Below are 54,902 nucleotides of genomic sequence, written 5' to 3'. Positions count from 1 at the left end.
CGACGGTGCGGTAGCGCACCCGCCGCTTCTCGACGCTCTCGCCGTCCTTCGGGCCGCCCCACTCGCCGGCGGTCAGCCACATGCCGGAGCGGGCGAAGACCTCGCGCTCGTGGGCGTAGTAGATGGCCGGCAGTTCGATCCCCTCGCGGGCGATGTACTGCCACACGTCCAGCTCGGTCCAGTTGGACAGCGGGAAGACCCGGACGTGCTCGCCGGGGGCGTGCCGGCCGTTGTACAGGTTCCACAGCTCGGGGCGCTGGCGGCGCGGGTCCCACTGGGAGAACTCGTCGCGCAGCGAGAACACCCGCTCCTTGGCGCGGGCCTTCTCCTCGTCCCGGCGCCCGCCGCCGAAGACGGCGTCGAACTTCTCCGCCTGGATCTTCTCCGTCAGCGGCAGCGTCTGGAGCGGGTTGCGGGTGCCGTCCGGGCGCTCCTTGAGCACCCCGCGGTCGATGTAGTCCTGCACGGAGGCGACGTGCAGCCGCAGCCCGTGCTTCTCGACCGTGCGGTCACGGTAGTCCAGGACCTCGGGGAAGTTGTGCCCGGTGTCCACGTGCAGCAGGGAGAACGGCACCGCCGCCGGGGCGAACGCCTTCAGCGCCAGGTGCAGCATCAGGATCGAGTCCTTGCCGCCGGAGAAGAGGATCACCGGCCGCTCGAACTCACCCGCCACCTCGCGGAAGATGTGCACCGCCTCGGACTCGAGCGCGTCCAGGTGGGAGAGGGCGTACGGGCTGCCCGTGCCCCCCTCCACCGCGGCCGCGGACGTCACGGACGTCGTCATGCCAGTCCCCTTTCGGTGAGCAGGGCGTGGACCGCCGCGGCGGACTCGTGGACGGTCTGGTCCTGCGACTCGATGCGCAGGTCGGGCTTGACGGGCTCCTCGTAGGGGTCGTCCACCCCGGTGAGCCCCGTCAGTTCACCCGCGGCCTGCTTGGCGTACAGGCCCTTCACGTCGCGCACCGAGCACACCTCGACGGGCGTGGCCACGTGCACCTCGACGTACGCCGTGCCGTTCGCCTCGTGGCGCTCGCGCACCGCGTCGCGGCTGTCGGCGTACGGCGCGATGACCGGGACCAGCGCCGTGACGCCGTTGCGGGCGAGCAGTTCGGCGACGAAGCCGATGCGCTGCACGTTGGTGTGCCGGTCCGCGCGGTCGAAGCCGAGGCCCGCGGAGAGGAACTCGCGGATCTCGTCGCCGTCGAGCAGCTCGACGCGCCGGCCCTCCTCACGCAGGCGCTCGGCCAGCGTGCGGGCGATGGTGGTCTTGCCGGCGCTGGGCAGCCCCGTGAGCCAGACGGTGGCTCCGGTCGTCACGTGGTTCTCCCTGGAGGTCGATGGTCCCGACGTCGTCGGTCCGGTGGTGGTCGTCATGTCAGCCGTGCAGTCCGCACTCGGTCTTGGAGCGGCCCGCCCAGCGTCCGGCCCGGGCGTCCTCGCCCTCCAGCACACGGCGGGTGCAGGGCGCGCAGCCCACGGAGGCATAGCCGTCCGTCAGCAGCGGATTGGTGAGGACGCCGTGCTCGGTGACGTACGCTTGCACATCTTCCTGTGACCACTTCGCGATGGGCGAGATCTTCACCTTGCCCCGCTTCTCGTCCCAGCCGACGACCGGCGTGTTCGCCCGAGTCTCCGACTCGTCGCGGCGCAGCCCGGTCGCCCACGCCCGGTAGCCCGCGAGGCCCTCCTCCAGCGGCTTCACCTTGCGCAGCGCGCAGCACAGGTCCGGGTCGCGGTCGTGCAGCTTCGGGCCGTACTCGGCGTCCTGCTCGGCGACCGTCTGCCGGGGTGTGAGCGTGATGACGTTGACGTCCATCACGGCCTCGACCGCGTCGCGGGTGCCGATGGTCTCCGGGAAGTGGTAGCCGGTGTCGAGGAACACCACGTCCACGCCGGGCAGGGCGCGCGAGGCGAGGTGGGCCACGACCGCGTCCTCCATGGAGGAGGTCACGCAGAAGCGCTTGCCGAACGTCCCGGCCGCCCACCGGAGGATCTCCAGCGCGGTGGCGTCCTCCAGCTCACGGCCCGCCCGCTCGGCGAGTGCCTTGAGCTCCTCGGTCGTACGGTCTTCCTGAACCGCCGTCATATCGGTTCCCCTCCCGTGGAGTCGGGCTGAAGTCCCCGGGTCAGCAGCCCGAGGAACTTCAACTGGAAGGCGCGGTTGCATGCCCCGCATTCCCAGGCTCCGTGGCCCTGCTCGCCCGGACGCAGGTCCTCGTCGCCGCAGTAGGGGCAGTAGAAGGGCGCGGCGCGCTCGGTCACGACAGGGCCTCCTCGGAGGCCCGGGCCGCCCAGGCGGCGAAGCGCTCGCCGTCCTCGCGCTCGGCCTGGAAACGCTTCAGCACGCGCTCCACGTAGTCCGGCAGCTCCCGGGCGGTGACCTTGAGGCCGCGCACCTTGCGGCCGAAGCCGGCCTCCAGACCGAGGGCGCCGCCCAGGTGCACCTGGTAGCCCTCGACCTGCTCGCCCCGCTCGTCGAGCATGAGCTGGCCCTTGAGGCCGATGTCCGCGGTCTGGATGCGGGCGCAGGCGTTCGGGCAGCCGTTGAGGTTGATGGTGAGGGGCTCGTCGAAGTCCGGGAGGCGGCGCTCCAGTTCGTCGATCAGCGAGGCGCCGCGCGCCTTGGTCTCGACGATGGCGAGCTTGCAGAACTCGATGCCGGTGCAGGCCATGGTGCCGCGCCGGAAGGTGGAGGGGCGGGCGGTGAGGTCGAGCGCCTCCAGGGACTCCACCAGGGAGTCGACCTGTCCCTCCTCGACGTCGAGGACGATCATCTTCTGCTCGACCGTGGTGCGCACCCGGCCCGAGCCGTGCGCCTCGGCCAGGTCGGCGACCTTGGTGAGGATCGTGCCGTCGACGCGGCCGACGCGCGGGGCGAAGCCGACGTAGTAGCGGCCGTCCTTCTGCCGGTGCACGCCGATGTGGTCGCGCCAGCGGCTGGTGGGCTCGGCGGGCGCCGGGCCGTCGGTCAGCTTCCGCTTCAGGTACTCGTCCTCCAGCACCTGGCGGAACTTCTCCGGGCCCCAGTCGGCGACCAGGAACTTCAGCCGGGCGCGGTTGCGCAGCCGCCGGTAGCCGTAGTCGCGGAAGATGGAGATGACGCCCTCGTAGACGTCGGGCACGTCCTCGATCGGCACCCAGGCGTTCAGCCGCACGCCCAGCTTGGGGTTGGTGGACAGACCGCCGCCGACCCAGAGGTCGAAACCGGGCCCGTGCTCGGGGTGTTCGACGCCGACGAACGCCACGTCGTTGATCTCGTGCACGACGTCCTGCACCGGCGACCCGGAGATCGCGGTCTTGAACTTGCGGGGGAGGTTCGAGTACGCCGGGTTGTTCAGGACCCGGCGCTTCATCTCCTCCAGCGCCGGCGTGCCGTCGATGATCTCGTCCTCGGCGATGCCCGCCACGGGGGAGCCGATCATCACGCGGGGCGTGTCGCCGCAGGCGGTCACCGTGGAGAGGCCGACGCCCTCCAGGCGGTTCCAGATCTCCGGCACGTCCTCGATCCGGATCCAGTGGTACTGGACGTTCTGCCGGTCGGTGATGTCGGCCGTGCCGCGCGCGAACTCCTGCGAGATCTCACCGACGACGCGCAGCTGGGCCGTGGTCAGGGCGCCGCCGTCGATGCGGACACGGAGCATGAAGTAGCTGTCGTCCAGCTCCTCCGGCTCCAGGATGGCCGTCTTGCCGCCGTCGATGCCCTGCCGGCGCTGGGTGTACAGGCCCCACCAGCGCATCCGGCCGCGCAGGTCGCCGGGGTCGATCGAGTCGAAACCGCGCTTGGAGTAGATCGTCTCAATGCGTGTCCGCACATTGAGACCGTCGTCGTCCTTCTTGGTCTGCTCGTTGGCGTTGAGCGGGGTGAAGTGCCCGGCCGCCCACTGGCCCTCACCGCGGTGACGGCTCACCTTGCGGCGGGGGCTCGCGGCAGCAGGCTTCGGCGGAGTGGCGGCCATGGTGTGACACGTCCTTTGGAAACGGGCGGAAAGCGGCTCTGACCTGCGCGCATGGCGCATGGCACTACGTGGGCGTACAGGAGGCACGCGTGCGCGTCATTGCGCGGGAGCAAGGAGAATGCGAGGAATCCGGAGGTGCTGGAGGTAGCTCTCAGCGGCCCGGACAGATGGCGCTGGACATGCGGCCGAGGTCGACGTGCCGCCGACTCACCAAGGCAATTCCAGTTCCAGACATGACGGAAGCGTGGCACGGCGATCTGTGACTGGTCCAGCTTAATCCAAAATGTGGACACCCTTGTCTCATGGAGCGAGACAAGGGTGTCCTTGGTCACACGCGCGGCGGCGCGGCCGGTGACACGGCCGAAAACCGATGTGTCGGCGCAGGTCAGGCAGGGAAAGCCCCGGGCCAGGGCCCTGGGGTGGCCACGTCCGCCTCCTCCTCCACCTTGGTGTCGAACAGGCGGAAGCCGCGCCGCTGGTAGTTGGCCATGGCGTGCGCGCCGTCCTTGCTGCAGGTGTGCAGCCACACCCGCTTGGTGGTGGCCAGCCCCGGCCAGCGCTCCGCCAGGTCCCAGGCGCGGGCGGTGCCGCAGGAGAGGAGGTGACCGCCGATGCCCCGGCCGCGGAAGGCCTCGATCAGGCCGAAGTACTCGATCTCCACGACCCCGTCGTCCCCGGGCGTCAGCTCCACGTATCCGGCGGGCGTGCCCCGGTCGTGGGCGACCCAGGTCTCCACGCCCGGCCGCTCCAGGTGCTCCCGCCACCGCGCGTAGCTCCAGCCGAGCCGGTCCGTCCACCGGATGTCGCCGCCGACCGAGGCGTACAGGAAGCGGCTGAACTCGGGGGAGGGCACTTCGGCGCGGACGATCCGGACGTCCCCCTCCGGTGCGGCGGCCGGCAGCAGATCGGTGGGCGCCGTCTGCTCCAGGGACCACGTGGTCACGGCGATGTTGGTCATGCCGGTCAGGGAATCATCCGCCTCGCGGATCTGTCGATTCCCGCCCCGCGCGGCCCGGGGCGCCCGTCAGCCGATCGCGTCCACGACCGCCGACAGCGGCAGCGCGAAGAGCACACGGCCGGACTGGGACCAGACCTCGCCGGTCGGCGCCGCGTACGACAACGAGCCCGCCCGGCCGCTCCAGCACCGCTGCGACCGGTCCGCCCCGCACTCCGAGGCCCGGGCGCCCTCCGTGTCCTGGCGCCACAGGGTCCCGCGCCCTTCGTGTCCGCCGGCCGTGCGCCCCAGGTACCACTCGGTCCGTGCCGTGCCCGGCGGACGGTACGACAGCACGCCGCCGACCTCGGCCGCCCCGGTCTCGTACGCCTCCACCGCGTTCACGTGCCCGGCGGAGTCGGTGGCGGGCAGTCCGGTGCGCGCCGGGTCGGTGGTGGTGCGCAGCGCGTAGCGCCACAGCCGGGTGGGCCGGCCGTCGTCCGCGTCCACGCGCTCGCTCGCCACCAGGCTGGCCGGGGCCGTGCCGCGGTCCAGGGAGATCGCGCCGGGCCGGGCCGCGCCGTCGGTGTCGGGAAGCCGGTAGGAGGCGACGGCGGGCAGCACGTACCGGTGACCGCCCGCCGCCCAGCCGCCGGGCACCCGCCCGACGGCGTCCGCCGCGGTGGTGGCGCGCTGGACCCGGTCCACGTCGTACACGTACAGCGCCTCGCGGTCCCCGGTGGCGGCGGTGACCAGCAGCTTGTCCTGGTACCAGACCATGCCGGTGACGGGGGAGGCGAGCCCCCGGTAGTCGTGGCCGCCGTCGACCGGCACGGCGAGGAGCGCCGAGGTGTAGCCGAGCCGGCCGGGGCCGTCGGCCTCGACGAAGGAGACCCGGGCGAGGCCGCCCTGGGGAGTGCCGTCGTCGCGGGACCAGGCGGAGAGGACGACGCGGTGGGTGCCCCAGCGGCCGTCCTCGTCGGCGTCCGCCGAGGTGGTGACCGCGCCGGGGCGCCAGCCGTCGGTGTCCGCCTCGTCCCAGCAGTAGGCGTGGGTGGCGGCGGGGGAGACCGGCAGTTCCTCGCGCTCCCCGGCCGTGCAGTCGGCGCCCTCGCGCAGCCTGCGGTCGGCGGAGCCGAGGACCGTGTCGACGCCCACCGGGTCGCCCATCGTGGCGGAGAGCCGGTCGAGCCAGGCCGTCGGCACCCGGTGCTCGGTCAGCCGCAGTGCGTCGGTGTCGGCGGCGGAGGTGAGGGGTCTCAGGGTGCCGGGATCGTCGGCGACCGTGGCCTGCGAGGCGCTGATCAGCGTGGCGGCACCGGTCAACGCGAGTGCCGCGCCGGTCAGGGCCGCGCGCAGCGCCCTGCCCCGTCTGCGCCGGCGGTGTCTGCCGCGCTGCTTCATACAACCTCCACGGACACCGGACCAACTGCGCTCGACGGTGGTCGCGTTGACCGAGGAGCGGATGGGGCGGTCCGTAGAGGATGCTACGACAGACCGGCGGTCCGGCGGACGCGGACGGGGCAAGTATGCGCAATCGTGCCGTCCTCGCGGCCGCCCCGGGTGCGCTCCCCCCCTCGCCCCGCTCCCGTGTCCGTGCCCGTCCCTGTCCCCGGCGGGAATCCCACCCGGACCGGGCCGTCACCGTCTCCGTCCCCGGCGGAAATCCCACCCGGACCGGGCCGTCTCCCCGTCACGGCACCCTCGTCGTCGCCACCGTCACGGCGCGCCCCGCGACGCCCGTCCCTCCACCACCGCGGGAGCCGAGGAGTGGGGGAGCAGATCGCGGGGGTCGGGCGGCAGGAGGAGTTCGATCTCCGCGTCCTCGCAGAAACGATACGGCCGGTGTTCCAGGTAGGCCCCGAGGTATCGCCGCACCCGTGACATCTCGGCCCTTACCGTCACCGTGCGGGCCGGGTCGCCGAACATGTCCTCCGCCAGCCCCGCGGCGCTGCGGCCGCCCCGGTGCACCGCCAGCAGGTAGAGCAACTCCGCGTGCCGCGGACTCAGTTCCCGCGCCCAGTCCTCCGCGCCGCCCAGCACCCGCACCGACCAGCGGCGCGGCTGACCGAGGTCCAGCACGATCCGGGTGGCGCCCTGCGGCACCGGCCCCGCCACGGCCCGCACCAGCCAGCCCTCCGCCAGCGGCTCCACCGTGCACGCCCCCAACGCCGGCAGCCACCGCACCCCCGCCTCCGGCGACTTGGGCAGCACCACCCGCTCCAGGTACGGCATTCCCGTCACCGCCGCCGTCCAGCCGTCCCGGTCCGTCACCAGCGCCCGCCCCTCCAGCCGGGCCAGCACCGGCGCCGCCACCGTCCGCAACCGCTCCAGCGACTGCGTGTGCAGCTCCCGCAGCCGGGCCTCGGCCAGCTTGGCCACCGAGTCCACCCAGGCCAGCGTCGCCGGGTGCATCGTCTCCAGCGGCCCGCTCACGTCGACCACGCCGAGGAGCCGGCCGCTGCGCGGGTCGGTGATCGGCGCCCCGGCGCAGGTCCAGGTGGCCTGGGACCGCACGAAGTGCTCGGAGGCGAAGACCTGTACGGGCCGCCGGGTGACCGCCGGTGTCCCCACGCCGTTGGTGCCGACCACCTCCTCCCGCCAGTCCGCCCCGAGTTCGAACCCGAGCCCGTCGGCCCGGCGCAGCACCCGGGCGCTGCCCTCCCGCCACAGCAGCCGGCCGTCCCCGTCGGCGACCACCATGATGTGGTGGGCCACGTCCGCGACCGGCAGCAGCGCCTCCCGCAGCACCGGCAGCACGTGCCGCAGCGGTGAGGCCGCGCGCCGCCGCCGTATCTCCTCCGGCGCCAGCAGCCCGGAACGGACGTCGTGCTCCGGATCGACGCCACTGCGCAGCATCCGGTCCCACGACTGCTCGATCACCGGCCGCGGCGCCATCGGAGCCCGTCCGCCGGAGAGTCTCGCGGAGCGGACCTCGCTGAGCATCCGAGCCGCACGCGCCGTGTCGACGGCGGCGAACTGCGTCACGTCCATGGGCGAGAGCGCCACGGGACCTCGTCCTTCCGGAAGCCGAATGTTCGTCTCATGGTGACCGGTTGCCCCTGCCCCGCGGGCACGGTCCGCACACAGCCGACCGCAAGTTGCAACCCCCTGCAACCCTGGTGGACGACTTCGTCGGTGGCCAGACTTGAACCACGCCGTCCCGAGCGGCGTACGCGGCCTGAACGGGCCCGTGTGGCGGGGGTGGTGCCGTGTCGGCGCAGCACCACCCCCGCGCCGCGCGGCCGGAATCAGACCTCCGGCCGGGCCCGCCGCACCACCGACGCCAGGTCGAGCGAGGGCGGCAGCGTGCCGAACGCCGTCCCCCCGTCACCGCCGAGGCGCGAGGCGCAGAACGCGTCGGCCACCTCGGGCGGCGCGTACCGCACCAGCAGGGCACCCTGAAGCACCAGGGCCAGCCGCTCCGCCAGCAGCCGCGCCCGGCCCTCGGCGGCCGCGAGGTCGGCCAGCTCGGTCAGCAGCTCCCGGATCGCCGCGTCCAGCCGGTGATCGGCCCCGCGCGCCAGGCCCACCTCCGTCAGGTACGCGTCCAGCACCGCGGGTTCCCGGCCCAGCGTCCGCAGCACGTCCAGCGCCTGCACGTTGGCGGCGCCCTCCCCGAACGAGGGCAGCGGCGACTCGCGCACCAGCCGGGGCATCCCGGACTCCTCGACGTACCCGTCACCGCCCAGGCACTCGGCCGCCTCCAGCGCCACCGGCGCGCACCGCTTCGTCACCCAGTACTTGGCCGCCGGCACCGCCAGGCGCAGCAGCGCCGCCTCGCGCTCGTCGCCGCCCTCGGCGGCGTCGTGGGCCGCCGCCAGCCGCAGTCCCAGCGTCGTGGCCGCCTCCGACTCGACGGCGAGGTCCGCGAGGACGTTGCGCATCAGCGGCCGGTCGACGAGCATCCCGCCGGACACCTCGCGGTACGCGCAGTGGTGCACCGCCCGCGCCACCGCCTGCCGCATCAGACCCGCCGACCCCAGCACGCGGTCGAACCGGGCCGCCGCCACCGTGCCGGTGAGCACGGCCGGCCCGCGCCCCTCCTCACCGACCCGGCGCGCCCACGTCCCGGCGAACTCCACCTCGGCACAGGCGTTGGACCGGTCGCCCAGCGTGTCCTTGAGCCGCTGGATCAGGAACACGTTGCGGGTCCCGTCCGCCAGCACGCGCGGCACCAGGAAGCAGGTCAGCCCGCCGGGTGCCCGCGCCAGGACCAGGAAGCCGTCCGACATCGGCGCCGAGCAGAACCACTTGTGCCCGGTCAGCTCGTACGTGCCGTCCTCGGCCAGCGCCCGCGCCACCGTGGTGGTCGCCCGTACGTCGCTGCCGCCCTGCTTCTCCGTCAGGCCCGTCCCGAACAGCACCCCGGCCTTCAGGCGGGCCGGCCGCAGCTCCCGGTCGTAGACCCGCGAGGTCAGCCGCGGCACCCACTCGGCGGCCAGCCCGGGATCGGCGTGCAGGGCGGGCACCGCCGCGTGGGTCGTCGACAGCGGACCGCAGGTGCCCGCCTCCACCTGCGTCCACACCACGAACCCGGCCGCGCGCCGCACGTGCCCGCCCGGCCGGGACCAGGCGTCGGTCAGCCCCGCCGAGACGCCCTTGCCCAGCAGCCGGTGCCAGGCAGGGTGGAAGTCGACCTCGTCGACGCGGTGGCCGAAACGGTCGTGGGTGCGCAGGACCGGAGGGTTCCCGTCGGCCTGTCCGCTCCACTCCTGGGTCTGGAGCGCCCCGCCGGCGCGGCCCGTCCCCGACAGCTCGGCCAGCGCCTCCTCGCGCAGGTCCGCCGGCAGGTGCCGCCGGACCGCCTCCGTCAGGGCCCGGTCGGAGGTGAAGACGTCGTAGCCGGTCAGCGGCGGTGCCTGGTTCGTCACGGTGTGGGTACGGCCTGCCATGGACGTGAACCTACCGCGCCGTGGGGCCGCCGCGAGCCCGGTACGGGATCACCGGGGCTCCGCGGATGAGTGCCGCCCCCCACGCCGGATACCTTTAGGGCGTGCAGCCAGCAAGTGACTCCCCCGAACGGCCCTCGGGCCGGCTTCACCGTGCCCGGGTTCTGTACCGGAACGTCTCCAAACGCAGGACCGCCTGGCTGTTGCTCAAGGACACGGTCAACTCGTGCATGGAGTACCGCATCCTCGGCCTCGCCGCCGAGGCCGCGTTCTTCACCCTGCTCTCGGTGCCGCCCCTGCTGCTGAGCGTCCTCGGACTGCTCGGCTACGTCGACTCCTGGATCGGCGCGGACACCACCGAGAGCCTGCGCAGCAACATCCTGGACGCCTCCCGCGCGGTGCTCTCCGAGCGGGGCGTCAAGCAGATCACCGAGCCGATCCTGGACGACGTGACCAAGGGCGGCCGGCCCGACGTCATCTCCATCGGATTCCTGTTCGCCCTCTGGTCGGGCTCCCGCGCGGTGAACGTCTTCATCGACACCATCACCGTGATGTACGGCCTCGACGGCGTCCGCGGCATCGTCAGGACCCGTCTGATGGCCTTCCTCCTCTTCATCGTGGCGCTGCTGATCGGTTCGATCGCGCTGCCGCTGATGGTGGCGGGACCGGACGCCGTGGTGCGGGTCGTGCCCTGGTCGACGACGGTCGTCCAGGTCCTGTACTGGCCGGTCGTGATCATCCTGTCGGTGGCCTTCCTGACCACGCTGTACCACGTGTCCGTACCGGTGCGCTCCCCGTGGATCGAGGACGTCCCCGGCGCGCTGGTCGCCCTCGCCATGTGGGTGCTGGGCAGCTTCCTGCTGCGCATCTACCTGACCAGCACCGTCGAGGGCCCCACCATCTACGGCTCCCTCGCCGCGCCCGTCGCCGTGCTGCTGTGGATCGGCGTGTCCGCGTTCGCGGTGCTCGTCGGCGCCGCGGTCAACGCGGCCATCGACCGGGTGTGGCCGGCCGCCGCGACCGCCGCCGCCCGCGAGGCCAACGAGCGGCTGCGCCAGGCCCAGGTCGCCGAGTACGTGGCCCGCACCTCCGCGAGCGGCGAGAGCGACCCCGACATGCCCTCCGAGTTCCCGGAGCGCTGGTCGCGCTTCCTGCCCCCCGAGGACGTCACCGCCCGCCTGCGCACCGCGAAGAACGCGCAGCCCGGCCAGAGCCACGCCCACGACCACGAGCGCGGACACGACAAGCCCGAGGCCTCGTAGGGGGCGTCGCCACGGCGGGGGACCCGCACCGGAGGAGGCCGGAAGCCGGGAGGTGGCCGATCTCGCCGGTGTCATCACCACCCGGGCGAAGCGGGAGGACGGCGTCAGCACGCGGGAGGGGCGGGAGAGCCGTCCCGGCGTAACCTGGCACGCGTGTACGCGGAGCGGGGGGCCCGGCTGGCCGGCGCGGTGGTGTGGACCAGCACACCGACGGGGTCCGGACCCGGGCGGGTGCTGCCCGACGGCTGCATGGACCTGCTCTGGTACGACGGCCGGCTGCTGGTCGCGGGCCCCGACACCCGTGCCCACGTCACCGAGGGCGCCCCGGGCAGCTGGGCCGGCGTCCGCTTCCACCCCGGCACCGCGCCCACTCTGCTCGGCGTTCCCGCCGTCGCGCTGCGCGACCGGCGCGTCGACCTGACCGACCTCTGGCCGGCCGGCCGCGCACGGCGCCTGACCGCTCTGGTGAACGCGGCCCCCGACCCGGCGACCGGCCTTGAGGAGGCCGCGCTGTCGCGCGCCGCCGAGACCGGGCCGCCCGACCCGCTGCCGGCCCGGATCGTCGCCGCCCTCGACGCGGGCCGCACGGTCGCCGCCACCGCCGACGCCCTCGGCATCGGAGCCCGCGCGCTGCACCGCCGCTCCCTGGCCGCCTTCGGCTACGGCCCCAAGACGCTGGCCCGCGTACGGCGACTGCAACGGGCCCTGGCCCTGGCCAGGAACGGCACGCCGCTCGCCGAGACGGCCGCCCTGACCGGGTTCGCGGACCAGGCGCACCTGGCGCGCGACGTACGCGACCTGACGGGCCTGCCCTGCGGCGAGCTGCTGCGCGGCTAGGGGGTGTTCTGTGCCGCGCCCTGCGGCGAGCTGCTGCGCGGCTAGGGGGCGGACCGAGCCGCCCCGCCGTCCATCAGCAGCAGGGACTTGCCCACGACCGTGCGCGCGGCCAGGGCACGGTGGGCTTCGGCGGCCCGCTCCAGCGGGTAGGTGGCGCCGATCGCGGGGCGCAAACGTCCTGTGGCGGCGCGTTCCAGCGCCAGCGCCAGCAGTTCCCGGACCGTCTCCCTGTCCGGTGGGCCGTCCATGAGCGGCATGATCAGCCGCAGACCCCGGCGCGCGGCCGTCTCGCGGTCGGGCGCGGCGAAGCCGTCGGCGGTGCCGTAGGTGACGAACCGTCCGCCGTCGGCGAGCGCGTCGACGGTGGCCGAACCGAGCGCCCCGCCCGCGCCGTCGTAGCCGAGTGCGGCACCGCCGCCCGTCACCTCCCGCACCCGCTCGACCCAGCCCGCCCGGGTGTAGTCGACGACCGCCTCGGCACCCAGCTGGCGGGCCAGGGCACGTTTGGCGTCGCTGGACGCGGCGGCCACCACACGGGCTCCGGCGTCGACGGCCGACTGCACCAACAGCGTTCCCGCCCCGCCCGCCGCCGCCGAGACCAGCACCCACTCCCCGGCGCGCGGCGCTCCCCGCCGGTGCAGGGCGAGGGCGGTCACGCCGTCGTGCACCAGTGCGGCCGCCGTCTCGACGGCCAGCCCGTCCGGAACCGGCATGATCTCGCCCTCGTCGGCGACGACCCGCTCCGCGTAGCCGGTGCCGGTCCGCACGGCCACCCGGCGGCCGACCCAGGCCGGGGCCACGCCCGCACCGACCGCCAGCACCGCGCCCGCCCCACCGCCACCGGGTACGTACGGCAGCGTCCGCGGGAAGAGGTCCCGACCCCAGCCGCCGCGCAGCAGCGTGTCGAGGAAGATGACGTCGGCCGCGGCCATGCCGACGACGACCTGGCCGGGTCCGGGCACCGGATCCGGCAGCTCCACCGGGGTCAGCACCTCCGGATCGCCGTACGAGGCCACGTGGATCGCATGCATGAGCCCAACCCCTCACCGGAGACGACGTCCCGCTCAGCCTGCGACCTCGAGTCCGGTCGAGGTCAAGCCGACGCTGCGAAGAGGTCGACGCCGTGGCCGTCGGGGTCGGCGACGACGGCGTACCGCTGTCCCCAGGGCGCGTCCCAGGGATCCCGCTCGCCGCGGCAGCCCGCGCCGGTCAGCTCCGCGTAGAGGGCGTCCACCTCCGCGGGGCTGTCGCACAGCAGGGCGAGCGAGTGCCGGCCGCCACCTGCGGGGGGCTGCCAGCCGGGGGTGAAGGAACGGACGGACTCCTCGGTGTCCAGGAGCAGCCGGATGCCGCCGGGGAGCCCGGCCTCGGCGTGCGGCTGCCCCTCGCTTCCCTCGGGGAAGGCGAAGCCGAGCCGGCGGTAGAAGGTCACGGAGGCGGCCATGTCGGAGACGATGAGGCCGATGGCGTCGAATCGTGCGGTCATGACGCCACCGTAGGCAGGGTGCGCGGTCCCGGTCTTGAAGAAAACGGACACCCGGCTGCCGCCTGCCTCAGAACCCGCTCAAGTCCGTTGAGGAACACGGGTGTCCAGCCGATCATGGCCGTATGTTCGGACGACTCGCCCCACCGGAACTCAACGTCCTCGTCCTGCGCGACACGGACGTAGTCGCCCACGGCATCCGTCAGGCGCTCGCCGAGGCGACGCCCGAGGAACGGCCCGGACTCGAGCGGGCCGCCGCCCTGGTCGAGCGGGCCGCCGCGGAGCCCGACGGCGCGCTGCTCGCCCGCTGGGTGCACGAACGCCTCGCCGCGGCCGGCCACGAGGGCCCCGTCGACTCCGTCCGGGCGGTGAAGACCCTGCGCGAGGCGGCCCCGGGCATCAGTCTGCGCCAGGCCGTCAGACTGACGAAGGACGCCGCCGCCCACCACCCCTGAACTCCCGTCGGGACCACGCCCGTGCGACACCGGTACGGCAGGATGAGCGCATGATCCGTCACGCGCGCGTCCTGCCGGTGCTGCTGCTGGCCCCGCTGCTGCTCACCGCCTGCGGCTCCGAGAAGGCGGGCGACCCGAACCCGTCAGGCCCCGCCTCGGCCGCCGCCCCGGCCGCGGCCCCCGACACCGCCGAACTCGTCTCCCGCGCCGCCGCGACGGGCGTGGCACCCGAACTGGTCTACGTCACCGAGGCACCCGGGTTCACCCTGGCCCAGCAGTCCGTCGGTGTCCTCGGCGACGACGGCTTCTCCGCCACCTGGGTCTCCGCGGGCACCGGCGCGCAGCTGCGCCTCGCCGTCGACCGGGGCACGATCACGGCCGGCACCTGCCCCGAGCAGCCCGTCGGCGACATGCCCGGCGAGCACACCACCTGCGAACGCGACGGCGACGCCTGGTACCGCACCGGTGCCGGACGCCACGAGTACGCACTCCCCGAAGAGGGCCACGTGGTCCGCGTGTCGGCGGAGACGGACGCGGTGTCCCGCGAGGTCCTGCACGCGGCCGCCCTCGCCGCCCACCGCCCCGACACGGCGGAGGCGGAAGGTCTCCTGCCGTCCGCCGATCCCGCGCCTCCCACACCGGTCGAGCGCGGCGACCTGCCGCCGTTCGGGGACGGGGCGCCCGACAACCACGTGGGCGTCGGCGGCTGACCGGGCTACGCCGTGAAGGCGGCCACCGTGTCCAGTCCCGCCTGCCGCAGCGTCCGGTGGACGGCCGGGCGGGCGCCCCGGACGGTGAGGGCGACCGGCTCCGGTGCGCGGGTCACCGTCCGCAGCAGCGCGTACGCGCAGGCCAGGTCGATGTGGTCCAGGCCGCTCATGTCCAGGGTCCAGGTGCCCGGCTCCCGCAGTCGCGGGTCGAGGAGCAGCTCCTCCAGCACACGCAGCGCGGCGGCGTCCAGGTCTCCGGAGAAGGCCAGTACGGCACGGTGCCCGTCGGCCTCGGCGATCCTCACGGGTGCGTCCGTCACGACGGCCTCCTCAATCGCGCAGTGCGTGCGTGGCGTGCGTGGTGTCCATTGTCCCTCCGCCGGACCGCAGGGGGTGCCCCGGAATAGAAAAGACCGGTGCGGCGCTGTGCGATGAGCGGTACGGAAGTGCGGCGAAGGGCTGGTGGGCACATGCGGTCGGGCCGGACGGACCCCGTCGTCAGGACGGTGCACGGGGCGGTGCGCGGCAGGTACGAGCACGGGACCGCGGTGTTCCGGGGCATCCCCTACGCGGCGCCCCCCTTCGGACCGGGCCGGTTCCGCCCGCCCCTGCCGCCCGAGCCATGGGACGGCGTCCGCGACGCGGGCTCCTTCGGCCCCACGGCGCCGAAACCCCCGTACTCCGAGGCCTTCGCCCGGTACCTCTCCGATCCGGCGGTCCCCGGCGACGACTGCCTCAACCTCAACGTCTGGACCCCCGAGCCGGGCCCCGGCGCGCGTCTGCCGGTGCTGGTCTGGCTGCACGGCGGCGCCCTGACCAGGGGCTCCTCCGCCGTACCGGTCTACGACGGCCGCACCTTCGCCCGGGACGGCGTGGTGTGCGTGTCGGTCAACTACCGACTGGGTGTGGAGGGCTACGGCCTGTTCCCGGACGCTCCCGCCAACGCCGGACTGCGCGATCAGATCGCCGCCCTCCAGTGGGTGCGGGACTCCATCGCCGCCTTCGGCGGGGACCCCGACCGCGTCACCGTCGCCGGCCAGTCCGCGGGCGCCATCAGCACCGGCGCGCTGCTTGCCGCACCGCGGGCCCGGGGCCTGTTCCGGCGAGCCGTGCTGCAGAGCGGCGCCCCGGAGGCCTCCGACCGCGACAAGGTGCGGCGCATGGTCCGCCGGATGGCCTCCCGGTTGAAGATCCCCGCCACCGCCGAGGCATTCGCCGCCGCCGACCGCGACCAGCTGCTGCGGGCCCAGGCCGAGGTGGGGCGCTTCAGCAGCCCCGTGCTCGGCGGTCCCGGCTTCGGCCTCGTCGTCGACGGCGACGTGCTGCCGCGTGATCCGCTGGAGGCGCTCGTCGCGGGCGACGCGGCACCGGGCGTCGACCTCATGATGGGCTGGACCCGCGACGAGTACCGGCTCTGGCTCGTCCCCGGCGGCCTGCTCGAACGCGTCGACCGGCTCGGCGCGGTGGCCCTCGCGGGTGCCCGCGCCCGCTGCCACTGCGGCAACGAGGTGGTGCGCGGCTACCGCGCGCTGCGTCCCGGCGCGGGCGCCGCGGAGACCGTGGGCCAGCTGGTCACCGACCACCTGCTCCGCATCCCGATGCACCGCCTGGCCGACGCGCGGACCGGTTCGTCGTACGTGTACGAGTTCGCCTGGCCGTCCCGCCTGCCCGGCCTCGGTGCCTGCCACGCCCTGGAGCTGGGCTTCGTCTTCGACTCCGGCGACCGTCCCGACGCGCGCAGGCTCGCGGGCGAGGGGGCCCCGCAGGAGCTGGCCGACGCGATGCACGGGGCGTGGGTGCGCTTCGTGGAGTCCGGGGACCCCGGCTGGGCGCCCTGGGACGCCACGCATCCCGTGCGGGTCTTCGGCGACGGCGCCCCCCGCACGGCCCACGGCCCGCTCGACGCCGAGTACGACCTGTGGAAGGCCGACGTCGTCGCGCGGGAAACGCCCCGGGGAACGCGGTCCAGGCGGCTGGTGCGACGGTGACGTGTGCCTGCGGGGCCGCGGACGGCGGTTCGGTGCGGAGGCGCCCCGTACGCAGCAGTCGGCATCCGGCCGCGGAACACCGCCCAGGAGTGCGCCTCCGTCTGACACAGGCCCGGCAGCACGTGCTTCCCGTGTGACGAGCTGACGAGTGGACGAGTGATTCCGTCGTCTTCAGTCCCCCGGGACACCGGTCTCCGGGCCATCGCCCCGCCACCGGGCGCGCAGCACCGCGGCGCCGGCCACCGCCAGCCCCACCACCGTCCCGGCGGCGATCACCCGGCCCAGGCCCGAGCCGGTTCCGGTCACCGGTACCGCCGCCGCGGCCGCCACCACACCCGCACCCGCGCAGGCCGCTACCGCCTCGCCCCACACCCGGGCGGGCCCGCGTCCCCACCGCCAGGGCCACGTCTCACTGGCCACCAGGTAGGCGACCAGCAGCCCGACCGTACAGGCGCCCTCCCACCGGGCCGGCTCCCCGAACGCGGCGATCACCACGACGCCCGACGCCAGCAGCGTCGTCCGGTGGCGCAGCAACCGGTCGGACCAGAAGGCCCCCACCGACGGCCGCCGGTCCAGTGCGGGCGCCGCCCACACCGCGAAGGCGAGCGCGCAGACGAAGGGCACCGCCCGCCCGGCGGTGTCCACCGTCGCCCACGGCCGCCACGCCACGACGACGGCCGCCACCCCCAGCACCCGCACCGGCACGGTGCCGATCCAGTAACCGAGGTACTCCCGCAGACCGCCCCGCGTGACCGGCGCCGTCACCCCGCCCGCCCCCGTCCGCCGACCCGCCCCGCCGCCAGCGGCGCCAGCGCCGGATCCAGTGACGCGCCCCCGGTGTGCCGCAGGACCGGCACCCCGCTGTCCCGCAGGGCGAACCGCATCGCGTCGCGCTCCGCGTGCCACAGCCGCAGCCCCAGCTCACCCGCGTCGTCGCCGTCCTCCACCACCGGGTCCCCGCTCGGTATCTCCACGACGACCGGGCGGCGCCCCCGTGCCTGGAGGTCCCGCAGCACCGCCAGGATCCGTGCGTCGCTGAGCGGGGTGAACACGTACACCAGGGCGCCCTCCGGGAGCGCGGGCGGCGGGACCCGCTCCAGCCCGTCCCGGCCGAAGGCGCGGTCCTTGCGGACGTCGAGGACGCTCTCGACGATGCGGTAGAACGCCGCGTCCCCGGTGCCCGGCGCCAGCCAGCGGGTGGTGCCGCCGGTCGAGACGACCCCCACCCGGTCGTGGGTACGCAGGTAGGCACGGGCGAGCCCGGTGGCCGCGCGCACCGTCACGTCCAGGGAGGACGCCCCGGTCACCGGATCGGCCACGTCCCCGAACGCGTCGAGCAGCATCACCGTGTCGGCCGCGCGCTCGGCGGCGAACCGGTGCAGCTGCACGGACCCGCGCCGGGTCGTCGACGGCCAGTGGATGCGCCGCTGCCGCTCACCGGGGACCCACGGCCCCACCCCGATCACCTCGACGCCCTCCCCGGACTGCGCCGCGGCGTGCTCGCCGAGCCGCTGCGGCAGCCGTACCGGGACGGGCGTGAACCGGGCCTGCGCCGCGCGCGGGAACACGGACACCTCCGCCGCCTCGACGCGCACGGTGCGGCGGACGGTGCCGCCGGCGTCGTAGACGTCGAGGTCCACCGGGCCGAGCGACCAGCGGCCCCAGCGCAGCGCCGTGTGGTGCAGCGTCACCGTGGACCGGCCGACGACGACCTCGTCCAGGCGCAGCCCCGGGCCGAGCGTGACCCCGGGGTCCAGGCGCACCGCGTCGCCGTCGTGGGCCACCTCGACGCGGACGGTGACCGTGTCGCCCTCGAAGCAGCGCCTCGGCTCGACCGTCGTGGAGGTCTCGACGCGGCGCGCGTGGGCGCGGGGCAGCGCCAGCGCGAGCAGTACCAGCGGCGCGGCGGCGAGGGCCAGCAGCCACGCCCGGCCGGTGAGCAGGGCTGCGGCCAGCGCGACGACGGCGACGGTCAGCAGGCGCAGCGTGCGCTCGCCCGGACGCGGGCCGCCGGGCGGCGGGTGCGGTGGCTGCGCCGGGGAGGTGCGCCCCTCCAGGGCGCGGACCACCGCCGCGCTCGGCACGGGCCCGGGCGCCGGGCCCGTCGCCGGTGCGGGCGGGGTCACGACGGCACCGCGGCCGTACGCCGCGTGGTGGGCGTGCCGACGCTGCCGACGATCTCGCGCAGCACGTCGTCGGTGGACATCTCGCGCACCCACAACTCCGGCCGCAGCGAGACCCGGTGGGCCAGCGCGGGCACCGCAAGGCCCTTGACGTCCTCCGGGACGACGTAGTCGCGGCCGTCCAGCACGGCACGGGCGCGGGCCAGCTGAACCAGGGCGAGTCCGCCGCGCGGTGACGCGCCGATGCTGATCTGGGGGTGCTCGCGGGTCGCGCCGACGAGTGCGACGGCGTACTCCAGCAGGTCGTCGTCGATCTCCACCCGCTCCACGACGGCCCGCCACGCCACGACGTCCTCCGGGACGGCGAGCCGTTCGAGCACCGCCTCGGGTGCGGCCCGGTCGATGCGGGCCCGCAGCATCGCCCGCTCCTGCGCCGCGGTCAGGTACCCCATCCGCACCCGCAGCTGGAACCGGTCGAGCTGGGCCTCGGGCAGCGAGTACGTACCCTCGTACTCCACCGGTTTGGCCGTCGCGATCACCAGGAACGGATCGGCCAGCGGCCGCGTCTCGCCGTCCACGGTCACCTGCGACTCGGCCATCGCCTCCAGCAGCGCGGCCTGGGTCTTGGGCGGCGTCCGGTTGATCTCGTCGGCGAGCAGCAGGTGCGTGAAGACCGGGCCGGGGTGGAACACCATCTCGCCGGTGCGCCGGTCGTACAGGGGCGTGCCGGTGACGTCGGAGGGCAGCAGGTCGGGTGTGAACTGGATGCGGCGGAAGTCCAGACCGAGGGTGGTGGCGAACGACCGTGCCAGGAGCGTCTTGCCGAGTCCGGGCAGGTCCTCGACGAGGACGTGGCCGCCGGCCAGCACGCCCAGCATCACGAGTTCGAGGGCGTCCGGCTTGCCGACGACGGCACGGCCGATCTCGCGCAGTACGGCACCGGCCTGCGCGCCGACCTGCTCGGCGGTGCGGGGCGTTGAGGTGGGTGTCACGTCGCTCGGTCCTTACCGGTACGGGGGCTGGGGGCGCGGGGCGCGTAGAGTGCTTCGAGCCGGTCGACGAGGCGGCGCAGTACGTCGACGGGTATCCCGCCGTCGGGTCCGGCGCCCGGTGGCACGGGCCCGAGCCACGGCCACAGCTGGGGACCGATCAACTCTGCGGCCCGTTCCGGCTGGCGCTCCAGGGAGACGTGGTGGTGCTCGGCGAGCGCCGCGGCGTACAGGTGGCGCAGCTCCGTCCGGAGCACCGCACGGTAGTGGAGGGCGCCGTCGGGTCCGGTGGAGGCGGCCACGTTCCGTCGCCACTCGCCCATGCCCGGCGACCGGGCCCGCAGCAGCCGCACCTCGTCCCGGTACGCGGGGTCCAGGGCGCCCGCCCCGGCGACGTACCGGGCGGCGAACAGGGCCACGGCGGCGAGCACGGCCACGACGGCACCGGCCGCCTCGGCACCGTCGAGCAGCAGGACGAGCAGGGTGCCCGAGCCGGCGACCGCACCGCCGAGCAGTCCGAGCCGGCCCAGCGTGAACACGTTCTCTCGCGAAGTCCTCGTCGTGGAACGGTTCATCGCCCGGCCTCCCGATCCGCACGCGCGGCCCTTTCCCCGTTGACGGCGGGCTCCCCGAGGAGGGACGCGAGCGCCTCCAGGGCGGCGGCCGCGGCCGCCCGGTGCGAGGCGTCCATCGGGTGCGAGGAGTAACGGGCCTCGCGGAAGAGCGCGGTGAGCCGCGGTGCGGCCGGTCCCGGCGCGAATCCCGCGCCGACGGCCCGTGAGAGCAGGTCGGCGGGACTGTCGGAGGCGCGCCGCGGTACCCCGGACGCGGCGAGGGCGTCCTCCATCGCGGCGTAACAGGCGATGACGGCCTCCCGGGCGTCCTCACCGCTGTCCGCCAGGGCGCGGCGGCCCGAGTCCACGGCGGACAGGAGCAGCCGCGCGTCCTCGTCCGGCGGTGCGGCGCCCGCGGGGCCGGGCCGCTGCGGCACCCTCAGCCCGAACCGTCGCAGCCGCCGCACGAGGACCACCGTCACCAGCACGACGGCGACCGCGGCCGCCAGCGCGAGGACGAGGTGGAGCGGCAGGGAGGAAGGCTCCGGCGAACCGTGCCGCAGCCGGGGCGGAGGAGTGCCGGAGGTCGGCGTCGGCATCGGGTCCGTCACGCCCGGCGGGGGAGGCTGCCCCGATGTGTCGTCGCCGGTGGAGAACCGGTGCAGCACCAGGGCCAGGACGCCGACGACGCCCACCGCGGCGAGCAGCAGGGGCCCGGCGGCCTCCCGCAGCCGCTCCTCAGCCGGTGACGACGGCGTGCGGTCCGCGCCGAAACGGTGGCGCACGTTCCCTACGGCCGTCCAGACGCCGAACGTCCAGGCGAGGGACAACCCGATCGCCAGGAAGCCCGAGTGGCCGAGCGGACCCCTGCCGGAGTGCAGCAGCCCCTCGGCGGGCCGCAGCGCGAGCGCGCCGAGGGCCAGGGCCCCGACCACCGCGACGGCGATCACCGCCCCGGGCGCCGCCCGGCGTCCCGTCCGCTCCCCGTGTGCCATGCCACCCCCGCCGAACCCGCCACCCCCGAACGCCTGTTCAGCACCATCCTGGCACACGGCGCACCGCCCGCCCCGGGCCGAACGCCTCCCCGGCCGACGGGGAGGGGCAGGCGGTCCCCGCCCCGCCGGCGGGCAGTCCTCACCCCGGCAGGGGCAGCCCTAACCCCGGTAGCGGGCGCGTCCCGCGGCGGCGGCCACCGTCAGCGGGACGGTGAGGACCGCGGCGGTGAGGAACAGGCCGTGGTAGGCGTGCCGTTCGGCGGGGCCGGCGGCGACGGCGCTGGCGACGGCACTGCCGACGTAGAGGGCCACCCCGAACATCGCGACCCCGGTCGCACGGGCCGTCGGGGACAAGACGGTGGCCCAGGACTGGATCGTGGAGTGCATGAACGACCAGCCGCCGCCGAGCAGCAGGGCGCACGCCACCAGCGCGGGCACCGACCGGTCGGCCGCGGCACAGCCGAAGGCCACCGTGATCTGGACCCCGCCGGCCACGATCAGCCGGACCGGCGTCCACCGCCCGACCAGCCGCTTGACCAGCTGTGCCGCGCCCATCGAACCCACGCCGTACAACGCGGTCACCGCGCCGGCCAGGGCGGCCGAGGCACCCTGGGCCTCCAGCGCCGGCGCGAGGTAGGTGAGGAAGCCCAGCAGCACGGCGCCCTCGAACGCGGCGACGGCCATGACGTACCACTGCCAGCGCGACCGCAGGACGATGCCGAAGGGCGCGAACAGCGCGCCGGGCGCCGCGCGCGGCGGCTCCGGCAGCCGGCGCAGGGCGACGACCAGGTAGGCGGCGATCAGGCCCGGCAGGGCGAAGACCACGCGCCAGCTCGCGTAGTGCGCCAGTACCCCGGCGACGACGGTGGCGACGGCGGTGCCCAGGGCGAAGGCGGTCATCAGCTCGCTGAGCGGACGCTGACGGACCGCGGCGGGCACCGTGTCGCCGACATAGGTGATGGACGCGGCGATGGACGCGGCGAAGCACGCGCCGGCCACGACGCGCGCCACGATCAGCACCGTCGCGCCGGGCGCGAGCACCGAGGCGAGCGCGGCGACGGCCGCACCGGCCAGGGAGATCCGCATGACCCGCACCCGGCCCAGCCGGTCGCTCGCCAGACCCCAGACCGGCTGCATCAGGCCGTAGGCGAGGAAGTAGCCGCTGGCGGCGAGCATGACCGTGGTCAGCGGGACACCGAGCGCGCCGCCGATGACCAGCAGCATCGGAGTGATGCAGAACCGGTCGAAGTTGCTGACGAACCCCGCCGTGCGCAGCAGCCGCAACGCCGCCGGGGGCAGGGGCTCGAAGGCCGGGTCGGCCGGGCCGGGGCGGTCGGCCGCCGGAGGCGGTGCGGAGGTGGTGGGGGACGGGTCGGCCGGGTCCATGGAGTGCTCCTCGAACGGTGGTCACCGGCCTGTCCGACCGGCGTGACCAGCTCATCACCGCGGCCGGCCGCCCCGGACCCGCAGCCGATTACCCTTGCTCACAGCCTGCGGTGCGGTGCGTCGTGCCGGCGCGGGCCGGTGGCGCGAGAGGAGCGAGGACGTGGACGGCGGGGGGGCCAGCGACCCGCGGCGCGAGCTGGGAGCGTTCCTGCGCTCCCGCCGGGAGCGGCTCGGGCCGGCCGAGGTGGGACTGCCCGGCTCACCGCGGCGGCGCACACCGGGGCTGCGACGCGAGGAGGTCGCCGGGCTGGCCGGGGTCAGCGCGTCCTGGTACGCCTGGCTGGAGCAGGGCCGGGTCCGCACCTCGGAACAGGTGCTGCGTTCGTTGGCGCGGGCCCTGCGGCTCACCGCGGACGAAACCGCGCACGTGCTGTCCTTCGTCGAGCCGGCCGCGCCGACCGGGAGGCCGCCGGGCTGGGTGTCGCGGAACCTGCTGTCGCTGGTGGAATCGCTGGCACCGAACCCGGCCGCGGTGCTCGACCCGCACTGGGACCTGCTCGCCTGGAACGCGGGTTACTCGGGGCTGCTGACCGACCTGGCGCGGCTGGCGCCCAAGCAGCGCAACCTGCTGTGGCTGGTGTTCCGCTGGCCGCCCTCCCGCACCCTGCTGGCCAGCTGGGAGTCCGAGGCGCGCAGTCTGCTCGGGCAGTTCCGGGCGAAGGCGGCTCGGCATCCCGAGGACGGCCGGTACGCCGAGATCACCGAGGAACTGCTGCACGACCCGGACGCCGCGCGCTGGTACGGCCGCCGGGAGACGGCGGCGTTCCACCCCGCCGTCCGCCATTTCCGGCACCCCGAGGCCGGTGACCTCCGCCTGCGGTACGTCAAACTCGCCGCCGTGGACGAGCCCGGCCACCACCTGCTCGCCTATCTGCCCGACGACCGGGCGGCGGCCGAGGGACTGGGACTGCTCGCCGGTCAGCGGTGACGGCCCGGGCCGCGCGGAGGCGGTCGCCGGGCCGTCGGGTTCACCGGGCCGTCGGGTTCATCGGGTGCGGCGGCGTCAGGAGGTGAGCACGGCCTTGATCACCGATCCGTCGGCGACCGCGTCCAGCGCGTCGGCGTGCCGCTCCAGTGGGAACGGCGTCACCAGACCCGCCAGGCCGAACCGCTCGGTGAGAGCGGGCAGCAGACGTACGTACTCGACGAGATGGGCACCGGTGAAGGCCCAGGAACCGACGACGTCGAGTTGCCGGTGGACGATCTGGTGCGGGTTGACCGCGGTGTCCCCGGCGTCGGTGTACTGGCCGATGACGAGGTAGCTGCCGCCCCGCCGGGCCAGGGACAGGCCCTGACCGACGGCGGCCGGGACTCCCGCGCACTCGATCACGAGGTCGGCGCCGTCCCCGCCGACCGCGGCCCGCGCCTCCCGCAGGACCGCCGCGGGGTCGGCGGCGCCGGCGATGTCCAGGTGGACGTCACCGATGCCCGCCGCGGCGGCCCGCTCCAGCCGGCCCGCCGGACCGCCGACGATCACCACCTTCGCGGCCCCGGCCAGGTGCGCGAACGCGGCAGCCGCCAGCCCGACCGGACCGCTGCCCTGCACCACGACCGTCTCGCCGAGCCGCACCGGCCGCCGCTCGTACAGCGCGTGCGCCACGGTGGGCCCGGCGCAGGCCAGGGACATAGCGGCGAGCGGGTCGGTGCGCTCGGGGACCTTGATCACGGTGGTGCCGGGCTGGAGCACGATGTGGTCGGCCCAGGCCCCGGACAGTTCGGGACCGTCGGTGAGGGCGCGGTTGACGCCGTAGGTGCGGCGCCGCTCGCACAGGGTCGGTTCACGGTGCAGCCGGCAGGGCGGGCAGACGCCGCAGGAGATGGAGGAGGCCCACATCACCGTGTCACCGGCCGCCAGCGGCGCCCCGGCGGCGTCCCGGTGGGTGCCGGCGCCCAACTCCCGTACGACGCCCAGCCCCTCGTGGCCCAGTACGAGGGGCACCGGGATGTCCAGGTGGCCCTGGCACAGGTGCAGGTCGGTCCCGCAGACACCGCCGTAGCCGCATGCCACGACCATGCCGCCGGCCGGCGGTGCGGGCAGCGGCAACCTGCGCAGCGACAGCGGCTTGCCGAACTCCTCCAGGACGACGGCGCGTCCGGTGGGGGTGCCGGTCGCGGTGCGGCCGGTCACGAGGCCACCGCGACCGGCGCCTGGGAGAACGGCTGGGCCAGCGGGCGCAGCGGTGCCGTGTCGCGGCACACCACGTAGTCCGGGCGGGGCTCGCCCGCGGGCCGCGGAAGGTTCTCGGTGTCGTTGTAGGTGGCGATCAGCAGCCGGCGGGCGAACGGCGACATGTTGGGGGACGAGCCGTGCACGATCTCCGGGGAGAACAGCACGACGGAACCGGCCGGGCCCTTGGGGCTGGTCATGCCGTGGCGGTCGACGTGCTCCGCGAGCTGCGCCGGCGACAGCGAGATGTCGTCCGGGTCGAGGTGCTGCTCGGAGCGGGCGGAGTCCGACCGGCCCCGGTGGACGAGCCCGCGCCGGTGCGAGCCGGGCAGGAAGATGACCGGGCCGTTGAACTCGGTGACGTCGTCCAGGAAGACGCCGATGTTGACCTGGCGCGGGGCCGGCAGGCCGTCGGCGATGCGCCAGGCGAGGAAGTCCTGGTGCCAGGCCCACTTGTCGCCGCCGAAGGCCGGCTTGGCGTTGATCTTGAACTGGTAGACGTAGACGTCGTCGCAGAGCAGTTGCCGCACCGGTGCCAGGATGCGCGCATCGCGGACCAGCCCGGCGTACTCCGGCTGCCGTTGGTGCGAGGAGTAGACCGCGCGGACCTCCGTGCCGCCGTCCTCGGTCACCACCTGCGGCCCGGGGACCTTCGCGTCGCGTTCGAAGGCGGCGCGCAGGGACTCCACCTCCTGGGCGTCGAGGAGGGATTCGAGCATGAGGAAGCCGCGCTCGTGGTACTCGGCGGCCTGTTGCTGGGTCAGTCGCATGCGCTTCTTCTCCTGATGGGTCGGTGGGGGCGAAGAATGTGGGGAAGACGAGGGACGGTCATCCCATGAAGTGACCGCCGTCGACGACGAGTTGCTGACCGGTGACGTAGCCGCTGCGCGCGCTCACCAGGAACTCCAGGGCGTCGGCCATGTCCTCGGCCGTGCCGAGCCGGCCGCGCGGGACGCTGTCCAGGACGGCGCCGAGCCGCGCCGGGTCGTCCAGGCGGTAGCGCTCGGTCACCTCCTCGGTGTCGGTGAACCCGGGCAGCAGGGCGTTGACCCGGACGTGCGGGGCGAGTTCGAGGGCCAGGCACTTGGTGAGCTGGAGCAGGCCCGCCTTGCTCGCGCAGTAGTTGGCGCCGTCGATGCGGGGTCTGATCGCCGTGGTGGAGGCGACGTTGACGACGCTGCCCCCGCCGGCCTCCACCATCGCGGGGGCCAGCGCGCGGGTCAGGTGGAAGGGGCCGGAGAGGTTGGTGGCCAGGACCGTGTCCCAGTCCCGCGCCGTCATCGACAGGAACGGCCGGTCGCGGTTGACGCCGGCGTTGTTGACGAGCACGGAGGGCGCCCCGAGGCGTTCGGTGAGCGACGCGCAGACCGTCCGGATCTCCTCCGGGCGGGCGAGGTCGCAGCGCAGCGTCTCGACCCGGCCGTCACCGGCCTTCTCGGTCTGCCGCGCGGCGGCCCCGTCACTGCGGTAGAGGGCGACCACCCGGTGGCCGAGGGCGGCGAGCCGGAGACTCAGCGCCCGCCCGATGCCGCGGGTGCCGCCGCTGACCACGGCGACCGTCATGACACCTCGGCGACCAGGTCGCCGCGCTTGAGGTCCGATCCCGCGGGCACCTCGGCCGGGTCCGAGCTCACGGCGGCGATGGCGTTGTGCTCGTCGACGAACACGACGTCGGGAACGAAGGAGGCGGCCTCTTCGTCCGTCATGGCGGCGTAGGCGATGAGGATGACGAGGTCACCGGGGCTGATCAGCCGGGCCGCGGCTCCGTTGATACCGAGGACGCCGGAGCCGGCCGGGCCCTCGATGACGTACGTGGACAGCCGGGCGCCGTTGTCGATGTCGACGATGTCGACCTTCTCGCCGGGGAGCAGGCCGGCGGCGTGCATGAGGTCGGAGTCGACGGTGACCGAGCCGACGTAGTGCAGGTCGGCCTGGGTGACGGTGGCGCGGTGGATCTTCGACTTCATCAGGGTGCGGAACATGCTGGCTCCTTCACGTGGGGGGGTGGACGGGGCGGTGGCGGCCGGGCGGCGGTGCCGGGTCACACCGGCCAGGTCGCGTAGCGGCGCATGCCGTACAGCAGGGGTGCCGCCTCGGCGGCGGGGACGTGCGTCTCGGTGTGCAGGACCTCGCCGATCACGACGGTGTGGTCACCGGCCGGGACCATCCGGGTGACGCGGCACTCGGCGGTGGCGTGGGCGTCCTGCGGCAGGACCGGCAGTCCGGTGTGGTGCCCGGCCCGCCAGGGGACGGCGGTGAACCGCTCGGCGGCCGGACCCGCGAACGCCTGGGCGGCGCGCCGCCCGCCGCCGTGCAGCAGGTTGACGGTGAAGGCCCCGCGGGCCGCGAGCACCGGCAGGGTGTTCCCGCCCGCCGACGCGCACACCAGCAGCTGCGGCGGATCGAGGGAGACCGAGCACAGTGCGGTGCAGGTGAAACCGTACGGCGTGCCCCGCGCGTCGGCGGTGGTGACGACGGCGACACCGCCGGGGTGCGAGCCCATCAGGGCCCGGAAGGCGTCGTGCGGTACCGCGTGTCCGTCCTCGGCGAGCGGGACGGAGGACGCCGGGGCCGTGGCGCTCGCGGGGGTCACCACGAGAAGGCCCGGGCGTCGTAGAGGTTGACCCCGGTCGCGGCCTTGCCCAGGTACTCCAGGCACTCGTGCGGCTTGGCCGGCATCACGTGGGAGAACTGGACCTCGCGGATCAGCCGTTCCAGCGTGTGGCCGCGGCTGACGGCGGCCGAGCCGCACAGCCGCAAGGTGTCCTGGGCCAGGCTCGGTCCGGTCTCGCCCACGACGTACTTCGCGGCGTGCACCATGGCGTTGGCCTCCAGGCTGCCGCGTTCCGCGGTGACCAGGTCGCCGGCCTCGTGGACCAGGGCCCGGGCAGCCCGCAGGCGGGCGGACATCCGCCCCAGCTCCTGCTGCACGACGGGCGAGTCGGCGCGGCCGGGCACGGCGGTGACGTGGTCGACCGTGTGCCGGAAGAGGGCCTCCACCATGCCCAGGTAGGCGCCGGTGTAGCCGGCGAACATCCAGTGGGGTTCGCGCACCACCTTGAACAGGGACATGCCCTCGACGCCGAGGTAGAGACGGGAGCGGGGCACCACGACCTCGTCCAGCGTCATCGGGGCGGTGCTGGTGCCGTACATCGCCGACAGGTGCCGCACGGAGCCGAAGCCGACGCCCGGGTCGTCGGCGGCGACGACGAAGTGCGAGACCTCGCCGCTCTCCTCGGCGTCGCCGTCGGCGGCGGCCACCACGTAGTAGTCGGCGGCGCCGGCCAGGGACACGAAGTCCTTCCTGCCGTTCAGGACGTAGTGCGTGCCGTCGTCGGAGCGGCGGTAGCGGGTGCGCATGCCGCGGAGCTTCGCGCCGCGGCCGGCCTCGGAGGTGGCGGAGGCGAACATCTTGCGCCCGTCCACCACCTCGCCCAGCATCCCGGTGCGGAAGGCGTCGGCGGCCGGGGACAGCCGGGTTCCGGCTGCTTCGGCGAGTGCGCCGACGACGACGTGGTGCATGTTGAAGCCGAGGGCCGCGGCGCCGTGGTGCGCGCCCAGTTCGGCCAGCACCCGCCAGTAGTCGCCGAAGCCGAGTCCGGCGCCGCCGGCTTCCCGGGGGACGAGCAGGGCGAGCAGTCCCGACTCGCGCAGGACGCGGTAGGCCTCGTGGCCGTCGTCGTCCGCGGCGTCGGTGCCGGCGGCGAGCGGGGCGATCGCGGAGCCGGTGTCCGCGGCGAGTTTGAGGAGGTCGTCGAAGTGGGTCGGCAGCGTCATCGATGTCCTTGGGGTCGGTTCTCGGCCGGTGGGTTGTCGGCCGGTGGGTTGTCGGCCGTGGGGCGTCGGCCGGCCGGTTCTCGGCCGGTCGGGTCCGGACCGGTCGGTCCTCGGTCGGGTCTCGGCCGGTCGGGTATGACCCGCCGTCTGCCCGGGCCGGTCGGGTGACCGGTCGATGCGCGACCGGTGGTGAGGTGATCGGTCGGTTCTCGGCCGGGCGGCTCGCGACCGGTCTGAGGCGGCCGGTCAGTTCTCGACGGGCAGGCCGAGCTGACGGGCCACGGCGACCCGCAACAGGTCGTTCGGGCCGGCGTAGGTCAGGGCCGCCATGGGACTCGCCAGGTCCGCCGCGAGGTCGAAGCCGGGCAGGAAGGCGCGCACGCCGGACAGCGCGGTGGCGTGCTCGGTCATCCGCACGTAGTCCTCGGAGACGGAGATCTTGGTGAGGGCGGCCTCGGCGGCCAACTGGCGGGCAGGCGTCCCGGCGTCGAGCCGGGCGGCCGTCGCGTACAGCTGGACGCGCGAGCGGTGCAGGGCCAGCGCCATGTCGCTGACGCGCGCGGCGACCTGGTGACTCGCGCCCATGCGCCGGCCGAAGTGCTCGCGTCCGGCGGCCCACTCCACGGTGCGCGTCAGCAGACGGTGCATCGGGCCGAGGGCGTAGCCGAGGATGACGGACCGCTCCCAGGCGGTGGTCGACGCCATCACCGCGAGCCCGGAGCCCTCCTCGCCGAGCAGCGCGTCCGCGGGGAGCCGGGCACCCTCGAAGATCAGCTCCCCCATCGGCACGGTGGGCAGCGCCGTCTTGGCGAAGCTCTCGCCGCGCCGGACGCCCGGGAGGTCGAGGGGGAGGAGGAACGCCGACAGGGCGAACGGTGAGCGCCCCGGCGCGGTCCGGGCGAAGACGATCGCCCGGTCGGCCACGGGAGCCGCGGTGACGAACGTCTTCGCACCGTCGAGCACGAACCCGTCGCCGTCGCGCACGGCACGGGTCTCCATGGAGAACGGGTCGCTGCCGCCGCCGCGTTCGGTCAGCGCGTGGCAGAGCAGGGTCCGGCCGTCCTGGACGCCGGCGACCGCGTCCCAGGCATCGGCCGATAGCGTGGCCCGCAGAGGGAACTGCATCCCGAAGACCTGGGAGGCCAGCGCGTAGCACAGACCCGGGTCGACGCCCGCCAGTCCGATGCCCTCGATCATGGCGAGGGCACGGGTGACGGGTCCGGGCGCCGTGGCGTCGGGCGGGGCGAGACGGAGCACCCCGAGGTCGGCCATGGCCCGCCAGCCGGCGGTGAAGTCCAGGTCCCCGGTCCGCTCCGCCAGCGGCGCGGCCAGGTCCCGGTAGGCGTCGACGACGTCCTCGGTCTCCGGTGCGCAGCCGCGCAGCGCCGCGGTGGTCGTCGCGCTCATGTGCGGCCCTCAACGGCGAGGTTGCCGAGCGCGGCCCACAGCGCCCTGGGGCTGCGGAAGTTGGCGGCGACGATCTCGGTGTCGGGCAGGGTGACGCCGGCCTCCTTGTCGAGCGCCGCGACGATCTCCATGATCGCCAGCGAGTCGACCAGGCCCATCTCGAGGAGCGGGGTGTCGGCGGTCAGGGAACCGGCGTCCTCGCCGGGTCCCCAGGTGATGCGGCTGCCGATCAGGTCGCAGAGTTCTTCGACGCTGTTCATACGGTGACGTCCTCCGGGTGCGCGGGGCCGGCCGTGCCGCTCAGGGCGCGGCGGTCGACCTTCCCGCTGGTGGTGGTGGGCAGGGTGGTGAGCGCAACGACGCGGTCGGGCAGCATCCGCTTGGGCAGTACGCCGCGCAGTGCGGCCAGGACCTCGTGCTCGGCGGCGTCGGTCTGCGCGTAGGCCCAGATCTGGCCGCTGTGAGAGCCGTCCGCGGCGTCCTTGGCGACGACGGCGGCGGTGACCACCTGCGGGAGCTCCAGGACGGCGTGCTCCACGTCCATCAGGTCGATGCGGTGGCCGCGCCGCTTGACCTGGTGGTCGCGCCGCCCGCGCAGCAGCACCCGTCCGTCGGGACGGATCCGGCCGAGGTCACCGGTGGGGTAGGCGCGGCGGGCGACGCCGTCGCGGAAGACGGCGGTGACGGTGGGATCCTCGGGCGCCCCGCCGCGCAGGTAGCCCTGGAAGACGACGGGTCCGGCGACGTGGATCTCGCCCTCGCCGTCGGTGGGCCGGCCGTCCGCGTCGAGCACGTCGACGTGGACGCCGCCGATGCCCCGGCCGATGGGCAGCTCCCGGTCGGCCGTCCAGTCGGCCGGCACCCGGTGGTAGGTGCAGGCGTTGGTCTCGGTGGGCCCGTACAGGTTGTAGAACGGCACCCCGTCGAGCAACCGCAGGTACCGCTCCAGCAGTTCGGGGGCGAACGCCTCCCCGCCGAAGGCGGCGATCCGCAGGGTGGCCGGCGGAGCGTCCGCGAGACCGCCCTGCTGGAGCATCGCGTGGTACAGGGAAGGTACGGCCATGAAGGCGGTGACACGCTGGTCGGTCAGCCACGCGACGACATCGCGCGGGAAGACCCGCAGGGCGTCCGGCATCAGGACCGTACAGGCTCCCGCGGCGGCGGCGCTGAACAGGTCGAAGGTGGTCAGGTCGAAGGTGAGGGCGGCCTGGGAGCCGATCCGGTCGTCCGGGGTGAGGCCGAACTCCCGCGCGGCCCACAGCGCGTAGTGCGCGACGTTCTCGTGCGAGAGCAGGACGCCCTTGGGCCAGCCGGTGCTGCCGGAGGTGAACAGGATGTAGCCGCCCTCGTCGGCCGGTGCGGGCAGGGGCGCGGGCCGCGCGCCGGGGGCGAGGGAGCGCAGCAGGCGCAGGCCGTGGTCGAGGGTCTCCTCGGTGGCCGGCCCGCCGTCGAGGGTGCGGGTGACGGCCCGGCGGGCCCCGGTCAGGGCGCGGTCGACCGTGAGGAGCGCCGACAGACCCGCGTTGCGGATCATCCGCGCGGTGCGCTCCGGCGGGTCCGCGGTGTCGAGCGGTGCGGCCACCGCGCCGGCCCGCAGCACCGCGTACAGGGCGACGACGGTGGCGGGGGACTTGGGGGCGTACACGCCGATCCGGTCGCCCGGGGCGACGCCCTCGGCCGACAGCCGGGCGGCCAGCGCGTCGACGGCCCCCTCCAGCCGGGCGTACGTCCAGCTCTCGCCGGCTCCCTCCAGGGCGGTGCGCCCGGGGTGGGTCCGCGCGGAACGGGCCAGCAGGGCGTCGAGGCGGGGGACGGCGGTCACCGGCCGGCTCCCGCGGTCCGCGTCCCGGCCGTGCGGGGATCGGCGAGGAATCCGCGGACGGCGTCGACGACGAGGTCGGGCCGCACCAGATGCGGGTAGTGGTCGCAGCCCTCGGGGACCAGCCGCCGGAACGGGCCGTCCACCGCACGTTCGGCCGCGTCGACCTGGGCCATCGTGCCGTACTCGTCCTCGTCGCCCTGGATCGCCAGCACCGGTGCGGTGACGCGCAGTTCCTCCTCGATGGACCAGTCACGGAAGGCGGGCGAGAGCCAGACACCGCTCCAGCGGTCGAACACCCCTCGGGGGTCGTCGTGCACCATGGCCAGCTTGCGGGCGAGCGGACCCGCCTCGTAGGAAGCGCGGGCGCGCTCGATGCCCCGGCGGTTCTCCTCCTCGAAGCACAGGTGCGGGCCCATCGCGACCACCGCCTCGACCGGGCGCGCCGACGCGTGCAGCAACGCCATGGAGGCGCCGTCGCTGTGGCCGACCAGGACGGGGCGGCGCATGTCCAGCGCGTCGAGCAGGTCCGGCAGCACCCCGTGGGCGTGCTCCTGCATGTAGCGGACGGTGCGGGGGAGCGGGTCGGGACCGCTGCCGCCGTGGCCGTGGCGGGAGTAGACCAGGGCGCGGCGCCCGGTGGCGGCGGCGAGCCGGGCGGGAAAGCGTCCCCAGGCGGCGAGACAGCCGAGTCCGCCGTGCAGGAAGACCAGGGGAGAGAGGTCGGGATCGCCGTCGATGACGACGTGTTCCAAGGGACCGTTGCGCATGGTGATGACCGGCACAGCACAATCCTTCTGAGTGTTAGCGGTGGCGGAGCGGGCATTCCGGCAGGGCGGGCGGACATCGCGCCGTTGTGGTGACGGACGACGCGGTCCGGTGCCCGGCAATGCGCCGGCAGGGCGTCAGGAAAAGACGCGGGAATAACAATCGCGGGGGCGGTGGGTGTCGCGTCCACCGAACGGTCCGGACGGGGCGTCTTTGCGCGCCCTTTGGCCGATCTTTGCGCCACGCCGATTGACGGTGCGCGTCAATATCCCGGCACAGTAACCCCGTTGCCGTCGAACGCACGGTCCGCCCGGCGGCACCACGAAGACTAGGCGCCGCGCAAGGTGAGGGAGAAATGACGTTACCGAACCACCTATACGCTCAGCGAATGAATGTCGAACTGCGCCACCTCCGCTGCTTCCTGGCCGTCGCCGAGGAAGGCGGTTTCACGGCGGCCGCGCACCGGTTGCACCTCGCCCAGCCGACCCTGACGCGCAATATCAGGGCACTTGAGGAGTCTTTGGGCGTGCGGCTGTTCGAGCGCACCACGCGCAGAACGGAACTGACCGGCAAAGGAGAGGCCCTGCGTGACGCGGTCGTCCCGCTCCTGCGGCAACTGGATTCCGCGCTGACGGACCTGCGCAACGGGGACACCCTGCGCGTCGGCTTCAGCTGGGGACTGCCCGAGGGACTGTCCCGGCTCGCCGCCCGGTTCACGGAGGCGACCGGCACCGGGGTCGAGTTCATCCGCTGCGACACCCCCCGGGCCGGGCTCGACACCGGCCGGGCGGACGTGGCCCTGCTGCGCAGCACGCCTCCCAAGGGGCTGCGCGGAGTCCTGCTCTACGAGGAGTCGCGCAGCGCGGCCGTCCCCGCCGGCTGGAAGCTGGCCGAGCGCAGCGAACTCGACTGGGCGGAGCTGGCCGGGCTTCCGCTGATCGTCAACACCGTCAGCGGGACCACCTTCCCCGACATGTGGCCCGCCGGCAGCCGGCCCGTGGTCGGTTCCGAGTGCCGCAACTTCGACGAATGGCTGGAGCAGGTCGCCGTGGGCCTCGGTGTGGGCACCGCACCGGTCTCCGCCGCCCGCCGCTACACCCACCCCTCCGTGCGGATCATGCCGCTGACCGGCGCACCCGCCGTGCCCGCCTACCTCACCTATCCCTCGCACGGCGCCCACCCCCAGGCCGCCCGCTTCGCCGACCACGCCTGGCGCGCCGCCGAGGAACTCCAGCGGGCCTGAGGCGCGGCCGGCCGGCTCGAAGTGCGGCCGGTCTGAGGCGCGCCCGGTGCGAAGGGCGGCCGGGCCCCGGGGCGGCAGGTGTCAACCCCGGCCCACTCCACTCATCACGATTCGTGATCGTGGCGAGAGCGGACTGCGTCTTGGACGGCCCCGCGCCCGGTGCTGGACTTGGGTCACCGCGACTCCCCGGCCCACGGCGCCGGGGCGTACGCCGTCCCGTCCGCAGTCCAGAACGAGTACCGGAGCATGTCATGCCCCTGATCCACGTGCAGCAGACCCCCGGCAAGACCGCCGAGCAGAAGAGCGAGCTGGTGCGTGCCCTGACCGACGCCTACGTCGGCGCCACCGGCAGCAAGCCGGAGAGCGTGTGGGTGACCGTGCAGGAGATCGCCACCGACAGCTGGTCGATCGCCGGGGACACCCTCGCAGCCCGCGCCGCCCGGAGCTGACGGCCCGCAGCCGCCGTTCCCACCGGGAACCGTCCTCCCTCGTTCCCGGCCGGGAACGGCATCCTCATCCCGCAGGAAGTGGCCATGAGAACCGCATCGACACCGGTACCGACGTCCGCGCGGACGTCCTACGCGCTGCTGCTGGCCGTGCTGTGCTCGCTGAACGCCGGTGGTCTGTTCGCGTCCGACATCAACCTGCCGGGCGTGCCGGACACCGCGCAGGCCTTCGGGACCCCGGTCGCGTCCGTGCAGTGGACGTTCAGCGCGTTCATGATCGGCATCGCCGTCTCGCAGGCCGTGTACGGGCCGATCTCGGACGCGTACGGGCGCAAGCGCGTCATCGTCTTCGGGCTCGGCCTGTTCGTCGCCGCCTCCCTGGTCTGCGCCGCGGCCCCCACCATCGAGGTCTTCGGGGCGGGACGCCTGCTCCAAGCGCTCGGTGCCGGGTCCGGCATGGTGCTCGGCAGAGCCGTGATCAGCGATCTCTACGAGGAGAAGGAGGCGGCCAGGACCTTCGCCACGGTCATGCCGATCGTGGGTGTCTCACCGTCCGTCGCCCCCCTGATCGGCGGCTACCTGACCTCGTACGTGTCCTGGCGCGCACCGTTCGCGGTGACCGCGCTGATCGGGCTGACGACGCTGGTCGTGATGGTCACGCGCATCCCGGAGAGCCTGCCGCCGCAGCGGCGCAGCAAGCACCTGGCGGCCACGCTCAGGGGCTACCCCCGCCTGCTGACCCGCCCGCTGTTCTGGGCCTACACGACCAACCTCGCGGTCGCCTACGGCGGTTACTTCGGCTACCTGGCCGCCTCGCCGCTGGTCTTCGAGAAGATGGGCCTGGCCACGGAGACCACCAGCTACTGCTACATCACCGTCTCCGTCGGCTACGTGGCGGGGAACCTGACCTCGCGCGCGCTGGTCCGCACGCGCCGCATCGACCGACTGCTCTGGACCGGCCACGGGTTCTTCCTGGCCGGCGCGGTGCTGATGCTGGCTCTCGGACTGAGCGGCGCGGGCGGCAGGTGGGGCCTGCTCGTGCTGGTCTTCATGCCGGTGATGACCTTCGGCAACGGCTTCCTGCTGCCGCTGTCCATGAGCGCCGGGGTGACGGCCTTCCGCACGACGGCCGGTTCGGCGTCCGGGCTGATGGGCGCGCTGCAACTGCTCGGCGCCTCGCTGGGCATCTTCCTGACCAGCAGGCTGCCCGCCGGTGACCTCTTCGCACTGGGCTGGTTCGTGCTGGCCGCGTCGGTGGCCGGCGGCGTCCTGTTCGCCCTCTTCCTGTCGCTGGCGGGCCGGGAACGCGCGGCCGACGGGACCCGGGCCGGGAACGCCGCGGCCACCGCGACCGTCACCGTGGCACCCACCACGCTCACCGCGCCCACCTTGCCCACCGCATCCACCGCGTCCCGCGCGACAGCCGCCGGTGAGCGTCCCAGGGAGGTACAGGAGGCCGTCGCCGAGTAGGAGGACGGGTTCCGTCGGCGCATCGGCGAAATCCTCACCGAACCGCCACCCCAAGAACCCGTCGTGATCCTCTCCGCCGCGAGCGGCCCTCCCTTGGGGAGGCGCCGCTCGGCGGTATGCGATTATTTTCCTTGCGGCGCCCCCCACCCGCCTGTGTTCGGCGTATTCCATAAAGGGGTCGCCGGTCGCAGAGGGGGACACGTGGAACTGCGTCAGATTCAATACTTCGTCGCCGTCGCCGAAGACCTGCATTTCGGCCGCGCGGCCGAACGTCTGCATATCGGCCAGCCCGCGGTCAGCCAGCAGGTCCGCCGCCTGGAGCGCGAGCTGAGCGCCGAGCTCTTCGACCGCTCCGGCCGCACCGTCACCCTCACGGCCGCCGGCCGGGCCCTGCTGCCCGAGGGACGCGCCGTGCTGGAGGCGATGGACTCCTTCACCGCCAAGGCGCAGCGGCTCGCCGTCCGGGGCGATGCCACCTTCCGCGTCGGCATCAGCTCGGCGCTCGGGCAGCGGCTCGACGACTTCCTGGACGCGCTGCCCGACCGGGGCGCGGCGACCCGCTTCGAGTTCCAGACCCTGGACGCCCACACCCGGCTGGAGGAAGTGCGGGCCGGACGGCTCGACGCGGCCTTCGTCCGCGGCCTCGAAAGCGCCCCTGGCCTGCTGTTTCTCAAGCTCTGGCAGGACCCGCTCGTGGTGGCCCTGCCCGCCGCGCACGAGCGGGCCGGCCGCGACCGCCTGAGCCTGGCCGACCTCGCCCGCCTGCCGTTGCGCATCGCCCCCCGCGCCGAGAACCCCGTGCTCTTCGACACGGTGGTCCTCGCCTGCCGCAGGGCGGGCTTCGAGCCGGCCTTCGGTCCGCCCTCGACCGGTCTGCAGGAAACCGTCGCCGAGATCGGCGCCGGCGCGGACGGCTGGATCCCGATGTACCCGGCGGCGGCCGGCGCGGTCTCCTCGCGCCGCGTCGCGGTGCTGCCCCTCGACGGCGAGCCCATCGCCGTCCGCATGTCCCTCGCCCTGCGGGCGGACGAGGACCCCGGTCGACTGGGACTGCTGGCCGAAACCAGTGCCCGCGTGCGCGAGAAGTTCACGGGTAAAGACCTGACCCGCTGAATTCTTTACCTGGGTATTAAAGTCATGCCCACATCGTGGGATAGCGTGTCCCGTGTCGAAGAACTTCCTTCAGCGTGACGCTGGTTGAATACCGAAGTTCTTCGCGGTTCATCAACGGGGTGATGCGGAGTGGGTCCATCGGGACCCCCCGCAACAGAATGAACGGTTTCCCAATTCTTTGTCGGCCCGCGCGGAAAGCCGCGCGGGCCGTCGCCCCGCCTGCTGCATGCGCCATTCATGGAGGGGTAAAAATGGTCGTCAATCTTGACGTGACGCTGCGCGACGGCGGTTACCGCAACAACTTCGACTTCCCGCTCGACTACGCCCGCCACCACGCCCGGGAGAGCGTCGCGGCCGGCATGGAGTGGGTCGAGATCGGCTACCGGAACGGCTCCTTCAAGCCGCGGCCGGGCATCGGCCGCACCGGGCTGGGCGCCGACGACTACATACGCGCACTCGCCGAGGCCGTCCCGCCGGAGCACCTGTGCATGATCCTGCACCCGAAGAACATCACCGAGGACGACCTGCCGCGCATGTACGAGGCGGGCGTGCGCATGGTGCGGTTCTGCCTGCCCTCCGGTGCGCCGGAGGCCGGACTCGCGCTGCTCTCGCAGGCCGTGGACCTCGGATTCACCACCACCGTCAACATCACCCGCGTCAGCCAGCTCGACGGCCGCCGCCTGGCCGAACTGGCCGCCATGTCCGGCGACTCGGGAGCCGACGTCGTCTACCTGGCCGACTCCAACGGCAGCATGCTGCCGCGCGAGGTCTCCCGGCTGGTGACCCTGGTCCGCTCGGTGACCGACGCGGCCATCGGCCTGCACGCCCACAACAACCTCGGCCTCGCCCTGGCCAACGCCATCGCGGCCGTGGACGCCGGAGCGACCTGGATCGACTCCTCCGTCCTCGGCATGGGCAAGGGACCGGGCAACCTCGTCACCGAACAGTGGCTCGCCTACCTCGGCCGGCACGGGCACACCGACGGCTACGACCTGGGCCGGGTCCTCGCCCTCGCCCACCGCATGGAGGGCGAGTTCACCGAGGCCGCGCCCTCCCTGCCCCTGCCCGACCTGGTCCTCGGCCACTTCGACCTGTCCGTCGAGGAGCGCGCCAAGCTCCCGCAGGGCCACATCTCGGACGCCTTCTCGGCCGCCCGGGAACTGACCGCCACAGGCGCTCGGTGACGCGGCCCGCACCAGGGGCCGAGCCCACGCACGACGCGGCGCCCGTGGCGGCCCGCGTCGTGCTGGGCCGGCCCGACGCCCCGCGCCACGCGGTCGTCCTCGCCCCCGTCCTCGCCCGATGGGACGACGGCGCGTTCTTCCGGCCGATCGCCGGCCCGCTCCTCGACTCCGGCCACCGGGTCACCATCCACGACACCCTGTCCCTCATGCGGGACGGCGACGACCTCAAGAGCCTCGTGCGCCGCTGGGCCCGGTACCTCGCACCGCGGGAGCGGCTGCGCGGCACGGCGCCCGACGCGCACCGCCCGGTGCGGGACGAGGCCCCGGACGTCCTCGTCGGCAACGCCCTGGGCGGCGCCGTCGTCCAGGGCATGCTCACCGAGCCGTGGACCCACCGGGCCAAGGTGCTGCTGCTGTCCGGGCCCACCGTCGCCGACCACGCGCTGAACACCGCACTCGAACGCATCGCCGCGACGGCCGAGGCCGAGGGCCTGCCGGCGGCCACCCGCCTGCTCGAAGAGGTGGTGCGCGGCCCCGAAGGGCCGGCCCGCACCGCGGACCCGGGCTCCGGCCCGCCGGACGCCTCCCGCACCCCGGACGACTCACGTCACCCGGACGCCTCCCGCACCCCGGACGCCGGCGAACCGGCGGCGGCCCGACGGCTTGCGGCCGGACTGCGCCTGCTGCGCGACGCCGACGCCCGGCACGCGGTACGGGACTTCCCCGGACCCCTGCTGCACGTCTACGGCGCACAGTCCCGGCTCGTCCGGCGCACCCACCTGGCGACCGGACCGCTGCCACAGCACCGTTTCGTCGCCGTCGCGCGGGCCGGGATGCGCCCGCACGCCGACCGGCCGGATCTCGTCCGGCACACCCTCACCCGCTTCCTGGGAGCTGAACTCACATGAACCGCAAGACCGTCGCCGTCCTCCCCGGTGACGGAATCGGACCGGAGGTGCTGGACGCCGCGCTGCCGGTGATCGACGCCCTCGACCTCCCCGTCGACCTCGCGTTCGGCGACATCGGCTGGCAGTGCTGGCGCGACGAGGGCAACCCCGTCCCGGACCGCACCTGGGACCTGATCGAGCGCAGCGACGCCGTACTGCTCGGCGCCACCACCACCAAGCCGCGCGACGAGGCACTGGCGGAACTCGCCCCCGAACTGCGCGGGAGCGCCCCCCGGTACATCTCGCCGATCATCCAACTCCGCCGCCGTCTCGACCTGTTCGCCAACCTGCGCCCGGTGGAGAACTATCTCGGCGGCACCGCCCCGTACCGCTACTGCGTGGTGCGGGAGAACACCGAGGGCCTGTACGCGGGACTGGACTTCAGCCCCGTGCCGGACGCCCTGTGGCCGCTGGTCGCCGACCATCCCAACGTCCGCCGCTCCAGCCGCACCGGAGCGGCCGCGTCCGTCCGCCTGCAGACCGCGCACGGCCTCGACCGCATCCTGCGCTTCGCCTTCGAGACCGCCCGCACCCACGGCTACGGGCGCGTCACCCTCGCCGACAAGCCCAACGTCCTGCGCGACTCCAGCGCCTACGTCCTGCAACGCCTCGAGAGCATCGCCGGCGACTACCCGGAGATCCCGTACGAGGTGCTCAACGTGGACGCGGTCGCCCTGTGGATGACGCGCCGCCCGGAGCGGTTCGGCGTGATCGTCGCCGAGAACATGTTCGGCGACATCCTCTCCGACCTCGGCGGCGGCGTCATGGGCGGACTCGGCCTGGCGCCCAGCGCCAACATCGGCGAGACGGGCAACTACTTCGAACCGGTGCACGGCAGCGCCCCCGCGCTGGCGGGCCGGCAACGCGCCAACCCCGCGGCCGCGTTCCTCACCATCGGTCTCCTGCTCACCCACCTCGGCTTCACCGGGCAGGCGGACGCGGTCAGGGACGCCGTACGGCACGTCACCCGGCGGCGCGACCGGGTCACGTACGACCTGGGCGGCTCGGCCACCACCGCCCAGGCCGCCGAGGCGGTCCTCGACGCCTGCCGTGCGCTGCCGCACGCCCCCACCGCCGCCGTCGTCACCGTGGGCGACGAACTCCTGCGCGGCGACCTGGAGGACTCCAACGCGGGCCACGCCTCCCGCATGCTGGCCGAACGCGGCATCCCGGTGCGCGTCCGGCACACCGTGGGCGACGACGAGGCCGGCATCGCCGACGCGGTCCGCTCCTGCCTGGGCCGGGACGACGTCGTCGTGGTCATGGGCGGACTCGGCCCCACCTCCGACGACGTGACGCGCGCCGCCGTGGCCCGGGCGCTCGGCAGGCCGCTGGAGCACCGGGAGGACGCCTGGCGGGCCGTAGTGGCCCGGCTGACCCGCTTCGGCGTCGCCGTCCACGACGACAACCGCCGCCAGGCGCTGTTCGCCGAGGGAGCCGAGCTGCTGCCCAACCCCGACGGCACCGCGTGGGGCTGCCGCGCCGAGACCCAGGGCAGCACCGTCCTGATGCTCCCCGGCCCGCCGCGCGAATGCCTGCCCATGCTGGAGGAGTCGCTGCGCGACGGCCTGCCCCACATCCCCCGGCCGCCCGAGACCACCACCCTCTTCCGCCGCACCCTCGGCGTCATCGAGGCGGACGCGGCGGCCCTGGTCGACTCCCTGGTCAAGGAGGACGGCGGACCGGCCAGGGCGTCCTACCGCTGGCACTACCCCTTCGTCGACATCCGCGTCACCTGCCCGCCCGGGGACGCCGGGCAGCTCGCACGACGCCTCGACGCCGCACTCGCCCGCCACATCGTCACCGACCGCGACCGCACCGCCGTCGAGGAGCTGGCGGCCGTGCTGGACGGGCACGACATCGCCCTGGACGTGGACGACCGGCTGACCGCAGGCCGCTTCGCCGCCGAACTGTCCCGCGCACGCGACACCGGCGACGGCTCGCGCTCCCTGCGGGTCGTCCTCTCCGGCCGGTGGGAGGGCGGGGACCCGACGACCTACACCGGCACCGTCACCCTGAGCTGCACCGTGGGCGAGGGCGCGGACGAGCGGGAGCACACCCTGACCGTCCCCAACCGAAGCGCCGAAGTCACCGCGTACGCCGCCCAGTACGCCGCCTGGACCCTCACCCGGCACGTCACCGGCCACCCGTACCCGAAGGAACCCGCATGACCACCGCCACCACCCCCGCCGACGACATCGGCGAGCTGCGCCACAGGCTTGCGCGGCTGGACACCGCCGCCCTCTCGGACGCCCTGGACAGCCTGCACGCCCCGCCGTCCGTACTGCCGGGCATCCGCCCGCGCACGCCGGGCAGCGTCGCCTGCGGTCCGGCCTTCACGGTCCGCTACCGCCCGCTGGACGACGACGCCCGGGGCTTTCGCAACGCGGCCGACTACATCGACGAGGTACCGGCCGGCTCCGTCGTCGTCGTGGACAACGGCGGCAGCACCACCTGCACCAACTGGGGCTCCCTGCTCAGCACCGTCGCCCGGCACCGCGGCGTCTCGGGCACGGTCGTCCACGGCTCGGTACGCGACGTGACGGAGAGCCGCGCCGCCGGCTACCCCCTCTTCAGCACCGGCGTCACGATGGTCAGCGGCAAGAACCGGGTCGTCCTCGACCGGACGGGGGCGAGCGTGGACGTCGGGGGCACCACGATCGACCCCGGCGACTGGATCGTCGCCGACGACAACGGCGCGCTGCGCGTCCCCGCCGCACTGGCCGGGGAAGTCCTCCGCCGGGCCGAGGCGGTCGACCGCACCGAGGCACGCATCCGCGCCGCCGTGCTCGACGGCAGCCGGCTCGACGCGGCACGCGCCCGCTTCGGCTACGCCCGCCCGTGGGAGGACGGTGGCCACGATGACGGCCGCTGACGGCGGGGCGCGGGCCGCCCGCTTCATCGACGTCCACTACCACAGCGGCCCCGACGCGTACGTGCGCCGCCGCACCGCGACGAGCGCGGGCGCGGCCTACGCCGCGCACGGAGGCTGGGTCGTCCTGAAGAACCACCTGGGATCGACCGCGGCCCAGGCCTGGGAGGCCCGCCAGCAGGGTCTGCCGGTCTCCGGCTCGATCGTCCTCAACGACCTGGCCGGCGGCTTCGATCCGAGGGCGGTGGAACAGGCCGTCGTCCAGCACGGCGAGGACAGCGGCCTGCGGCTGGTCGTCCACCTGCCCACCGTCACCGGGCGCACGCACCGCAGCCGCCTCGTCCGCACGCCCTCCCACCCGCTGCTCGCCGACGGCCTGCGTCCGCTCACCGTCACCGACGACAGCGGCACGCTCCGCCCCGACGTCCGCGAACTCCTGCGCGCCGCCCGGGACCTCCCCGTGGTCGTCTCCACCGGACACGCAGACGGCCACGAGGTGCGGCTGCTGATCGACGAGGCCGTCAGACTCGGCCTGCCCCGCCTGATGCTCAACCAGCCGGCCAATCCCATGACCGGTCTGACCTGCAAAGACCTGGCGGACCTCGTCGGCGCGGAACAGGTCTTCACCGAGCAGACCGCCCTGACCCATCTCCTCGGCTACCAGCCCTGGTCCGACCTCGCCGACGTCCTGACGCTCCTGCCGAGGGTCGTCTACAGCTCCGACCTGGGCCAGCCGTCCCAGCCGGACATCACCCCCTGGCTGGAACAGAGCGCCCAGTGGTTCGCCCAGGCCGGCCTGGGCCCGGACCGCGTCCAGGAGGTCACCCGGGACACGCCCCTGGCGATGCTCTCGCTGTGACGGCACGGCGGGCGGCCCCACGGCCACCGGTCGGGACGCGTCAGACCGACGGGGGCGGCGACGCGATCGACCTGATCACGTCGGGCCCCACCCGGCAGCAGCCCCCGACCAGCCGGGCTCCGGCCGCCCGCCACTCCCGCACCAGCCCGGGCGCGAACGAGGAGCGCCCCCGCCAGGCCCGCGCCCGCGCGTCCCAGGTCTCCCCGCTGTTGGGATAGGCGACGACCGGCTTCCCGGTCACCCGGGCCGCGACCGCGACCGCGCCGGACACGTCCTGCGGTGCACAGCAGTTGACGCCCACCGCGACCACCTCGTCCGCGTCGGCGGCCAGGGCGAAGGCCTCCTCCAACGGCTGGCCGGCCCGGGTGCGGTCCCCGGCGACGGTGTACGACAGCCAGGCGGGCACCCCCAGCCCGCGCACCGCCCTCAGCAGCGCCGCCGCCTCGTCGGCGTCCGGGACCGTCTCCAGCGCGAGGACGTCGGGTCCGGCGGCGGCCAGGACCTCCAGGCGCGGACGGTGGAAGCGCTCCAGCTCACCGGCCGACAGACCGTACCGCCCCCGGTACTCGGAGCCGTCCGCGAGCATCGCCCCGTACGGACCCGCCGACGCCGCCACCCACCGCGGCCGGCCCGGTCGGTCCGTCCGCGCCGACCGAGCGGCCTCCCGCGCCGAGTCCACACTGAGCGCCAGCAGTCCGGCGGCCCGCTCCCGGCCGATGCCGCGCCGGGCGAACCCCTCGAAGGTGGCCTGGTAGCTGGAGGTGATCACCACGTCCGCGCCCGCCTCGAAGTAGGCGCGATGGGCCCGGACGATCGCTTCGGGGTCCTCGTCGAGCAGCCGCGCCGACCACAGCGCGTCCCCCAGGTCGTGCCCGGCCGCCTCCAGCTGGTTGGACAGCCCGCCGTCGAGCACGAGCCCCCCGGAGGCGAGGGCAGCGGCGAAGGAGGAGACGGCGGCACCGTCGGCGAAGTCGCTGGTCATGCCCCCGAGGCTACGACGTGCCCGGCCGGGCGCCCGTCCCGTGTCCCCCGTGCGAGCTACAGCCAGGTGTCCACCGTGAGGTGACGATCTCCCGCCGCCGGATCCGTAGCGTCCGGTGCAGCAGCCCGGGGCGGCGAAGTCCCGGGCCCTACCGAGGAGTTACCGTGCGCTTTGTCTGGCAGTTCCTGGCCGTGCTGGCGGCTTACGCCCTCAGCGGGACGGCCATCCAGGCGGTGAAGGACAACGACTGGCTCACCCTGGTCGTCGGACTCACGGCGGCCGCGCTGATCCTGTTCGTGTACGCGTGGGTGGTGCGGCGCACCGAGCGCCGGCCGGCCCGGGACGTGGCCCTGGAAGGCGCCCTCGCCAAGACCGGCTGGGGCGTCCTGATCGGTGCCGGGATGTTCTCGGCCGTCATCACGAACCTCCTGTCCTCCGGGTACTACGAGGTCGAAGGACTGGGCTCGGTGCAGGGCGCGATCGGGCTGGTCGGCTTCATGGCCGGCGCCGCCGCCACGGAGGAGGTCGTCTACCGCGGGGTGCTGTTCCGGATCATCGAGGAACACATCGGCACCTACCTCGCGCTGGGCCTGACCGGCCTCGTGTTCGGGCTGTCCCACCTGCTCAACGAGGACGCCACGCTGTGGGGCGCCGTCGCCATCGCGGTCGAGGCCGGATTCATGCTCGCCGCCGCCTACGCCGCCACCCGCAGCCTGTGGCTGACGATCGGCGTGCACTTCGGCTGGAACTTCGCCGCGGGCGGCGTCTTCAGCACCGTCGTCTCCGGCAACGGCGACAGCGAGGGCCTGCTGGACGCCACGATGTCCGGTCCGAAGCTGCTCACCGGCGGTGACTTCGGCCCGGAGGGCAGCGTGTACTCGGTGGGCTTCGGGATGCTGCTGACGCTGGTGTTCCTGTGGCTCGCGCACCGGCGCGGGAACATCGTGCCGTTCGGCTCCCGGCGGCGTGCCGCGGGCGTCGACACCGCCGCTACACTTCCCCGGTGATCGATCGCCGACGGGTACCGGAGCTGTGGCGTCGGCTCGATGTCACGGTCCGGGACCTCCCGTTGGGGGTGCTGCTCCTCGCCGCGTCGCTGCTGCCCGCGCTGCGCGGTCACGGCACCGAGGTCGGCGGTCTGCCGACCCGCCCCGGCGACGCCCTGGCCGTGGTGGCGGCCGTCCTGCAGTCCCTCCCGCTGGCCCTGCGCCGCCGCCGGCCGCTCGCCGCACTCGCCCTGGTCTCGCTCGGCTTCGCCCTCGACCAACTGCGCGGTTACCACCTGTTCGCCGGGGCCGCGCTGCCCGTCGTACTGATCAGCGCGGGGTCCTACCTGGAGACGTACCGGCGCGCCACCCTGGTCACCGCGTCCCTGGCCTTCGCGGCCCTGTCGGCCGAGCTCCACCGGCGCGGCCCGGGCGAACCCGCGATCGAGTTCGTCTCGTTCTACCTGGTGCTTGCCTTCACCTGGGGCGTCGGCGCGTGGCTGCGCTCGGCGCGTGCCGCGGAGGCGGAACGCCGCAGCAGGGTCGCCGAGGACGCCCGCAACGCCGAACGCGCCCGCATCGCCCGCGAGTTGCACGACGTGGTGACCCACCACGTGACGGCGATGGTCGTGCAGTCCGAGGCCGCCCGCTATCTCAAGGCCGTGCCCGACCGGCTCGACGAGAGCCTCGCCGCCGTCAGCGACACCGGCCGCCGCGCCATCACCGACCTACGGCACCTGCTGGACCTCCTCAACCCCGACCACGGGACCGCCGAGCCCAGGACGCCACCCGTGGGCCGCGTGCTCACCCTGGTCGAGCAGACGCGCCGGGCCGGACAGCCGGTGGAGTTCACCGAGGAGGGCACCCCGGCCGAGGCGACCGGCAGCTCCGACCTCGTGGCCTACCGCGTCGTGCAGGAGGCCCTGACCAACGCCCTCAAGTACGACCGCGGCGCCAGGACCTCGGTGCTGGTCCGGCACGGCGAAAGAGAGATCACGGTGGAGGTCGGCACGGACGGCTCCGGCACCGCGGCCGCGTCCCCCGGCGGAAGCGGACGGGGCCTGGCCGGCCTGCGGGAGCGGGTCGACGTACTGGGCGGCCAGTTCCACGCGGGCAGTCAGGCGGCCGGCGGCTTCGTGGTCCGGGCCCGGATCCCCGGAGGAGGCACGGCATGAGCGCACCCGTCCGGGTCGTGATCTGCGACGACCAGGCACTGATCCGCACCGGACTGGCGACCATCGTCGACGCCCAGCCCGACCTTGAGGTGGTCGGCGAGTGCGGGGACGGGCGGACGGGCGTCGACCTGGCCCGCCGACTGCGCCCGGACGTCGTGGTGATGGACATCCGCATGCCGGTCCTCGACGGCCTCGAAGCCACCCGCCTGCTGGCCGGCGCCGGGGTGGAGCACCCCGTCAAGGTGCTCGTGGTCACCACGTTCAACCTCGACGAGTACGTCTACGAGGCGCTGCGCGCGGGCGCCAGCGGCTTCCTGCTCAAGGACGCGCCCCCGGACCGGCTGCTGCACGGCATCCGCACCGTCGCGATGGGCGCGGCGCTGCTCGACCCCGACGTGACCCGCCGCCTGGTGGGCCGCTACGCCGCCCGGATCCGCCCCGCCGGGGGCGCCGCCCCGGAGACGCCGCTGACCCCGCGCGAGACCGAGGTCCTGAGGCTGATCGCGGAGGGGCTGTCCAACAGCGAGATCGCCGCCGCCCTCGTGATCAGCCCCGAGACCGTCAAGACCTTCGTGTCCCGCATCCTGACCAAACTCGACCTGCGCGACCGCGTCCAGGCGGTCGTCTTCGCCTTCCGCCACGGACTGGTGACCTGAGGCGCGGCGCGGGCGGCTCAGCCCTGGAGCCGGCCGCGCATCTGCGAAAGACGCCGGTCGAAACGCCGGTTGTGCCAGGCCAGGTAGCCCACGAGCGTGACGCCGAGGACGAGCATCAGGCTTCCCGTGCCGACCGACCCGGTGGCGTACCCCAGGGCGGCCGTGCCGAGGAAGATGACCGCCAGCAGCGGGAACGCCCACCAGCGGTTGCGCCGCAACCGCTCCTGGCGCGAGTCGACCAGCTCCGCCATGGCCCGCCGCTGCTCCGGGTCCCGGGGCGCCGGCGCCCCCTTCAGGATCTGCCGTTCCATGGCGGGCACGTCGTCCGGCCGGGTGCCCGCCGCGCGGGCGTCGCGCACCCGTCGGCGGCGCACCAGGTACACGATCCAGGCGGCGGCCGGGACAGCGCCCAGCAGGGCCGACGGCCACGCCGACGCGCCGTTCATGAGCAGCCTGACCCCGACGGCCACTACCAGGGCCATCACACCGATGCCCCAGAGGCTGTCCTGCCACCGCAGCCGCGGACGGTCTTCGCTTCTCGTCGTGTTCGACATGTCACCTCGCACGGGAGGACGAGTGGGAACGATGCCGGTCGGATACCCGCGTTCGTCCGGAACACTTCGGTCCGCACCGAACCAACCGGCGCCTAGCGTGCGGGACATGAACGACACGCCCACCGCCGCCAGTACCCTCGCACCCGCCGCCGCCGCCGTCACCGGCATGGTCGACCACGTCCTCGCCCTGGCCGCCACCTGGACCCGCTGGGACGGGCGGCCCGCACACGTCGACGGCCGCGTCTACACCCCGCACAAGGCGATCCGCCGGGTCGCCGACCACATGATCGACCACCTCGCGGAACTGGAGGCCAGGTCGGTGGGGGAGAAGCCGCAGCCCGACCACTGGCACGCCTCCGTGATCACCACGGACGCGGACCGCGCCCCCTTCACCGACGAGGACCTCGACGAGGCCCGCAGCCGCCTCACCCGTCTGGCCCGGATCTGGGCCAACCGCCTCGACGCGCTCACCGACGACCGGCTCGACCACTCGCCCGGCGAAGGCTGGACCTTCCGTGAACTCGCCGTCCACCTGGCGGAGTCCGCCTACTACGCCGACGCGGTGGGAGACCTCTCGTGACCGCCTTCGCCGCACTCCACCGCCCGGCGATCCCCTGCTCCTGCCGTGCGCCTGGGACCACGCCTCCGCGTTCGCCCTCGCCGGGCACGGCTTCACGGCCGTCGGCACCACCAGCCTCGGCGTCGCGGCGGCGGCCGGGCGGCCCGACGGCACGTCGGCGACCCGCGACGAGACGCTGCGGCTGGCCCTCACCCTCGGCTCGGGCCCCTTCCTGCTCTCGGTCGACGCGGAGGACGGCTTCAGCGACGATCCGGACGAGGTGGGCGAGTTCGCCCGGCAGCTGGCGGCGGTCGGCGCCGTCGGGATCAACCTGGAGGACGCCCTGGGACCGGCCGACCGGCACGCCGCGAAGATCGCCGCGGTCCGGTCGGCGGCCCCCGGCCTGTTCGTCAACGCCCGCACCGACACGTACTGGTCGGGCGACGGCGACTGGGCCGCGACCCTGCGGCGCCTGGATGCCTACCGCGAGGCCGGCGCCGACGGCGTCTTCGTCCCCGGGCTCACCGACCCCGCCCGCATCGCGGCCCTCACCGCCCGCCTCGACGTGCCCCTCAACGTCCTGTACACGCCGGGCGCCCCCACCCTCGCGCACCTCGCCGACCTCGGCGTGCGCCGCGTCAGCCTCGGCTCGCTGCTCTACCGGCGGGCGCTGGGCGCCGCCCTGGAGACGGCCGCCGGCGTCCGGGCGGGCCGCGACCCGGGCGGCCCGGCACCCACGTACGACGAGGTGCGGGCGCTGACCTAGGGAGTGCCCGGACCCCCGTCGTCCCGGGGCCAGTTCTCCAGCGCCACGTGCAGGGCGTCGACCGCCCTGTCCCAGGACGCCTGTACGTCGCGCGGGGCGCCGAAGCCGCCGGAGGCCTCCAGCGCGCAGTACCCGTGGAAGGTGGAGCGCAGCAGGCGTACCGCGTCGGTGAGGTCCGGTTCGGTCAGGCCGTAGGCGCGCAGCATGCCGTAGGTGATCTCGGCGGTGCGGCGCAGCGCGGGGGAGCCGGCGACCAGGGACTGGTCGATGCGGATCTGGGTGGCGGCGTAGCGGCCCCGGTGGCGCAGGGCGTAGGAGCGGTAGGCGCCCGCGAAGGCGGTCAGGGCCTCCCGGCCCGCCCGTCCGGCGACCGCGGCCGCGATCTCCTCGATCAGCTCCCCGCCCGCCAGCAACGCCATCCGCTCCCGCAGGTCCCGCAGGCCCCGCACGTGCGTGTACAGACTCGCGTCCTTCACCCCGAGGCGCCGGGCCAGCGCGGAGACGGTGACGTTCTCGAACCCGTCCTCGTCGGCCAGGTCGGCGGCGGCCGCGACGACACGGTCGGTCGTGAGACCGGCTCGGGGCATGGGACCACCTTCCGCAACCCGCCCTCTTCCGGCACCACCCTAACGCCGGGCCCGGGCCGCTCCGCCCGCCCCGCCGCGGCAGCCGGCCACCGGGCCGTCAGCCCGCCAGCACCCCGCGCACGAACGCGTTGGTGAACTTCCCCGCCGGGTCCAGCGCACCGGTCAGCGCCCGGAAGTCGGCCAGCCGCGGGTAGAGCGCGCCCAGCCGTTCCGCCGGGGTCGTGAACACCTTCCCCCAGTGCGGACGGGCCGCGAACGGGGCGAGCGCCTCCTCGACGCGGCGCACCACCGGCAGCACCGCCGCCGTGTCCTCGACCCAGGTGAAGTGCGCGGCCACGGAGTCCCGGCCGTGGGCGGGGCTCAGCCACTGCTCGTCGGCGGCGACCGTGCGGATCTCGCAGGTCTGCAGCACCGGCGCGATCACCTCGCGTATCGCGTCCACCGCGTGCAGGGCGGCCAGGGCGTGCTCCCGGGGCATCAGGTACTCCGACTGAAGCTCGGCACCGCTGCTGGGCGTGAACTCCGCGCGGAAGTGCGGCAGCCGCTCGTGCCAGGGCCCCGGCACACCGAACTGCTCCGTGCAGTTGACCGCGGGCATGCCGGGCACCGGATGCATCTTCTCGGCGGCCGGCGCCGCGTACGGGAAGCCGGGCAGCGGCCGGTCGGTGCGCCGCTTGAGCCACACCTGCCGGAAGCCCGGCGCCCGCCAGTCGGTGAACAGGCTCACGCTGTACGCCGCGGCCATCACCGTCTCGAACGTCGCCGTGTCCATCCCCGCCAGCGGCAGCTCGGTGAAGACGTGCTGCTCGACCTCGTAGGCCGGCTCCAGGTCGAGGGTGAGCGCGGTCACCACGCCCAGCGCACCGAGCGAGGTCACCGCGCCGCCGAACCGCTCCTCGCCCCGCGCGACGGTCACCGTCGAACCGTCGGCGGTGACCAGTTCCACCTCGCGCACCACCGACGCCAGCGGAGCGTTGCCCACCCCGGAGCCGTGGGTGCCGGTCGCCACCGAACCGGCGACCGAGATGTGCGGCAACGACGCCATGTTCGGCAGCGCGAGGCCCCGCGCGTGCACCGACCGGGCCAGCTCGGCGTACCGGACACCGCCGCCGACCCGCACCGTACGGGCCGCGGCGTCCACGTCCACCTCGGACGGCAGGCCCGCCAGGGACAGCAGGACGCCCCCGGCGCCCGGCTCGGCGATCTCGTTGAAGGAGTGCCCACTGCCCAGCACCCGCACGGCGGCGCTGTCCGCCACCAGCGCACGCAGCGCGTCCACGGAGTGCGGCCGCAGCAGCTCCCCGGCGGTGTAGGTGATGTTGCCGGCCCAGTTGGTCACCGTGATGTCGCTCATAGCGCGGAAACCTACCCGGCGCGCCTGGAGGGGGACCCGGGCGGGAAGCCGCTGCCCCGGGGGCATACCGTGAGAAGTCGAACGCCGGAGCTGGGAGGAGACACGGGATGGACAGCCGTACCGCGCTGGTCGAGGATCTGATGGAGCGGTTCCCGAACGTACCGCGCGAGGCCGTCTTCAAGGAGGACCTGCTGCGCGGCGGCGTCGCCTTCGATCCGTCGGCGCTGAGCGACAACGAGGACGGCGAGGTCAAGCCGAAGTCGTACTTCATCTTCTCCTTCGACCACGGCACGCTGCCCGAGCTGGGCGAGGCCGCGCTGCGCCGTCCGCCCGAGGAGATCATCCTCACCGGCGGCCCCTACGACCTGCGCCGCACCGTCGTCTCGGTCCGTGTGAACCCCTCCTCGCCCTACCGGGTCGCCGCCGACGAGCAGGGCCAGCTCGGCCTCTACCTCGACGGCAGGCGCATCTCCGACGTCGGAGTGCCGCCCATGCCGGAGTACTACCGGCACAAGCTCTCCAACGGGAAGTCCGTCATGGAGGTGGCCCCCACCATCCAGTGGGGCTACCTGATCTACCTGACCGCGTTCCGCGTCTGCCAGTACTTCGGCGCCAAGGAGGAGTGCCAGTACTGCGACATCAACCACAACTGGCGCCAGCACAAGGCGGCCGGACGGCCGTACACGGGCGTCAAGGACGTCGACGAGGTCCTGGAGGCGCTGGAGATCATCGACAAGTACGACACCGCGAAGATCTCCACCGCGTACACCCTCACCGGCGGCGCGATCACGACGAAGGTCCAGGGGCTGGACGAGGCCGACTTCTACGGCCGGTACGCCAAGGCCATCGAGGAGCACTTCCCCGGCCGCTGGATCGGCAAGGTCGTCGCGCAGGCCCTGCCCAAGCCGGACGTCCAGCGCTTCAAGGACTACGGCGTGCAGATCTACCACCCCAACTTCGAGGTGTGGGACGAGTACCTGTTCAAGATGTACTGCCCCGGCAAGGAGCGCTACGTCGGCCGCGACGAGTGGCACAAGCGCATCCTCGACTCCACCGACGTCTTCGGCGCCCGCAACGTCATCCCGAACTTCGTCGCCGGCGTCGAGATGGCCGAACCCTTCGGCTTCAAGACGGTCGACGAGGCGATCGAGTCCACCACCGAGGGCCTGCGCTTCTTCATGTCGCACGGCATCACGCCCCGCTTCACCACCTGGTGCCCCGAGCCCACCACCCCGCTCGGCAAGACCAACCCCGACGGCGCGCCGCTGGAGTACCACATCCGCCTGCTCCAGGCCTACCGCCAGACCATGGACGACTTCGGCCTCTCCTCGCCCCCCGGCTACGGCCCTCCCGGCGCCGGCAACGCGGTCTTCTCGGTCAGCTCCTTCATGGACAGCCTGCCGGCGGACGCACCCGTAGAGGTGTGACCCGCGGTCCCGCGGTCCTCGGTGGTGCGCTTCCGTGATTAATCGGTGGCGTCGCCCCGGCGGCCGCGTCTAAGGTGACCGATGTCCGAGCGGCGGCCCTCAGCGGCCGTCGCCACAGGGGTACTTCAGAGGAGGTGTCGACCCATGGCTGTCACTGTGGCGGGCGCTGCCCGCATCCAGGAGTCCATCGAGTCCACCTCCTTGGCCACCGGCTGACCTCAGCCACTCCCTGAGATCCGGCGCCGGGGCCGCACCCTGAAGGGTCACCCCTTGTCTTCCACGTCTTCCACCTCCGCTTCGCACGCCCGCTCCGCCCTCACCCCCTACGGCTGGGACGAGGACTGGGCCGACGCGTTCGCGCCGCACGCGGCCGGGGGACTGATGCCCGGCCGGGTCGTCCGGGTCGACCGCGGGCAGTGCGACGTCGTCACCGCGGACGGCCTGCTGCGGGCCGACACCGCGTTCGTCACCCCCAACGACCCGCTGCGCGTCGTCTGCACCGGCGACTGGGTCGCCGTGGACCCCGAGGGCGGCACCCCGCGCTACGTACGGACGTATCTGCCGCGCCGTACCGCCTTCGTCCGCTCCACCTCCTCCAAGCGGTCCGAGGGGCAGATCCTCGCGGCCAACGTCGACCACGCGATCGTCGCCGTGTCGCTCGCCGCCGAGCTGGACCTCGCCCGGATCGAGCGGTTCCTCGCCCTCGCCTGGGAGTCCGGGGCGCAGCCCCTGGTCGTCCTCACCAAGGCCGACCTCGTCCCCGACCCGGTGACCCTGGCCCACCTCGTCCAGGACGTGGAGACCGCCGCGCCCGGCGTGCCGGTGCTGTCCGTCAGTGCCGAGCAGGGCGAAGGGCTCGACGTGCTCGCCGCCGTCGTGTCCGGCGGCACCGCCGTACTGCTCGGTCAGTCCGGCGCCGGCAAGTCCACCCTCGCCAACGCACTGCTCGGCGAGGACGTCATGGGCGTCCAGGCCATCCGCGACGTCGACGGCAAGGGCCGGCACACCACCACCACCCGCAACCTCCTCGCCCTGCCCGGCGGGGGCGTGCTGATCGACACCCCCGGGCTGCGCGGGGTCGGGCTCTTCGACGCGAGCAGCGGGGTCGGGCAGGTGTTCGCCGAGATCGAGGAGCTGGCCGAGGGCTGCCGGTTCCACGACTGCGCCCACGAGAGCGAGCCGGGCTGCGCCGTCCTCGCGGCACTCGACAGCGGTGAGCTGTCCGTGCGGCGCCTGGAGAGCTACCGCAAGCTCCTGCGGGAGAACCAGCGCATCGTGGCCAAGACCGACGCCCGGCTGCGGGCCGAGATCCGCAAGGAGTGGAAGCGCCGGGGCGCCCTCGGCAAGGCGGCCATGGAGGCCAAGAGGGGCGGCCCGCGGTAGCCCGCCGGCCGCCGTGACGCGATGTCCGATTTCCGCCAGCCCGCAGCCGCGGACTGGCGGAGACTGGATCGCATGACAGGGACGGCGGAGTACGAGAAGACACGCGACGACGGCAGGTACGAGGCCGTGCGGAGCCGGGACGCCCGGTTCGACGGCGCGTTCTTCTTCGCCGTCGCCACGACCGGCATCTACTGCCGGCCCAGCTGTCCCGCCATCACGCCGAGACGGCACAACGTGCGGTTCTTCGCGACGGCCGCCGCCGCGCAGGGCTCGGGTTTCCGGGCCTGCCGGCGGTGCCGTCCCGACGCCGTGCCGGGCTCCGCCGACTGGAACGTCCGCGCCGACGTCGTCGGACGGGCCATGCGGCTCATCGGTGACGGTGTCGTCGACCGCGAGGGCGTCGCCGGACTCGCCGGACGCCTCGGTTACAGCGCCCGCCAGGTGCAGCGCCAGCTGACCGCCGAGGTGGGCGCCGGACCCGTGGCGCTCGCCCGCGCCCAGCGGGCGCACACCGCGCGGGTGCTGCTCCAGACCACCGGCCTGCCCGTCACCGAGATCGCCTTCGCCTCCGGGTTCGCCAGCGTGCGGCAGTTCAACGACACGATCCGGGCCGTGTACGCGTCCACCCCGACCGAGCTGCGCGCCGCGGCCCCGGCCCGCGACCGGGCCGTCCGGCACACGGCCACCCCCTCCGCAGGCGTCCCGCTGCGCCTCGCCCACCGGGGCCCCTACCAGCCCGGCCCCGTCTTCGACCTGCTCCAGCGGGAGGCCGTCGCCGGTGTCGAGGAGGTGAGCGGCGAGGACGGCCACCGCGTCTACCGGCGCACCCTGCGCCTGCCGTACGGCACCGGGATCGTCGCCGTCCGGGAACAGCCGGGGCGGCCCGGCACCGGTGGCGGCTGGCTGGACGCCCGCCTCCACCTCACCGACCTGCGCGACCTGACCACCTCCGTGCAGCGGCTGCGGCGGCTGTTCGACCTCGACGCCGACCCGTACGCCGTCGACGAGCGGCTCGGCGCCGACCCCCGGCTCGCCCCGCTGGTCGCCGCCCGCCCCGGGCTGCGCTCACCGGGCAGTGCCGACCCCGACGAACTCGCGGTCCGTACCCTGGTGGGGCGCGCGGAGGCCGAGCGGCTCGTCCAGCGGTACGGCAAGGTGCTCGACGCGCCCTGCGGCACCCTCACCCACCTCTTCCCCGAACCGGCCGCCCTCGCCGGGGCCGCCCCCGACGGCCCCGCCGGTCCGCTGGCCGCCGCCCTCGCCGACGGCACCGTCCGCCTGGACCCGGGCGCCGACCGGGACGAGGCGGAGCGCGCCCTGCTCGCCGTGCCCGGCCTGGACGCCCGTACCGTCGCCGTCGTGCGCACCCGCGCCCTCGGCGATCCCGACGTGGCCCCGCCCGGGCTCACCGTCCCCGACGCCTGGCGCCCCTGGCGCTCGTACGCACTGAACCACCTGCGCGCAGCAGGAGAGTGGGAGAACGACCGATGACCACCGCCACCTACTGGCACGAGATCGACAGCCCCGTCGGGCGGCTGCTGCTCACCGCCGGGCACGACGGGGCGCTCACGTCCCTGTCGGTACCCGGGCAGAAGGGCGGCCGGAGCGTCCTCGACGGCTGGCGGCCCGACGCCGGGCCCTTCCGGGCGGCCGAGGAGCAGCTCGGCGCCTACTTCGCCGGGGAGCTGACCGGGTTCCGGCTGCCGCTGCGCGCCGAGGGCACCGCCTTCCGCGAGCGGGTGTGGGCCGCCCTGGACGACGTGCCCTACGGGGCGAC

56 protein-coding genes and 1 pseudogene (2 of these 57 running past the window's edge) are annotated in these 54,902 nt (G+C 74.2%); 24 read left to right on the top strand and 33 right to left on the bottom strand.

What is annotated here, in order from left to right; translation table 11 throughout:
* The 10 genes from cysD to ACIBCJ_RS23425 form a co-directional block, all read right to left on the bottom strand.
* A protein-coding gene (gene cysD, locus ACIBCJ_RS23470) for a sulfate adenylyltransferase subunit CysD (RefSeq protein ID WP_133886276.1) crosses the window boundary here: on the bottom strand, positions 1-784 show its 5' portion. 164 nt of this gene lie to the left of the window's left edge; 784 of the gene's 948 nt are visible here — the first part of the coding sequence; it begins with the start codon at positions 782-784; its stop codon lies off the left edge, out of view.
* Positions 781-1,374, bottom strand: a complete 594-nt coding sequence (gene cysC / locus ACIBCJ_RS23465; RefSeq protein WP_365978325.1) for an adenylyl-sulfate kinase — start codon at positions 1,372-1,374, stop codon at positions 781-783. Before cysC ends, cysD begins: the two co-directional genes overlap by 4 nt.
* A 1-nt stretch (position 1,375) precedes the next feature.
* Positions 1,376-2,086, bottom strand: coding sequence for a phosphoadenylyl-sulfate reductase (locus ACIBCJ_RS23460; protein WP_362092780.1), 711 nt, complete (start codon positions 2,084-2,086; stop codon positions 1,376-1,378).
* Positions 2,083-2,262, bottom strand: a complete 180-nt coding sequence (locus tag ACIBCJ_RS23455) for a hypothetical protein (protein ID WP_133886273.1) — start codon at positions 2,260-2,262, stop codon at positions 2,083-2,085. Before ACIBCJ_RS23455 ends, ACIBCJ_RS23460 begins: the two co-directional genes overlap by 4 nt.
* Entirely contained in the window at positions 2,259-3,956 is a 1,698-nt protein-coding gene (sirA, locus tag ACIBCJ_RS23450; RefSeq protein ID WP_362512013.1) for a sulfite reductase SirA, read from the bottom strand. The genes ACIBCJ_RS23455 and sirA overlap by 4 nt, the downstream gene beginning before the upstream one ends.
* A gap of 151 nt (positions 3,957-4,107) precedes the next feature.
* Positions 4,108-4,191, bottom strand: a complete 84-nt coding sequence (locus ACIBCJ_RS23445; RefSeq protein WP_350890428.1) for a putative leader peptide — start codon at positions 4,189-4,191, stop codon at positions 4,108-4,110.
* A gap of 150 nt (positions 4,192-4,341) precedes the next feature.
* Positions 4,342-4,914, bottom strand: a complete 573-nt coding sequence (locus ACIBCJ_RS23440) for a GNAT family N-acetyltransferase (RefSeq protein ID WP_362092787.1) — start codon at positions 4,912-4,914, stop codon at positions 4,342-4,344.
* Positions 4,915-4,980: 66 nt separating this feature from the next.
* A complete protein-coding gene (locus ACIBCJ_RS23435) occupies positions 4,981-6,294 on the bottom strand; it encodes a hypothetical protein (RefSeq protein ID WP_365978324.1) in 1,314 nt (437 codons plus the stop codon).
* A 315-nt stretch (positions 6,295-6,609) separates the two neighbouring features.
* The gene (locus tag ACIBCJ_RS23430) at positions 6,610-7,899 is read right to left on the bottom strand and encodes a GAF domain-containing protein (RefSeq protein ID WP_362512016.1); all 1,290 of its coding nucleotides are present in this window, start codon (positions 7,897-7,899) and stop codon (positions 6,610-6,612) included.
* Between the two features lie 242 nt (positions 7,900-8,141).
* A complete protein-coding gene (locus tag ACIBCJ_RS23425) occupies positions 8,142-9,785 on the bottom strand; it encodes an acyl-CoA dehydrogenase family protein (RefSeq protein WP_365978323.1) in 1,644 nt (547 codons plus the stop codon).
* Positions 9,786-9,886: 101 nt separating this feature from the next.
* On the opposite strand from ACIBCJ_RS23425, the gene ACIBCJ_RS23420 reads away from it, so the two are divergent.
* Positions 9,887-11,044, top strand: coding sequence for a YihY/virulence factor BrkB family protein (locus tag ACIBCJ_RS23420; RefSeq protein WP_365978322.1), 1,158 nt, complete (start codon positions 9,887-9,889; stop codon positions 11,042-11,044).
* Positions 11,045-11,197: 153 nt separating this feature from the next.
* Positions 11,198-11,881 carry a helix-turn-helix transcriptional regulator gene (locus ACIBCJ_RS23415; RefSeq protein WP_362092801.1) on the top strand — a complete coding sequence of 228 codons (684 nt, stop codon included), beginning with the start codon at positions 11,198-11,200 and terminating at the stop codon, positions 11,879-11,881.
* Between the two features lie 41 nt (positions 11,882-11,922).
* Here ACIBCJ_RS23415 and ACIBCJ_RS23410 read toward each other — a convergent pair whose 3' ends face one another.
* Both ACIBCJ_RS23410 and ACIBCJ_RS23405 read right to left on the bottom strand, forming a co-directional pair.
* Positions 11,923-12,912 (bottom strand): zinc-binding dehydrogenase, encoded by a 990-nt coding sequence (locus tag ACIBCJ_RS23410; RefSeq protein ID WP_365978321.1) that lies wholly within the window; start codon positions 12,910-12,912, stop codon positions 11,923-11,925.
* Between the two features lie 62 nt (positions 12,913-12,974).
* Positions 12,975-13,367: a VOC family protein gene (locus tag ACIBCJ_RS23405; RefSeq protein ID WP_362512026.1), complete on the bottom strand. Its 393-nt coding sequence runs from the start codon at positions 13,365-13,367 to the stop codon at positions 12,975-12,977.
* Positions 13,368-13,489: 122 nt separating this feature from the next.
* Between ACIBCJ_RS23405 and ACIBCJ_RS23400 the strand changes: the two genes are divergently transcribed.
* Complete coding sequence (locus tag ACIBCJ_RS23400) at positions 13,490-13,819, top strand: hypothetical protein (protein ID WP_362092810.1); 330 nt, start codon at positions 13,490-13,492, stop codon at positions 13,817-13,819.
* Between the two features lie 50 nt (positions 13,820-13,869).
* On the top strand, positions 13,870-14,529 hold the full coding sequence (locus ACIBCJ_RS23395) for a hypothetical protein (protein ID WP_365978320.1): 660 nt from the start codon (positions 13,870-13,872) through the stop codon (positions 14,527-14,529).
* Between the two features lie 5 nt (positions 14,530-14,534).
* On the opposite strand, the gene ACIBCJ_RS23390 is transcribed toward ACIBCJ_RS23395, so the two are convergent.
* A complete protein-coding gene (locus ACIBCJ_RS23390) occupies positions 14,535-14,849 on the bottom strand; it encodes an STAS domain-containing protein (RefSeq protein WP_133886262.1) in 315 nt (104 codons plus the stop codon).
* Positions 14,850-14,999: 150 nt separating this feature from the next.
* Here ACIBCJ_RS23390 and ACIBCJ_RS23385 point away from each other — a divergent pair, with 150 nt between their 5' ends.
* The gene (locus ACIBCJ_RS23385) at positions 15,000-16,517 is read left to right on the top strand and encodes a carboxylesterase family protein (protein WP_362512032.1); all 1,518 of its coding nucleotides are present in this window, start codon (positions 15,000-15,002) and stop codon (positions 16,515-16,517) included.
* A 171-nt stretch (positions 16,518-16,688) separates the two neighbouring features.
* Here the strand turns inward: ACIBCJ_RS23385 and ACIBCJ_RS23380 are convergent, their stop codons facing one another.
* The 6 genes from ACIBCJ_RS23380 to ACIBCJ_RS23355 form a co-directional block, all read right to left on the bottom strand.
* The gene (locus ACIBCJ_RS23380) at positions 16,689-17,282 is read right to left on the bottom strand and encodes a hypothetical protein (protein WP_365978319.1); all 594 of its coding nucleotides are present in this window, start codon (positions 17,280-17,282) and stop codon (positions 16,689-16,691) included.
* A complete protein-coding gene (locus ACIBCJ_RS23375) occupies positions 17,279-18,643 on the bottom strand; it encodes a DUF58 domain-containing protein (protein WP_365978318.1) in 1,365 nt (454 codons plus the stop codon). Before ACIBCJ_RS23375 ends, ACIBCJ_RS23380 begins: the two co-directional genes overlap by 4 nt.
* Positions 18,640-19,632 carry a MoxR family ATPase gene (locus tag ACIBCJ_RS23370; RefSeq protein ID WP_365978317.1) on the bottom strand — a complete coding sequence of 331 codons (993 nt, stop codon included), beginning with the start codon at positions 19,630-19,632 and terminating at the stop codon, positions 18,640-18,642. Before ACIBCJ_RS23370 ends, ACIBCJ_RS23375 begins: the two co-directional genes overlap by 4 nt.
* A complete protein-coding gene (locus ACIBCJ_RS23365; RefSeq protein WP_365978316.1) occupies positions 19,629-20,204 on the bottom strand; it encodes a hypothetical protein in 576 nt (191 codons plus the stop codon). The genes ACIBCJ_RS23370 and ACIBCJ_RS23365 overlap by 4 nt, the downstream gene beginning before the upstream one ends.
* Complete coding sequence (locus ACIBCJ_RS23360; RefSeq protein ID WP_365978315.1) at positions 20,201-21,178, bottom strand: DUF4129 domain-containing protein; 978 nt, start codon at positions 21,176-21,178, stop codon at positions 20,201-20,203. The genes ACIBCJ_RS23365 and ACIBCJ_RS23360 overlap by 4 nt, the downstream gene beginning before the upstream one ends.
* Before the next feature lie 159 nt (positions 21,179-21,337).
* Positions 21,338-22,564, bottom strand: a complete 1,227-nt coding sequence (locus ACIBCJ_RS23355; RefSeq protein WP_365978314.1) for an MFS transporter — start codon at positions 22,562-22,564, stop codon at positions 21,338-21,340.
* A gap of 160 nt (positions 22,565-22,724) precedes the next feature.
* On the opposite strand from ACIBCJ_RS23355, the gene ACIBCJ_RS23350 reads away from it, so the two are divergent.
* Positions 22,725-23,552: a helix-turn-helix transcriptional regulator gene (locus tag ACIBCJ_RS23350; RefSeq protein ID WP_365978313.1), complete on the top strand. Its 828-nt coding sequence runs from the start codon at positions 22,725-22,727 to the stop codon at positions 23,550-23,552.
* Between the two features lie 75 nt (positions 23,553-23,627).
* Here ACIBCJ_RS23350 and ACIBCJ_RS23345 read toward each other — a convergent pair whose 3' ends face one another.
* The 10 genes from ACIBCJ_RS23345 to ACIBCJ_RS23300 all read right to left on the bottom strand — a co-directional run bounded on the left by ACIBCJ_RS23345 (position 23,628) and on the right by ACIBCJ_RS23300 (position 32,579).
* Positions 23,628-24,752, bottom strand: a complete 1,125-nt coding sequence (locus ACIBCJ_RS23345) for a zinc-binding dehydrogenase (RefSeq protein ID WP_365978312.1) — start codon at positions 24,750-24,752, stop codon at positions 23,628-23,630.
* Positions 24,749-25,561 carry a phytanoyl-CoA dioxygenase family protein gene (locus ACIBCJ_RS23340; protein ID WP_365978311.1) on the bottom strand — a complete coding sequence of 271 codons (813 nt, stop codon included), beginning with the start codon at positions 25,559-25,561 and terminating at the stop codon, positions 24,749-24,751. The genes ACIBCJ_RS23345 and ACIBCJ_RS23340 overlap by 4 nt, the downstream gene beginning before the upstream one ends.
* A gap of 58 nt (positions 25,562-25,619) precedes the next feature.
* The gene (locus ACIBCJ_RS23335; RefSeq protein WP_365978310.1) at positions 25,620-26,354 is read right to left on the bottom strand and encodes an SDR family NAD(P)-dependent oxidoreductase; all 735 of its coding nucleotides are present in this window, start codon (positions 26,352-26,354) and stop codon (positions 25,620-25,622) included.
* Positions 26,351-26,773, bottom strand: coding sequence for an aspartate 1-decarboxylase (gene panD, locus ACIBCJ_RS23330; RefSeq protein WP_365978309.1), 423 nt, complete (start codon positions 26,771-26,773; stop codon positions 26,351-26,353). The genes ACIBCJ_RS23335 and panD overlap by 4 nt, the downstream gene beginning before the upstream one ends.
* 59 nt (positions 26,774-26,832) lie before the next feature.
* A complete protein-coding gene (locus tag ACIBCJ_RS23325; RefSeq protein ID WP_399283119.1) occupies positions 26,833-27,384 on the bottom strand; it encodes a flavin reductase family protein in 552 nt (183 codons plus the stop codon).
* Complete coding sequence (locus ACIBCJ_RS23320; protein ID WP_365978307.1) at positions 27,381-28,568, bottom strand: acyl-CoA dehydrogenase family protein; 1,188 nt, start codon at positions 28,566-28,568, stop codon at positions 27,381-27,383. Before ACIBCJ_RS23320 ends, ACIBCJ_RS23325 begins: the two co-directional genes overlap by 4 nt.
* Positions 28,569-28,814: 246 nt before the next feature.
* Entirely contained in the window at positions 28,815-29,975 is a 1,161-nt protein-coding gene (locus ACIBCJ_RS23315; protein WP_365978306.1) for an acyl-CoA dehydrogenase, read from the bottom strand.
* On the bottom strand, positions 29,972-30,235 hold the full coding sequence (locus ACIBCJ_RS23310; RefSeq protein ID WP_362092855.1) for an acyl carrier protein: 264 nt from the start codon (positions 30,233-30,235) through the stop codon (positions 29,972-29,974). Before ACIBCJ_RS23310 ends, ACIBCJ_RS23315 begins: the two co-directional genes overlap by 4 nt.
* Positions 30,232-31,797, bottom strand: coding sequence for an amino acid adenylation domain-containing protein (locus tag ACIBCJ_RS23305; protein ID WP_365978305.1), 1,566 nt, complete (start codon positions 31,795-31,797; stop codon positions 30,232-30,234). Before ACIBCJ_RS23305 ends, ACIBCJ_RS23310 begins: the two co-directional genes overlap by 4 nt.
* Positions 31,794-32,579, bottom strand: a complete 786-nt coding sequence (locus tag ACIBCJ_RS23300; RefSeq protein ID WP_365978304.1) for an alpha/beta hydrolase — start codon at positions 32,577-32,579, stop codon at positions 31,794-31,796. The genes ACIBCJ_RS23305 and ACIBCJ_RS23300 overlap by 4 nt, the downstream gene beginning before the upstream one ends.
* Before the next feature lie 371 nt (positions 32,580-32,950).
* On the opposite strand from ACIBCJ_RS23300, the gene ACIBCJ_RS23295 reads away from it, so the two are divergent.
* From ACIBCJ_RS23295 to ACIBCJ_RS23255, 9 genes are all read left to right on the top strand, one after another.
* Positions 32,951-33,805 (top strand): LysR family transcriptional regulator, encoded by an 855-nt coding sequence (locus ACIBCJ_RS23295; RefSeq protein ID WP_362092864.1) that lies wholly within the window; start codon positions 32,951-32,953, stop codon positions 33,803-33,805.
* Between the two features lie 251 nt (positions 33,806-34,056).
* Positions 34,057-34,254 carry a tautomerase family protein gene (locus tag ACIBCJ_RS23290; protein ID WP_362092866.1) on the top strand — a complete coding sequence of 66 codons (198 nt, stop codon included), beginning with the start codon at positions 34,057-34,059 and terminating at the stop codon, positions 34,252-34,254.
* A gap of 84 nt (positions 34,255-34,338) precedes the next feature.
* Positions 34,339-35,721, top strand: a complete 1,383-nt coding sequence (locus ACIBCJ_RS23285) for a multidrug effflux MFS transporter (protein ID WP_365978303.1) — start codon at positions 34,339-34,341, stop codon at positions 35,719-35,721.
* A gap of 201 nt (positions 35,722-35,922) precedes the next feature.
* Complete coding sequence (locus ACIBCJ_RS23280) at positions 35,923-36,834, top strand: LysR family transcriptional regulator (RefSeq protein ID WP_362092872.1); 912 nt, start codon at positions 35,923-35,925, stop codon at positions 36,832-36,834.
* 251 nt (positions 36,835-37,085) lie between these two features.
* Positions 37,086-38,018: a hypothetical protein gene (locus ACIBCJ_RS23275; RefSeq protein ID WP_362092875.1), complete on the top strand. Its 933-nt coding sequence runs from the start codon at positions 37,086-37,088 to the stop codon at positions 38,016-38,018.
* Complete coding sequence (locus ACIBCJ_RS23270) at positions 38,015-38,926, top strand: hypothetical protein (protein WP_365978302.1); 912 nt, start codon at positions 38,015-38,017, stop codon at positions 38,924-38,926. Before ACIBCJ_RS23275 ends, ACIBCJ_RS23270 begins: the two co-directional genes overlap by 4 nt.
* Positions 38,923-41,136 (top strand): isocitrate/isopropylmalate family dehydrogenase, encoded by a 2,214-nt coding sequence (locus ACIBCJ_RS23265; RefSeq protein ID WP_365978301.1) that lies wholly within the window; start codon positions 38,923-38,925, stop codon positions 41,134-41,136. The genes ACIBCJ_RS23270 and ACIBCJ_RS23265 overlap by 4 nt, the downstream gene beginning before the upstream one ends.
* The gene (locus ACIBCJ_RS23260) at positions 41,133-41,840 is read left to right on the top strand and encodes an RraA family protein (RefSeq protein WP_365978300.1); all 708 of its coding nucleotides are present in this window, start codon (positions 41,133-41,135) and stop codon (positions 41,838-41,840) included. Before ACIBCJ_RS23265 ends, ACIBCJ_RS23260 begins: the two co-directional genes overlap by 4 nt.
* A complete protein-coding gene (locus tag ACIBCJ_RS23255; RefSeq protein ID WP_365978299.1) occupies positions 41,827-42,696 on the top strand; it encodes a DUF6282 family protein in 870 nt (289 codons plus the stop codon). The genes ACIBCJ_RS23260 and ACIBCJ_RS23255 overlap by 14 nt, the downstream gene beginning before the upstream one ends.
* A gap of 40 nt (positions 42,697-42,736) precedes the next feature.
* On the opposite strand, the gene mmuM is transcribed toward ACIBCJ_RS23255, so the two are convergent.
* On the bottom strand, positions 42,737-43,678 hold the full coding sequence (gene mmuM, locus ACIBCJ_RS23250; RefSeq protein WP_365978298.1) for a homocysteine S-methyltransferase: 942 nt from the start codon (positions 43,676-43,678) through the stop codon (positions 42,737-42,739).
* A 164-nt stretch (positions 43,679-43,842) separates the two neighbouring features.
* Here mmuM and ACIBCJ_RS23245 point away from each other — a divergent pair, with 164 nt between their 5' ends.
* The 3 genes from ACIBCJ_RS23245 to ACIBCJ_RS23235 are packed head-to-tail and all read left to right on the top strand — an operon-like array spanning position 43,843 to position 46,495.
* Entirely contained in the window at positions 43,843-44,685 is an 843-nt protein-coding gene (locus ACIBCJ_RS23245) for a type II CAAX endopeptidase family protein (protein WP_365978297.1), read from the top strand.
* On the top strand, positions 44,682-45,839 hold the full coding sequence (locus tag ACIBCJ_RS23240) for a histidine kinase (RefSeq protein ID WP_365978296.1): 1,158 nt from the start codon (positions 44,682-44,684) through the stop codon (positions 45,837-45,839). Before ACIBCJ_RS23245 ends, ACIBCJ_RS23240 begins: the two co-directional genes overlap by 4 nt.
* Positions 45,836-46,495 carry a response regulator transcription factor gene (locus ACIBCJ_RS23235; RefSeq protein WP_362092897.1) on the top strand — a complete coding sequence of 220 codons (660 nt, stop codon included), beginning with the start codon at positions 45,836-45,838 and terminating at the stop codon, positions 46,493-46,495. Before ACIBCJ_RS23240 ends, ACIBCJ_RS23235 begins: the two co-directional genes overlap by 4 nt.
* 17 nt (positions 46,496-46,512) lie before the next feature.
* Here the strand turns inward: ACIBCJ_RS23235 and ACIBCJ_RS23230 are convergent, their stop codons facing one another.
* Entirely contained in the window at positions 46,513-47,049 is a 537-nt protein-coding gene (locus ACIBCJ_RS23230) for a hypothetical protein (protein WP_365978295.1), read from the bottom strand.
* Between the two features lie 106 nt (positions 47,050-47,155).
* On the opposite strand from ACIBCJ_RS23230, the gene ACIBCJ_RS23225 reads away from it, so the two are divergent.
* Both ACIBCJ_RS23225 and ACIBCJ_RS23220 read left to right on the top strand, forming a co-directional pair.
* Positions 47,156-47,629 carry a hypothetical protein gene (locus ACIBCJ_RS23225; protein WP_365978294.1) on the top strand — a complete coding sequence of 158 codons (474 nt, stop codon included), beginning with the start codon at positions 47,156-47,158 and terminating at the stop codon, positions 47,627-47,629.
* Positions 47,626-48,374 (top strand): annotated as a pseudogene (locus ACIBCJ_RS23220) (isocitrate lyase/phosphoenolpyruvate mutase family protein). The gene ACIBCJ_RS23225 and the pseudogene ACIBCJ_RS23220 overlap by 4 nt, the downstream one beginning before the upstream one ends.
* Here ACIBCJ_RS23220 and ACIBCJ_RS23215 read toward each other — a convergent pair.
* Complete coding sequence (locus ACIBCJ_RS23215; RefSeq protein WP_362092908.1) at positions 48,371-48,961, bottom strand: WHG domain-containing protein; 591 nt, start codon at positions 48,959-48,961, stop codon at positions 48,371-48,373. The pseudogene ACIBCJ_RS23220 and the gene ACIBCJ_RS23215 overlap by 4 nt on opposite strands.
* 97 nt (positions 48,962-49,058) lie before the next feature.
* On the bottom strand, positions 49,059-50,315 hold the full coding sequence (locus tag ACIBCJ_RS23210) for an FAD-binding protein (protein ID WP_365978293.1): 1,257 nt from the start codon (positions 50,313-50,315) through the stop codon (positions 49,059-49,061).
* A 107-nt stretch (positions 50,316-50,422) separates the two neighbouring features.
* Here ACIBCJ_RS23210 and ACIBCJ_RS23205 point away from each other — a divergent pair, with 107 nt between their 5' ends.
* From ACIBCJ_RS23205 to ACIBCJ_RS23190, 4 genes are all read left to right on the top strand, one after another.
* Positions 50,423-51,742, top strand: a complete 1,320-nt coding sequence (locus tag ACIBCJ_RS23205; protein ID WP_362092914.1) for a radical SAM protein — start codon at positions 50,423-50,425, stop codon at positions 51,740-51,742.
* 270 nt (positions 51,743-52,012) lie between these two features.
* A complete protein-coding gene (gene rsgA, locus ACIBCJ_RS23200) occupies positions 52,013-53,125 on the top strand; it encodes a ribosome small subunit-dependent GTPase A (protein ID WP_362092917.1) in 1,113 nt (370 codons plus the stop codon).
* Between the two features lie 72 nt (positions 53,126-53,197).
* Positions 53,198-54,616 carry an AlkA N-terminal domain-containing protein gene (locus ACIBCJ_RS23195; protein WP_365978292.1) on the top strand — a complete coding sequence of 473 codons (1,419 nt, stop codon included), beginning with the start codon at positions 53,198-53,200 and terminating at the stop codon, positions 54,614-54,616.
* Positions 54,613-54,902, top strand: the 5' portion of a protein-coding gene (locus ACIBCJ_RS23190; RefSeq protein ID WP_365978291.1) for a methylated-DNA--[protein]-cysteine S-methyltransferase. 235 nt of this gene lie beyond the right edge of the window; 290 of the gene's 525 nt are visible here — the first part of the coding sequence; the start codon lies at positions 54,613-54,615; its stop codon lies beyond the right edge, outside the window. The genes ACIBCJ_RS23195 and ACIBCJ_RS23190 overlap by 4 nt, the downstream gene beginning before the upstream one ends.

The organism is Streptomyces sp. NPDC051136, assembly GCF_044455745.1.
Classification (GTDB): Bacteria; Actinomycetota; Actinomycetes; order Streptomycetales; family Streptomycetaceae; genus Streptomyces.
The sequence above is the reverse complement of the archived record's forward strand: the minus strand, read 5'-3'. Positions and strand labels throughout refer to the sequence as shown.

Bases quoted from the DNA above. Each gene is read 5' to 3' on its own strand.
- ACIBCJ_RS23315 (WP_365978306.1), bottom strand. From the start codon at position 29,975: ATGAGCGCGACGACCACCGCGGCGCTGCGCGGCTGCGCACCGGAGACC.
- ACIBCJ_RS23385 (WP_362512032.1), top strand. From the start codon at position 15,000: ATGCGGTCGGGCCGGACGGACCCCGTCGTCAGGACGGTGCACGGGGCG.
- ACIBCJ_RS23275 (WP_362092875.1), top strand. From the start codon at position 37,086: ATGGTCGTCAATCTTGACGTGACGCTGCGCGACGGCGGTTACCGCAAC.
- ACIBCJ_RS23210 (WP_365978293.1), bottom strand. From the start codon at position 50,315: ATGAGCGACATCACGGTGACCAACTGGGCCGGCAACATCACCTACACC.
- ACIBCJ_RS23445 (WP_350890428.1), bottom strand. From the start codon at position 4,191: ATGTCTGGAACTGGAATTGCCTTGGTGAGTCGGCGGCACGTCGACCTC.
- ACIBCJ_RS23435 (WP_365978324.1), bottom strand. From the start codon at position 6,294: ATGAAGCAGCGCGGCAGACACCGCCGGCGCAGACGGGGCAGGGCGCTG.
- ACIBCJ_RS23230 (WP_365978295.1), bottom strand. From the start codon at position 47,049: ATGTCGAACACGACGAGAAGCGAAGACCGTCCGCGGCTGCGGTGGCAG.
- ACIBCJ_RS23215 (WP_362092908.1), bottom strand. From the start codon at position 48,961: ATGCCCCGAGCCGGTCTCACGACCGACCGTGTCGTCGCGGCCGCCGCC.
- ACIBCJ_RS23235 (WP_362092897.1), top strand. From the start codon at position 45,836: ATGAGCGCACCCGTCCGGGTCGTGATCTGCGACGACCAGGCACTGATC.
- mmuM (WP_365978298.1), bottom strand. From the start codon at position 43,678: ATGACCAGCGACTTCGCCGACGGTGCCGCCGTCTCCTCCTTCGCCGCT.
- ACIBCJ_RS23340 (WP_365978311.1), bottom strand. From the start codon at position 25,561: ATGCGACTGACCCAGCAACAGGCCGCCGAGTACCACGAGCGCGGCTTC.
- ACIBCJ_RS23195 (WP_365978292.1), top strand. From the start codon at position 53,198: ATGACAGGGACGGCGGAGTACGAGAAGACACGCGACGACGGCAGGTAC.
- ACIBCJ_RS23365 (WP_365978316.1), bottom strand. From the start codon at position 20,204: ATGAACCGTTCCACGACGAGGACTTCGCGAGAGAACGTGTTCACGCTG.
- ACIBCJ_RS23360 (WP_365978315.1), bottom strand. From the start codon at position 21,178: ATGGCACACGGGGAGCGGACGGGACGCCGGGCGGCGCCCGGGGCGGTG.
- ACIBCJ_RS23405 (WP_362512026.1), bottom strand. From the start codon at position 13,367: ATGACCGCACGATTCGACGCCATCGGCCTCATCGTCTCCGACATGGCC.
- ACIBCJ_RS23265 (WP_365978301.1), top strand. From the start codon at position 38,923: ATGAACCGCAAGACCGTCGCCGTCCTCCCCGGTGACGGAATCGGACCG.
- ACIBCJ_RS23400 (WP_362092810.1), top strand. From the start codon at position 13,490: ATGTTCGGACGACTCGCCCCACCGGAACTCAACGTCCTCGTCCTGCGC.
- ACIBCJ_RS23295 (WP_362092864.1), top strand. From the start codon at position 32,951: ATGAATGTCGAACTGCGCCACCTCCGCTGCTTCCTGGCCGTCGCCGAG.
- ACIBCJ_RS23285 (WP_365978303.1), top strand. From the start codon at position 34,339: ATGAGAACCGCATCGACACCGGTACCGACGTCCGCGCGGACGTCCTAC.
- panD (WP_365978309.1), bottom strand. From the start codon at position 26,773: ATGTTCCGCACCCTGATGAAGTCGAAGATCCACCGCGCCACCGTCACC.
- ACIBCJ_RS23395 (WP_365978320.1), top strand. From the start codon at position 13,870: ATGATCCGTCACGCGCGCGTCCTGCCGGTGCTGCTGCTGGCCCCGCTG.
- ACIBCJ_RS23425 (WP_365978323.1), bottom strand. From the start codon at position 9,785: ATGGCAGGCCGTACCCACACCGTGACGAACCAGGCACCGCCGCTGACC.
- ACIBCJ_RS23310 (WP_362092855.1), bottom strand. From the start codon at position 30,235: ATGAACAGCGTCGAAGAACTCTGCGACCTGATCGGCAGCCGCATCACC.
- ACIBCJ_RS23255 (WP_365978299.1), top strand. From the start codon at position 41,827: ATGACGGCCGCTGACGGCGGGGCGCGGGCCGCCCGCTTCATCGACGTC.
- ACIBCJ_RS23260 (WP_365978300.1), top strand. From the start codon at position 41,133: ATGACCACCGCCACCACCCCCGCCGACGACATCGGCGAGCTGCGCCAC.
- cysC (WP_365978325.1), bottom strand. From the start codon at position 1,374: ATGACGACCACCACCGGACCGACGACGTCGGGACCATCGACCTCCAGG.
- ACIBCJ_RS23205 (WP_362092914.1), top strand. From the start codon at position 50,423: ATGGACAGCCGTACCGCGCTGGTCGAGGATCTGATGGAGCGGTTCCCG.
- ACIBCJ_RS23355 (WP_365978314.1), bottom strand. From the start codon at position 22,564: ATGGACCCGGCCGACCCGTCCCCCACCACCTCCGCACCGCCTCCGGCG.
- ACIBCJ_RS23290 (WP_362092866.1), top strand. From the start codon at position 34,057: ATGCCCCTGATCCACGTGCAGCAGACCCCCGGCAAGACCGCCGAGCAG.
- ACIBCJ_RS23410 (WP_365978321.1), bottom strand. From the start codon at position 12,912: ATGCATGCGATCCACGTGGCCTCGTACGGCGATCCGGAGGTGCTGACC.
- ACIBCJ_RS23320 (WP_365978307.1), bottom strand. From the start codon at position 28,568: ATGACGCTGCCGACCCACTTCGACGACCTCCTCAAACTCGCCGCGGAC.
- ACIBCJ_RS23335 (WP_365978310.1), bottom strand. From the start codon at position 26,354: ATGACGGTCGCCGTGGTCAGCGGCGGCACCCGCGGCATCGGGCGGGCG.
- ACIBCJ_RS23225 (WP_365978294.1), top strand. From the start codon at position 47,156: ATGAACGACACGCCCACCGCCGCCAGTACCCTCGCACCCGCCGCCGCC.
- ACIBCJ_RS23460 (WP_362092780.1), bottom strand. From the start codon at position 2,086: ATGACGGCGGTTCAGGAAGACCGTACGACCGAGGAGCTCAAGGCACTC.
- ACIBCJ_RS23440 (WP_362092787.1), bottom strand. From the start codon at position 4,914: ATGACCAACATCGCCGTGACCACGTGGTCCCTGGAGCAGACGGCGCCC.
- sirA (WP_362512013.1), bottom strand. From the start codon at position 3,956: ATGGCCGCCACTCCGCCGAAGCCTGCTGCCGCGAGCCCCCGCCGCAAG.